At 74.2% G+C, this 43,116-nt stretch carries 42 protein-coding genes and 1 riboswitch; of the genes, 25 read left to right on the top strand and 17 right to left on the bottom strand.

Going from position 1 to position 43,116, the window contains the following annotated elements:
* Window positions 1-155 precede the first annotated feature (155 nt).
* A complete protein-coding gene (locus tag F6X68_RS07450) occupies window positions 156-1,847 on the top strand; it encodes a ribulokinase (RefSeq protein WP_225852044.1) in 1,692 nt (563 codons plus the stop codon).
* 172 nt (window positions 1,848-2,019) lie between these two features.
* On the opposite strand, the gene F6X68_RS07445 is transcribed toward F6X68_RS07450, so the two are convergent.
* Window positions 2,020-2,664: a TetR/AcrR family transcriptional regulator gene (locus F6X68_RS07445; protein ID WP_225852043.1), complete on the bottom strand. Its 645-nt coding sequence runs from the start codon at window positions 2,662-2,664 to the stop codon at window positions 2,020-2,022.
* Between the two features lie 55 nt (window positions 2,665-2,719).
* On the opposite strand from F6X68_RS07445, the gene F6X68_RS07440 reads away from it, so the two are divergent.
* The 3 genes from F6X68_RS07440 to F6X68_RS07430 all read left to right on the top strand — a co-directional run bounded on the left by F6X68_RS07440 (window position 2,720) and on the right by F6X68_RS07430 (window position 4,346).
* The gene (locus F6X68_RS07440) at window positions 2,720-3,013 is read left to right on the top strand and encodes a hypothetical protein (protein ID WP_151453554.1); all 294 of its coding nucleotides are present in this window, start codon (window positions 2,720-2,722) and stop codon (window positions 3,011-3,013) included.
* A gap of 119 nt (window positions 3,014-3,132) precedes the next feature.
* A complete protein-coding gene (locus F6X68_RS07435; RefSeq protein WP_192581312.1) occupies window positions 3,133-3,948 on the top strand; it encodes a class I SAM-dependent methyltransferase in 816 nt (271 codons plus the stop codon).
* Complete coding sequence (locus tag F6X68_RS07430) at window positions 3,945-4,346, top strand: hypothetical protein (protein ID WP_151453552.1); 402 nt, start codon at window positions 3,945-3,947, stop codon at window positions 4,344-4,346. Before F6X68_RS07435 ends, F6X68_RS07430 begins: the two co-directional genes overlap by 4 nt.
* 305 nt (window positions 4,347-4,651) lie before the next feature.
* On the opposite strand, the gene F6X68_RS07420 is transcribed toward F6X68_RS07430, so the two are convergent.
* A complete protein-coding gene (locus F6X68_RS07420; RefSeq protein WP_151453550.1) occupies window positions 4,652-6,091 on the bottom strand; it encodes a glycine hydroxymethyltransferase in 1,440 nt (479 codons plus the stop codon).
* Window positions 6,092-6,108: 17 nt separating this feature from the next.
* Window positions 6,109-6,198: riboswitch (ZMP/ZTP riboswitch) on the bottom strand.
* Window positions 6,199-6,370: 172 nt separating this feature from the next.
* Here F6X68_RS07420 and F6X68_RS07415 point away from each other — a divergent pair.
* Window positions 6,371-7,177: an SDR family oxidoreductase gene (locus tag F6X68_RS07415; protein WP_151453549.1), complete on the top strand. Its 807-nt coding sequence runs from the start codon at window positions 6,371-6,373 to the stop codon at window positions 7,175-7,177.
* An 89-nt stretch (window positions 7,178-7,266) separates the two neighbouring features.
* On the top strand, window positions 7,267-8,118 hold the full coding sequence (locus F6X68_RS07410; RefSeq protein WP_151453548.1) for a metallophosphoesterase: 852 nt from the start codon (window positions 7,267-7,269) through the stop codon (window positions 8,116-8,118).
* A gap of 42 nt (window positions 8,119-8,160) precedes the next feature.
* On the opposite strand, the gene F6X68_RS07405 is transcribed toward F6X68_RS07410, so the two are convergent.
* The 5 genes from F6X68_RS07405 to F6X68_RS07385 form a co-directional block, all read right to left on the bottom strand.
* Window positions 8,161-8,661, bottom strand: a complete 501-nt coding sequence (locus F6X68_RS07405) for a hemerythrin domain-containing protein (protein WP_132234652.1) — start codon at window positions 8,659-8,661, stop codon at window positions 8,161-8,163.
* 112 nt (window positions 8,662-8,773) lie between these two features.
* Complete coding sequence (locus tag F6X68_RS07400; protein ID WP_151453547.1) at window positions 8,774-10,261, bottom strand: S8 family serine peptidase; 1,488 nt, start codon at window positions 10,259-10,261, stop codon at window positions 8,774-8,776.
* A gap of 147 nt (window positions 10,262-10,408) precedes the next feature.
* Window positions 10,409-11,278: an NAD(P)H-hydrate dehydratase gene (locus F6X68_RS07395; RefSeq protein WP_151453546.1), complete on the bottom strand. Its 870-nt coding sequence runs from the start codon at window positions 11,276-11,278 to the stop codon at window positions 10,409-10,411.
* Complete coding sequence (locus F6X68_RS07390; RefSeq protein ID WP_151453545.1) at window positions 11,262-11,993, bottom strand: histidine phosphatase family protein; 732 nt, start codon at window positions 11,991-11,993, stop codon at window positions 11,262-11,264. Before F6X68_RS07390 ends, F6X68_RS07395 begins: the two co-directional genes overlap by 17 nt.
* Window positions 11,994-12,114: 121 nt before the next feature.
* On the bottom strand, window positions 12,115-12,858 hold the full coding sequence (locus F6X68_RS07385; RefSeq protein WP_225852042.1) for an alpha/beta hydrolase: 744 nt from the start codon (window positions 12,856-12,858) through the stop codon (window positions 12,115-12,117).
* 214 nt (window positions 12,859-13,072) lie between these two features.
* Between F6X68_RS07385 and F6X68_RS07380 the strand changes: the two genes are divergently transcribed.
* Window positions 13,073-13,303, top strand: coding sequence for a hypothetical protein (locus F6X68_RS07380; protein WP_151453556.1), 231 nt, complete (start codon window positions 13,073-13,075; stop codon window positions 13,301-13,303).
* Between the two features lie 190 nt (window positions 13,304-13,493).
* Window positions 13,494-14,465, top strand: a complete 972-nt coding sequence (locus F6X68_RS07375) for a DNA polymerase domain-containing protein (protein WP_151453543.1) — start codon at window positions 13,494-13,496, stop codon at window positions 14,463-14,465.
* A 22-nt stretch (window positions 14,466-14,487) separates the two neighbouring features.
* Here F6X68_RS07375 and F6X68_RS07370 read toward each other — a convergent pair whose 3' ends face one another.
* Window positions 14,488-14,994, bottom strand: a complete 507-nt coding sequence (locus tag F6X68_RS07370; protein WP_132234638.1) for an Lrp/AsnC family transcriptional regulator — start codon at window positions 14,992-14,994, stop codon at window positions 14,488-14,490.
* Between the two features lie 104 nt (window positions 14,995-15,098).
* Between F6X68_RS07370 and pdhA the strand changes: the two genes are divergently transcribed.
* The 5 genes from pdhA (at window position 15,099) to F6X68_RS07345 (ending at window position 22,067) form a co-directional block, all read left to right on the top strand.
* Window positions 15,099-16,265, top strand: a complete 1,167-nt coding sequence (gene pdhA, locus F6X68_RS07365) for a pyruvate dehydrogenase (acetyl-transferring) E1 component subunit alpha (RefSeq protein ID WP_151453542.1) — start codon at window positions 15,099-15,101, stop codon at window positions 16,263-16,265.
* A complete protein-coding gene (locus F6X68_RS07360) occupies window positions 16,265-17,281 on the top strand; it encodes an alpha-ketoacid dehydrogenase subunit beta (protein WP_151453541.1) in 1,017 nt (338 codons plus the stop codon). Before pdhA ends, F6X68_RS07360 begins: the two co-directional genes overlap by 1 nt.
* The gene (locus F6X68_RS07355) at window positions 17,278-18,672 is read left to right on the top strand and encodes a dihydrolipoamide acetyltransferase family protein (protein ID WP_151453540.1); all 1,395 of its coding nucleotides are present in this window, start codon (window positions 17,278-17,280) and stop codon (window positions 18,670-18,672) included. The genes F6X68_RS07360 and F6X68_RS07355 overlap by 4 nt, the downstream gene beginning before the upstream one ends.
* A 139-nt stretch (window positions 18,673-18,811) precedes the next feature.
* Window positions 18,812-20,461, top strand: a complete 1,650-nt coding sequence (locus F6X68_RS07350) for a right-handed parallel beta-helix repeat-containing protein (protein WP_151453555.1) — start codon at window positions 18,812-18,814, stop codon at window positions 20,459-20,461.
* Window positions 20,462-20,801: 340 nt separating this feature from the next.
* Complete coding sequence (locus F6X68_RS07345; protein ID WP_151453539.1) at window positions 20,802-22,067, top strand: Ig-like domain-containing protein; 1,266 nt, start codon at window positions 20,802-20,804, stop codon at window positions 22,065-22,067.
* A 105-nt stretch (window positions 22,068-22,172) separates the two neighbouring features.
* Here the strand turns inward: F6X68_RS07345 and F6X68_RS07340 are convergent, their stop codons facing one another.
* Window positions 22,173-23,189 (bottom strand): SMP-30/gluconolactonase/LRE family protein, encoded by a 1,017-nt coding sequence (locus F6X68_RS07340; RefSeq protein ID WP_151453538.1) that lies wholly within the window; start codon window positions 23,187-23,189, stop codon window positions 22,173-22,175.
* A gap of 153 nt (window positions 23,190-23,342) precedes the next feature.
* Here F6X68_RS07340 and F6X68_RS07335 point away from each other — a divergent pair, with 153 nt between their 5' ends.
* On the top strand, window positions 23,343-23,693 hold the full coding sequence (locus tag F6X68_RS07335) for an STAS domain-containing protein (RefSeq protein ID WP_151453537.1): 351 nt from the start codon (window positions 23,343-23,345) through the stop codon (window positions 23,691-23,693).
* Window positions 23,694-23,917: 224 nt separating this feature from the next.
* Here F6X68_RS07335 and F6X68_RS07330 read toward each other — a convergent pair whose 3' ends face one another.
* Both F6X68_RS07330 and F6X68_RS07325 read right to left on the bottom strand, forming a co-directional pair.
* On the bottom strand, window positions 23,918-24,310 hold the full coding sequence (locus F6X68_RS07330) for an FKBP-type peptidyl-prolyl cis-trans isomerase (protein ID WP_151453536.1): 393 nt from the start codon (window positions 24,308-24,310) through the stop codon (window positions 23,918-23,920).
* Between the two features lie 192 nt (window positions 24,311-24,502).
* A complete protein-coding gene (locus tag F6X68_RS07325) occupies window positions 24,503-25,078 on the bottom strand; it encodes a DoxX family membrane protein (protein ID WP_225852041.1) in 576 nt (191 codons plus the stop codon).
* Between the two features lie 214 nt (window positions 25,079-25,292).
* On the opposite strand from F6X68_RS07325, the gene F6X68_RS07320 reads away from it, so the two are divergent.
* Together F6X68_RS07320 and F6X68_RS07315 are read left to right on the top strand one after the other, a co-directional pair.
* Window positions 25,293-25,991 (top strand): CBS domain-containing protein, encoded by a 699-nt coding sequence (locus F6X68_RS07320; RefSeq protein WP_151453534.1) that lies wholly within the window; start codon window positions 25,293-25,295, stop codon window positions 25,989-25,991.
* Between the two features lie 338 nt (window positions 25,992-26,329).
* Window positions 26,330-27,283, top strand: a complete 954-nt coding sequence (locus F6X68_RS07315) for a TerC family protein (RefSeq protein WP_151453533.1) — start codon at window positions 26,330-26,332, stop codon at window positions 27,281-27,283.
* Window positions 27,284-27,307: 24 nt separating this feature from the next.
* Here the strand turns inward: F6X68_RS07315 and F6X68_RS07310 are convergent, their stop codons facing one another.
* Entirely contained in the window at window positions 27,308-28,036 is a 729-nt protein-coding gene (locus F6X68_RS07310; protein ID WP_151453532.1) for a helical backbone metal receptor, read from the bottom strand.
* Window positions 28,037-28,180: 144 nt separating this feature from the next.
* Between F6X68_RS07310 and F6X68_RS07305 the strand changes: the two genes are divergently transcribed.
* Complete coding sequence (locus tag F6X68_RS07305; RefSeq protein ID WP_151453531.1) at window positions 28,181-29,053, top strand: phytanoyl-CoA dioxygenase family protein; 873 nt, start codon at window positions 28,181-28,183, stop codon at window positions 29,051-29,053.
* 19 nt (window positions 29,054-29,072) lie between these two features.
* On the opposite strand, the gene F6X68_RS07300 is transcribed toward F6X68_RS07305, so the two are convergent.
* Window positions 29,073-29,639: a GNAT family N-acetyltransferase gene (locus F6X68_RS07300; protein WP_151453530.1), complete on the bottom strand. Its 567-nt coding sequence runs from the start codon at window positions 29,637-29,639 to the stop codon at window positions 29,073-29,075.
* Window positions 29,640-29,791: 152 nt separating this feature from the next.
* On the opposite strand from F6X68_RS07300, the gene F6X68_RS07295 reads away from it, so the two are divergent.
* Together F6X68_RS07295 and F6X68_RS07290 are read left to right on the top strand one after the other, a co-directional pair.
* Window positions 29,792-30,676 (top strand): hypothetical protein, encoded by an 885-nt coding sequence (locus F6X68_RS07295; protein ID WP_151453529.1) that lies wholly within the window; start codon window positions 29,792-29,794, stop codon window positions 30,674-30,676.
* A 326-nt stretch (window positions 30,677-31,002) separates the two neighbouring features.
* A complete protein-coding gene (locus F6X68_RS07290; protein WP_151453528.1) occupies window positions 31,003-32,211 on the top strand; it encodes a hypothetical protein in 1,209 nt (402 codons plus the stop codon).
* 52 nt (window positions 32,212-32,263) lie between these two features.
* On the opposite strand, the gene F6X68_RS07285 is transcribed toward F6X68_RS07290, so the two are convergent.
* From F6X68_RS07285 to F6X68_RS07275, 3 genes are all read right to left on the bottom strand, one after another.
* Window positions 32,264-33,514 carry an MFS transporter gene (locus F6X68_RS07285; protein ID WP_192581310.1) on the bottom strand — a complete coding sequence of 417 codons (1,251 nt, stop codon included), beginning with the start codon at window positions 33,512-33,514 and terminating at the stop codon, window positions 32,264-32,266.
* A gap of 318 nt (window positions 33,515-33,832) precedes the next feature.
* Window positions 33,833-34,180: an Lsr2 family protein gene (locus F6X68_RS07280; protein ID WP_132234604.1), complete on the bottom strand. Its 348-nt coding sequence runs from the start codon at window positions 34,178-34,180 to the stop codon at window positions 33,833-33,835.
* Between the two features lie 136 nt (window positions 34,181-34,316).
* A complete protein-coding gene (locus F6X68_RS07275; RefSeq protein ID WP_151453526.1) occupies window positions 34,317-34,958 on the bottom strand; it encodes a response regulator transcription factor in 642 nt (213 codons plus the stop codon).
* Between the two features lie 88 nt (window positions 34,959-35,046).
* Here F6X68_RS07275 and F6X68_RS07270 point away from each other — a divergent pair, with 88 nt between their 5' ends.
* The 5 genes from F6X68_RS07270 to lon all read left to right on the top strand — a co-directional run bounded on the left by F6X68_RS07270 (window position 35,047) and on the right by lon (window position 40,528).
* Window positions 35,047-35,748 (top strand): sensor histidine kinase KdpD, encoded by a 702-nt coding sequence (locus F6X68_RS07270; protein ID WP_151453525.1) that lies wholly within the window; start codon window positions 35,047-35,049, stop codon window positions 35,746-35,748.
* 86 nt (window positions 35,749-35,834) lie between these two features.
* Window positions 35,835-36,704, top strand: a complete 870-nt coding sequence (locus F6X68_RS07265) for a manganese catalase family protein (protein ID WP_151453524.1) — start codon at window positions 35,835-35,837, stop codon at window positions 36,702-36,704.
* Window positions 36,705-36,771: 67 nt separating this feature from the next.
* Complete coding sequence (locus F6X68_RS07260; RefSeq protein ID WP_151453523.1) at window positions 36,772-37,878, top strand: putative manganese transporter; 1,107 nt, start codon at window positions 36,772-36,774, stop codon at window positions 37,876-37,878.
* A gap of 23 nt (window positions 37,879-37,901) precedes the next feature.
* On the top strand, window positions 37,902-38,159 hold the full coding sequence (locus tag F6X68_RS07255; RefSeq protein ID WP_151453522.1) for a hypothetical protein: 258 nt from the start codon (window positions 37,902-37,904) through the stop codon (window positions 38,157-38,159).
* A gap of 38 nt (window positions 38,160-38,197) precedes the next feature.
* Window positions 38,198-40,528, top strand: a complete 2,331-nt coding sequence (lon, locus tag F6X68_RS07250; RefSeq protein WP_151453521.1) for an endopeptidase La — start codon at window positions 38,198-38,200, stop codon at window positions 40,526-40,528.
* A gap of 88 nt (window positions 40,529-40,616) precedes the next feature.
* Here lon and F6X68_RS07245 read toward each other — a convergent pair whose 3' ends face one another.
* Window positions 40,617-42,413: a DEAD/DEAH box helicase gene (locus tag F6X68_RS07245; RefSeq protein WP_151453520.1), complete on the bottom strand. Its 1,797-nt coding sequence runs from the start codon at window positions 42,411-42,413 to the stop codon at window positions 40,617-40,619.
* Between the two features lie 113 nt (window positions 42,414-42,526).
* On the opposite strand from F6X68_RS07245, the gene F6X68_RS07240 reads away from it, so the two are divergent.
* Window positions 42,527-43,054, top strand: coding sequence for a 2'-5' RNA ligase family protein (locus F6X68_RS07240; RefSeq protein WP_151453519.1), 528 nt, complete (start codon window positions 42,527-42,529; stop codon window positions 43,052-43,054).
* Window positions 43,055-43,116 lie beyond the last annotated feature (62 nt).

The raw sequence follows: 43,116 nt of genomic DNA, 5'->3' as shown, positions 1-43,116 counted from the left end.
CGTTACCTCCGTCCGTTCACCCCTCCGCTCCCCGGGCGGGCCGCCGGCTGTCGGGCACGTGCCGCGGGCGCGGCGGTGTTGCTACCGTTTCCTCCCGCCGCCGCCGACCGGTCGCCCGCCCGGGTGCCGGCGCGGCGCGGCGGGAGGGAGCAGCCGTGGCGGCAGGAGAAGGCGCGGCGCGGCCGGTGGCCGGGCCAGCCCGGTTCGTCGTCGGCGTCGACTTCGGCACCCTCTCCGGCCGGGCGGTCGTGGTCGACGTCGCCGACGGCGCCGTGCGGGGCGAGGCCGTCCACCCGTACCGGCACGGGGTGATCAGCGAGCGGCTGCCCGACGGCACGCCGCTGCCACCCGACTGGGCGTTGCAGCACCCCGACGACCACCGCGAGGTGCTCCGCGTCGCGGTGCCCGCCGCGCTGCGCGCCGCCGGGATCCGGCCCGGGAACGTGTGCGGCATCGGCGTCGACGCCACCTCCTGCACGATGCTGCCCGCCCTCGCCGACGGCACCCCGCTCTGCGAGCTGCCCGACCTGGGCGGCCGGCCGCACGCGTACCCGAAGCTGTGGAAGCACCACGCGGCCCAGCGGCAGGCCGCCCGGATCAACGACGTCGCCGCCGCACGCGGCGAGCGCTGGCTGCCCCGCTACGGCGGCCGGGTCTCCGCCGAGTGGCAGCTCGCCAAGGCGCTGGAGGTGCTGGAGGAGGACCCGGCGGTCTTCGACCGGGCGGAGCGCTTCATCGAGACCACGGACTGGCTCGTCTGGCAGCTCTGCGGCCGGGAGACCCGCAACGTCTCCGCCGCCGGCTACAAGGGGCTGCGGCAGGACGGGCGGTACCCGTCGGCGGAGTTCCTGCGCGCCCTGCACCCCCGCCTCGACGGCCTGCTGCCGCGCGTCGACGGTCCGCTCGTGCCCGTGGGCGCCCGGGCCGGCGGGCTCACCGCCGGGGCCGCCGCGTGGACCGGGCTGCCGGTCGGGATCGCCGTCGCGGCGGGCGCCATCGACGCGCACGTCACCGCCGCGGCGGCCCGCGCCGTCGAGCCCGGCCGGATGCTCGCGGTACTCGGCACCTCCACCTGCCTGATCATGAACGCGGCGGCGTACCGCGAGGTGCCCGGCGTCTGCGGCGTGGTCGACGGGGGCGTCACCACCGGGGCCTGGGGCTACGAGGCGGGACAGAGCGGGGTCGGCGACATCTTCGCCTGGTACGCCCGCACCGCCCTGCCGGCCGGCTACGCCGACGAGGCGCGCCGCCGTGGGCTCAGCCCGTACGAGCTGCTGGACACCCTGGCCGCCGACCAGCCGGTGGGCGGGCACGGGCTGCTGGCGCTGGACTGGCACAGCGGCAACCGCTCGGTGCTGATGGACCACGAGCTGAGCGGCGTGCTGGTCGGGCTGACCCTGGCCACCCGCCCCGAGGAGATCTGGCGGGCGCTGCTGGAGGCCACCGCCTTCGGCGCCCGGACCGTCGTCGACGCGTTCACCGCCGCCGGGGTGGCCGTCGACGAGCTGACCGTGGCCGGCGGGCTGACCGGCAACCGGCTGCTGCTGCGGATCTACGCCGACGTGCTCGGCCGGCCGCTGCACGTGCTGGACTCCGCCCACCCGGCGGCGCTGGGCGCGGCCATCCACGCGGCGGTCGCCGCCGGGGCGTACCCGGACGTGCCGGCCGCCTCGGCGGCGATGGGCGCCGGCCGGCGCGAGACCTGGCACCCCGACCCGGCCCGGGCGGCGGCCTACGACGACCTGTACGCCGAGTACCGCGCCCTGCACGACCACTTCGGCCGGGGCGGCACCGACGTCCTGCACCGCCTCCGCACCCTCCGCCACCGCGCGAGGACAGGACCCTGATCTCGGCGACACCGTGACGCGTCAGCCGTGGGAACCACGGCTCGAGCGGATTGCGTCGTGCTGCTGTTCGACCATGCCCGTCCTGGCTGCGAGGACGCCATGGGGGCGCTTCCTTCTCCTGGTTGGATCGAAGGGGTCGAGGTTCGAGTCCCCGAGTGGCTGAGCCTGTCCGCTATTCGGCGCCGGCGATGGTGGCGCCGCTGACGGTGTCCACATACCACCGCTGGTACTGCTCCAGCGGCCATCCGCGTTGCCGGACGAGCCAGTCGAAGTTGCGGACGTCCTGGGCCAGCCAGAGGATGTCGGCCACCTGTTCGACGTCCAGGTCAGGGCGGAGGGCTCCCGTGCCGACGAGTTCCGCGGCGAACATGGCCATGCCGCGGCGGCGCTCTTCGATGTTCTTGCGCCAGATCGCGGCGGCGTCCGGATCGGCTGTGGCCGCTGCGGCCAACGCGAGCATCACCTGGGCCTGCCGGGCGTTCACCTCGACCAGATGGCGGGCGTAGCGGGCGAGCTTGGCGCGGGGATCGGCGAGCGCGCGGATCTCGGCGACGAAGGGCCGGTCCGGCAGGGCCACCGGTTCGTCGTCACCGGCCAGGGTGACGTCAACCAGATGGGAGAGCAGTTGCCGCTTGCTGCCGAACACCGCGTAGAGCGTCTGGACCGCGACGCCGGCTTCCGCGGCGACGACGGTCAGCGGCGTGGCCGCGTAGCCGGGGTCGACGAACAACCGACCAGCCGCTTCGAGGATCGCCCGCCGGGTCTGTCGGGATTGCTCCTGCCGCCGGGAAGAGTCATAGCGTCTCTTGACAACCACTGGTCAAGTGTAGTGCTCTATTCGATAGATTCCGACTCTATCGAAAGGAGCGGCCATGCCGTTCGGTGTGTTGCAGGAGATGCCCGGCGTCAGCGAGGCGGAGTACCAGCAGGTGGAGCGACACCTCGGACCGGACCGGCCGCCGGGACTCGTCGCCCATGTCGCCGGTCCGACCGAGGGTGGCTGGCGGATCATCAACATCTGGCAGGACGAAGCCGCGTTCCGTCGGTTCCAGTCCGAACGGCTGGTTCGGGCCGCAGGCTTGGCGGCGCAGGAGGACGGCTTCGACCCGACGAAGGCGGCCAGCTTCCGATCGCTGAGCGTCGACGGTGCCGAGATGCCGTTCTGATGGCCGACGCCGCCACCTTGCGGTCCCACAACACCGCTTTCTGGACGGGAGCGGCGGCTGGCTGGATTCGGCACGCCGATCGGCAGGACGAGATCGGCCGGCCGCTGGGAGCGCCGGCCATGGAGCGAATGGCCGCGCGGCCCGCCGAACACATCCTTGATGTGGGCTGCGGCTGCGGTGGCACCACGGCCGAACTCGCCGCGGCGGTCGGCGAGACCGGCGCGGCGGTTGGTATCGACATCGCCGAGGCGATGGTGACCGCCGCCCGGCAACGGTTCCCCACGGACCGGTACCCGGGTATCCGGTTCCACGCGGCCGACATCGAGACCCTCGATGTCGTGCCGGGGGCACCGTTCGACGCGGCGTACTCGCGAATGGCCCTGATGCTGTTGGCGGATCCGGTCGCGGGCTGCACCACGATCCGGCGGTCCCTGCGCCCGGGAGGGCGCCTCGCCGCGACCGTCTTTCGCGACGGCAGCGTCAACCCGTGGATGTCCGCGGCGTTGCTCGGCGCAGCACCGCACCTCGGGCCGTTACCACCGCTGCCGGTGGGTGACGAGCCCGGTCCGTTCTCCTTCGTCGACCCGGCGCGGCTCGTCCGCGTCCTCACCATCGCCGGTTTGACCGCCGTCACGATCACGCCGTGTGACGTCGTCATGAATGCTCCGGACGACGCCGATGCGGTGGCCGAGTGGCTGATCGAGGTCGGCCCCGCCGGTGCCGCGTACCGGGCGGCTCCGCTGGCTGGGCAGGTTTCGGCCCGGGCGGGGGCGGCCCGGCTGCTCGACCGGTTTCGTGAACCTGGGGTCGGCTACCGACTACCCGCCGGCCTCTGGCTCGTCACCGCGATCGCCGCCAAGGCTGACAAGCCGTCCGCCCCGGCCCCGCCGCCGGTCGCCCACCACCGACAACCATGTCAGGACGAGAACCGATGAGATCGATCCGAATGCTCGCGCCGACCCTCTGTCTCGTGTTCGCCCTGACGGCTTGTGCCGACGGCGGCGCGCCCGAGCCCTCCGGGGCCACGGCGGGCACCCCCGCAGCAGCCGACGCCGCGTCCAGCGCGATCGGATCCGCTCCGGCCGGTGGCGCGACGCCGGTGTCGGCGAAGGAGGTGTGTGCCTACCTGGACGGCCAGTTGCCGACGCTGAGGGGGATCGGCTCCGAGACGGGCACGATGGCCAACCTCACCGTGAACCTCTACTCCTGGTACGAGAAGCAGGGCGCCGTGCCGACCGGCCGTCAGATCGACGACCAGACCCGGCAGGAATGCCCGGCGACCCGGATCAAGGTGCTCGAACTCGCCGGCATGGAGAGCTTCGAGCGGCTGTAGCCGCCGATGACCGCCGGCCAGGTGTCCTGGACGAACTACCGCCACGACGACGTGGTGCATCCCGGCGACATCACCGATGCGACGAACGGTGCGACCGAGTTCATCGACGTACCCCTCGGACAGGGGGCGGTGCCGGGGTCACCGGCGCCGCCCCCATCCTGCTTCCAACCGGGTTCCGGCCGTTGCGCCACCGATCACCGGGGCGCTTGTCGATGCCGACGTCATCGCTGTCCCCAGGGGGTGGGGTGCTGCGACGATCGCCGGAACCCGAGGGTGGCCGGCGGCGGCGTCGCGGTGGGTGGCGCTCAGCCGAGGTCGACGGCCGGGTAGAGGGGGAAGCCGCTCAGCAGGTCGCTGGCCTGCTTGCTGATCCGGTCGGCGACGGCCGGGTCGAGGACGTACTTGGCCTTGGACGGGGTGCCGTCCGGGTTGGCGCCCGGCTTGGTCTGGCTGAGCACGGTGTGGATCAGCTCGGCCGTCTCGTCCATCTGCGCGGCGCCCAGGCCCCGGCTGGTCAGCGCCGGGGTGCCGATCCGGATGCCGGAGGTGTACCAGGCGCCGTTCGGGTCCTGCGGGACGGAGTTGCGGTTGGTGACGATGCCCGAGTCGAGCAGCGCCTGCTCGGCCTGCCTGCCGGTCAGCCCGTAGCCGGAGACGTCGATCAGCACCAGGTGGTTGTCGGTGCCGCCGGTGACCAGCTTGCCGCCGCGACGCAGCAGCCCCTCGGCGAGCGCCTGCGCGTTGTCGACGATCCGCTGCGCGTAGTCGGCGAAGTCGGGGCGGCGGGCCTCGGCGAGGGCGACGGCCTTGGCGGCCATCACGTGCGGCAGCGGGCCGCCGAGCACCATCGGGCAGCCCCGGTCGACCTGGTCGGCCAGCTCGGGCTGGCAGAGCACCATGCCGCCGCGCGGGCCGCGCAGCGACTTGTGCGTGGTGGTGGTGACGATGTGCGCGTGCGGCACCGGGTCGAAGTCGCCGGTGAAGACCTTCCCGGCGACCAGGCCGGCGAAGTGCGCCATGTCGACCATGAAGGTGGCGCCGACCGAGTCGGCGATCTCCCGCATGATCCGGAAGTTGACCTTCCGCGGGTACGCCGAGTAGCCGGCGACCAGGATCAGCGGCTTGAACTCGCGGGCCGCCTCGGCGACCTTGTCGTAGTCCACGAGGCCGGTGACCGGGTCGGTGCCGTAGCTGCGCTGGTCGAACATCTTGCCGGAGATGTTCGGCCGGAACCCGTGGGTGAGGTGGCCACCGGCGTCCAGCGACATGCCGAGCATCCGCTGGTTGCCCAGCTCCCGGCGCAGCGCGAACCAGTCCGCCTCGGTCAGGTCGTTGACCTGCCGCACCTGGGCCTTCTTCAGCGCCGGCGACTCCACCCGGTCGGCCAGGATCGCCCAGAACGCCACCAGGTTGGCGTCGATGCCGGAGTGCGGCTGCACGTACGCGTGGGCGGCGCCGAACAGCTCCCGGGCGTGCTCGGCGGCGAGCGCCTCGACGGTGTCGACGTTCTGGCAGCCCGCGTAGAAGCGGCGCCCGACGGTGCCCTCGGCGTACTTGTCGCTGAACCAGTTGCCCATGGTCAGCAGGGTCGCGGGGGAGGCGTAGTTCTCGCTGGCGATGAGTTTGAGCGACTCGCGCTGGTCGGCGAGCTCGGCGCCGATGGCGTCGGCCACCCGGGGCTCGACGGCGCGGATCACCTCGAGGGCGCTGCGGAAGGCGGTGGATTCGGCGTTCAGCGACGACATGCGACCTCCAGTGACGTGCGGAAGGCCCAGGCGCTCGGCATGCGTCCTCATGACGGGACCGCTTCCCGATGGTTCTCCATCCCAACGCGCCAGTCACGGCCCGCGCCGATCCTACCGGGTCGACCTCGGCGGTTCCCGGCCCACCTCGCCCCGGCGGCGGGTCCCCGGCGAGGTGGGCGGGTGCGGACGTGGGGGTTGGGCGGCCCGGACCGGGGCACAGCACATCCGGGACGGCCTCGGGTGCGCGGGCCGCCCGCCGACGAGGGGAGTGACGAGCAGATGACCACATCGGGCACGGACCGGCCGTTCGCCGTGGTGACCGGCGCGTCCAGCGGCATCGGGTACGAGCTGGCGGTCCAGTTCGTCGAGCACGGGTACGACCTGGTGGTCGCCGCCGAGGACGACGGGATCGGCACCGTGGCGGAGCGGCTGCGGCGCGACGGGGGGCCGCGGGTGGATCCCGTCCGGGTGGACCTGACCCGCGCCGAGGGGGTCGAGGAGCTGGCGGCGGCGGTGGCCGCGGCCGGCCGCCCGGTCGACGCGCTGGCGCTCAACGCCGGGCGGGGCGCCGGTGGGGAGTTCGTCGGGGGCACCACGCTCGCGGACGAGCTGGCCGTCGTCGACCTGAACGTGCGCTCGACGGTGCACCTGGCCAAGCTGCTGCTGCCCGCCATGGTGCGGCGCGGCGCCGGGCGGGTCCTGTTCACCTCGTCGATCGCCGCCACCATGCCGGGACCCTTCCAGGCCGTCTACAACGCGTCGAAGTCGTTCGTGCAGTCCTTCGCGGAGGCGCTGCGCAACGAGCTGAAGGACACCGGGGTGACGGTGACCTCGCTGATGCCGGGGCCGACGGACACGGAGTTCTTCGACCGTGCCGAGATGGCGGACACCCGGGTCGGCTCGGGACGCAAGGACGACCCGCGCACCGTGGCCGAGCAGGGCTTCGCGGCGATGCTGCGGGGCGACCAGACGGTGACCGCGGGTTCGCTGCTCAACAAGGTGCAGACCGCCGCCGGCAAGATCGTCCCGGACAAGCTCAAGGCGGCGCAGCACCGCAGGATGGCCGAGCCGGGCTCCGGCAGCTGACCCCTTGCGGGGCCCGGCGGCGGGTCGTGCGGCCCGCCGCCGGCACGGGGGCCTCGCGGCCGGGCGCGCCGCTGCCTAGGATCAGCGGCATGGCGGGGGAGGACGGCGAGGGCGGCAGCCTGCTCGCCATCAGCGACCTGCACGTCGGTCACCGGGACAACCGGGAGGTGGTCGAGGGGCTGCGCCCCACGTCGCCGCAGGACTGGCTGCTGGTCGCCGGGGACGTGGGCGACACCGTGGCCGACGTGGAGTGGGCCCTCGGCCTGCTCAGCCGCCGCTTCGCGAAGGTCGTCTGGGCGCCGGGCAACCACGAGCTGTGGACGCCGCCCGCCGACCCGGTGGCGCTGCGCGGGGCCGCGCGCTACGCGTACCTGGTCGACGCCTGCCGGCGACTGGGCGTGCTGACCCCGGAGGACCCGTACCCGGTGTGGCGGGGGGTGGGCGGCCCGGTGCTGGTGGCGCCGCTGTTCCTGCTCTACGACCACAGCTGGCGCCCGGACGGGTTCGACACCCCCGAGGCGGCGCTGGAGGAGGCGTACCGGACGGGGATCGTGTGCACGGACGAGTTCCTGCTGCACCCCGACCCGTACCCGAGCCGGTCGGCGTGGTGCGCCGCCCGCGTCGCCGAGGCCGCGCGTCGGCTCGCCGAACGGGAGCCGGGGCTGCCGACGGTGCTGGTCAACCACTGGCCGCTGCTGCGCGAGCCGACCCGGGTGCTGCGCTACCCGATCTTCGCCCAGTGGTGCGGCACCGAGTCCACCGCCGACTGGCACCTGCGCTTCGACGCCGCCGCGGTGGTCTACGGCCATTTGCACATTCCCCGTACCACCTGGCACGACGGGGTGCGCTTCGAGGAGGTCTCGGTGGGCTACCCGCGGGAGTGGCGGCCCCGGGCCGCGCCCCCGGCGCTGCGGCGGATCCTGCCCGCGCCCCCGGCGTGACGACGGGCCCCGGCGCACCGGGGCCCGTGGAGGTTCGTCCGCTCAGGCCGTCACGGCGTCCAGCGACTTCTTGATCGCCTTCGGGTCGGTCGGCTTGCGCGGCGCGTCCGCGCGCAGCGCGATCATCCGCTCGCCGATCTCCTGGAGCTGCTTACGGCCGAGGGCCTCGCGCACCTTCGGGAACCACTCCTGCTCCTCCTCCTCGACGTGGTGCAGGACGTTCTCGATCAGCACCGTGGTCTTGGCGTTGAAGCGCTCGTCGCCGGCGTCCATGGTGAACAGCTCGGCGCAGAGCACGTCGGCGACGTGGTGCTCCTCGTACGACTCGAGGATGTCGTCCTCCAGGTCGGGCAGGAGCTTGCGGACCTCCGGGTACATCACCTCGTTCTCGAGGTAGGTGTGGACCGTGAGGGCTTCCAGGATCTCGTTCACCAGCTTCTGCCGCCGCGCCGCCGGACCCTCCTCGGCATCCTGGAACGCCTTGAACAGGCGGCGCATCTCCTTGTGGTCCTCTTTCAACAGGACGATGGCATCGGTGGACACCGTTGACCTCCTCGCTCGGCTGACGACTTCTCCCGTACCCCCGGGGTGAGCAGCCAAAACGGGCAGGGCCCGGCGGTGAACCGCCGGGCCCTGCCACTGTCGTGCCGTGGTGTCAGCGCACCACGTTGTACGCGTTGACCATGCCGAAGCCGTAGAAGCCGTTGCGCTTGCCGCCGGAGCAGTTCGCGTCGTAGGCGTTCGGGCCGGCCGCGATCAGCGGCACCGGGTTGTAGACGCCGCCGGGGCACGAGATCGCCTCGGCGGTGTTGCCCAGGAAGGCCGACAGCTGACCGGGCGCCATGCCCGGGTGCGCCGAGACCGCCAGGGCGGCCACGCCGGCGGCGTGCGGCGAGGACATCGAGGTGCCCTGCTTGTAACCCCAGCCGTTGGTCTTCGTGGTGGTGTTGTAGGTGGTGGACAGGATGCCGTCGGAGGAGGTCGAGCTGACCCCCCGGGTACGGAAGCGGGTGTCGCCACCCGGCGCCGTCACCTCGACCACGCCCTGGCCGTAGGAGGAGTAGTAGCTCTTCTGCCCGGTCGGGCCGACCGCCGACACGGTCACCACGCCCGGCGCCTCGCCCGGCAGGATGAGGCAGGAGTTGGTGAGGTTCGCGCGCTCCTCGGGCGTCCCGTTGTTCGGGCTGCCCGTGTCAGTGATCTTGTGGGCGAGGTCCCAGTTGCTGTTACCCGCGGACGCCACGTGCAGCACGCCCTTGCCCTGCGAGTAACGCAGGGCCCGCTGGACCGCCTTCCACACCGGACGCTGGCGCGCGTCGTTGCGGCAGTTGAGCTGCCACGGGTCGATGTAGTAGCTGTTGTTGGTCACCTGCATGCCCTGCTCGGCGGCCCACATGAACCCGCAGACCGCGGCCTCCGGGAAGATGTAGCCGTCGTCGTTGACCACCTTGACGGCGGCCACCTTGACGCCCGGGGCGACCCCGGTCACGCCGACGCCGTTGACGGCGGCGGCGATGGTGCCGGCCACGTGGGTGCCGTGGTCGGAGGTGGTCGGGTTCCAGGCGGCCTCGGTGGTGTCGGTGACGCCACCGATGCAGGACGTGCTCTTGTTCTTCGCGATCTGGGTGGCCAGATCGGGGTGGCTGGACGAGATGCCGCTGTCCAGCACGCCCACCACCACGTCGGCGCGGCCGGCGTTGACGGCGTGGGCCTGCGGGACGTCGATCATCGGCATGTCCCACTGCTGACCGAAGAGGGGCTCCTTGGTCGGGTCGGCGGTCGTGTTGGCCGCCTCGGCCGCGGAGACCTCCAGGGTCTCGCCCTCGTCGAGGGCGCTGCCCAGACCGGCCGTGGACGCCACCGAGTCGACGCCCGCGCCCGCCACGTCCGTGACGAAGTCGGGGTTTGTCGACCGGACGACGAGCACGCCGATCTGGTCGTAGCTGGCCACCACGGTGCCGTTGGCGGCGGCCACGCGGGCGGCCGCCTTGTCGGTCTTGTCACCCTGCGGGGCGAGCACCAGGAACGTGGTGTCCGGGCCGGCGGCCGACGCCGCCGGGGCCACCCCGCCGGCGACGGCGAGGCCGACGCCGAGCGTCACGGCGGACGCGGCAGCCAGTGTCTTGCGACGGAGGTTCTTCACACAGACTCCCAGGGGCTGTTTCCAGCCGGGGTACGCCCCCTGGCGGGGAGCGGCCGGCGGGAGGCGGGCGGGATGCCTGCCTCCGCAACCACCAGCGTCGCGCCGTGAGCTGGCGTTACACGCCTACGCGGGTCCGGACGAAAGGTGTCAGACGGTCGCCAGGGTGTGGGGAATCTCGTCGAGCAGCTCCCGGGCGAGGAACCCGATCCGGCCGAACCGGGGGACCAGCCGCTGCCCGCTGACCGCGTGGGCGAACGCCGCCCAGCACGCGGCCTGTGCCGGCTGCGCGCCCCGCGACAGCAGCCCGGCCAGCAGCCCGGCGCGGACGTCCCCGCTGCCGGAGGTGCCCAGGCCGGCGTCGCCGCTCTCCTCCCGCCAGCTCCGGCCGTCGGGGGTGGCGATGTGGCCGTAGAGCGACACCACCGCGTCGTACCGGCGGGCCAGCTCCGTCGCCTCGGCGTCGAGGTCGTCGCCGGGCTCCCGGTCGAGCAGGTGCCGGGCCTCGGTGAGGTTGGGGGTGAGCACCACCGGCCGCCCGGACCCGACCAGCAGGTCCGGGGCGTGGCTGAGCGCCCCCAGGGCGTACGCGTCGAGCACCAGCGACGTCTCCGGACCGGCCGCGTCGAGCACCAGGCGCAGCAGGCGGCCGGTCTCGTCGATGTCCTTGAGGCCGGGGCCGACGGCCACCACGTCCGCCTCCGCCACCAGTTCGCCCAGCAGCTCGCCGGGCTGCCCCGCGACCGCCCCGTCGGTGGTCTCCGGCAGCCCCACCACCAGCGCCTCGGGCACCTGGATGCTCAGCGCGGCGGCGGTGGACTCGGCGGCGGCGAGCTGGAGCACACCGGCCCCGGCCCGCAGCGCGGCCACCCCGGCGAGCAGCACCGCGCCGGGGGTGAAGCGCGAGCCGCCGACCACCAGCACCGTGCCCCGGGCCTCCTTGCCGCCGGTCGGCACGGGCAGCGTCCAGTCCCGCAGCAGGCCGGGGGTGATCACCCGGGTGTCAGACCGGTTCGGCATGGACCTCGTCCTCCCTGGTCTGCCGGGCGCCCTGCTCGTGCAGGTGACCGACGTCGTTGAACACGTCCGGGGTCAGCCGGCCGTCGGCGCCGGCGGACCACCCGGTGATCGAGCAGTTGGCGATGACGTGTTCGCGGGTCAACGCCATCAGCTCCGTCTCGGTGAGCCCCTCCACCAGGTAACGGGTCAGGAAGACCAGGGCGTCGTGGCCGAACAGCAGCACGCGCCGGTCCTCGTGGTCGCGGCGCAGGTCGCCCAGGAGGGCACGCAGGCGCAGCGCCACGTCGGTCCAGGACTCCCCGCCCGGCGGCCGGTAGTAGAACTTGCCGAGTCGGTCGCGGCGCGCGGCCTCCTCCGGGTGCCGCCGGCGCACCCCCTGCCCGGTCAGGCCGTCCAGGATGCCCAGCTCCCGGTCGCGCAACCGTTCGTCGCGGGTGAGCGGGATCCCGGTGCCGGCCAGGGCCAGCTCGGCGGTCCGCACCGCCCGCAGGTACGGCGACACCACCGCCACGTCGGGCCGGTGGGCCTCGGGCAGCCCGGCCAGCCACCGCGCGGTGGCCCGCGCCTGCTCCTCCCCGGTGGGGCTCAGCGGCACGTCCGCGTCCCGGTGGGTCAGGTCGATCAGCTCGGCGCCGGACGCCTCGGCCGCCGTGGCCGCCACGTTCGCCGTGCTCTCGCCGTGCCGGACGATCCAGAGCGTCGCCAGTTCCGCCATGCGGCAACCCCTACCCGCAAGCCCGCCCGGGGTAACCGCGCCAGCCCGCCGGGCGGGACCGTGTGCGCCGCCCCGGCCGGGTCCGCGTTGCCGCGGGGGCCCTCCGTCGTCCACCCGCCGTTCAACCCCGCTGGGCGGGGCGGGCGACCCCGCGGGCCTCCCGCCGGAGCTCCTCCAGCCGGTCCGCCAGCTCCCGTGGCCGGCTCAGGGCCACCGGGTGCCCACCGTCCATCTCGTCCGGGGCGATGCCCAGCCGCTCGGACACCAGCCCGCGCAGGAAGTCGATCGGGAAGAAGCGGTCGCCCCGGCAGAGCAGCGCCCGGGTCGGCACGTCCGGCCAGGCGGCGAGCGGCCAGGGCTTCTCGAACGGCGTGCCGGACTGGTCCCGGGCGTGCGCCGTGGCCTCCTCGACGAGCCGGGGCGGCAGCTCGTGGAAGAAGACGACGTTCGGGTCCTCGTCCTGCTCCGGCGTCCAGCCCTCGCGTTCCGCCTGGATCCGCCTGGCCTGCGCGTAGCCGGTGTTGCCCCACCACTCGGCCGGCGACTCGCCGGGGGCGGGCACCATCGGGGTCAGCAGCACGAGCAGGTCCGCGTGGACCCGGTCGCACAGCAGCGGACCGGTGAACGCGCCGAACGACTGGGCCACGACGACCAGGTCCGTGCGGTCCCCGATGGCCTGGACGGCGGCGTCGGCGTATTCCGCCAGCCCCGCCGAGTCGTCGGCGCACGGCAGGTCGACCGCCACCACGTCGTGCCCCCGGTCCCGCAACTGCTCGGCCAGCAGGTGCCAGTACCAGGGCCCGCTGCCCGCGGGGGGAATCAGCACGTACGTCGCCGTCGTCAGTGGTCCGTCAGGCTCGCCCACGATCTCTCTCCCCGTGCCGGTCACCGATGGTTGACGAACCGTAACCCACCGGTACGACGGCCGACGGCCGACGGAGCCGTCCACTGGCGTCCCGTTCCGGCCCGACCCGGCCGGCCGGGGGCGGTGCGCCCGGCGCCCGGGGCGTGATCGGGGCCGGGTCGGGTAAGCGCTGCCTCCACCGATCACCGAGACGGGGAGGTGCGCCGTGGCCACCATGGTCAGGGAGCCGGCGAGCCCGGTGAAGGACCAGAACTACGACCTGATCCACGCGCTGCAGATGTCGTTGCAGCACATCTGGCAGCTGGAGAACTACGTCGCCGACGCCGACGCGCGGGGCGACACGGAACTGGCCACCTGGTTCCGGAAGATCCAGGAGAACAACCGCAAGGCGGGCGAACAGGGCAAGAAGATGCTCCTGGCACGCCTCCAGGAGGAGATGAGCTGAGTTCGACCGCCGGCGGCCGGGCGGCCGGAGACTGCCCGCCCGGCCGCCGCGCGGACGGCCGCCCGGAGCGCGCCATCTCGTGCCGGCAGCCGGCCGAGGTGTCGGCACGCAGGGCCGTGCCGGGATGTGCCGGCCGAGGTGTCGGCGCGCGGGCCCGTGCCGGCCGGCCGGGCGGGTTACGGTGTCAGGCGTGGCGACGCCGGCCGAGGAGATCCAGGTGGGGGAGCGGCTGGTGCGCGTCTCCAGCCCCGACAAGCCGTACTTCCCGGAACTCGGGCTGACCAAGCGGGACGTGGTGTCCTACTTCCTCGCCGTCGGCGACGGCGTCCTGCGCGCCCTGCGGGACCGCCCGACCATGCTTGAGCGGTGGCCGCGCGGCGTGTTCGAGGGGGCGAAGATCGGCACCCGGCAGGACAACCGGGGCGACGCCTTCTATCAGAAGCGGCTGCCGGCGGGAGCGCCCGAGTGGGTCCGCACCGCCCACATCACCTTCCCGAGCGGGCGTACGGCCGACGAGGTCGCGCCGAGCGAGCTGGCGGTGGTGATCTGGGCGGCCAACCTCGGCACACTGCGGTTCCACCCGTGGCCGGTCTCCGCCGCCGACGTGGAGCGGCCCGACCAGCTGCGCATCGACCTGGACCCGATGCCGGGGGTGGGCTTCGACCAGGTGGTGCCCGTGGCCCACGAGGTGCACGCGTTCCTGACCGAGCTGGGGTTGACCGGCTACCCGAAGACCACCGGCGGGCGGGGCCTGCACGTCTACCTCTCCCTCGAGCCCCGGTGGAGCTTCGGCGACTGCCGGCGGGCGGTGCTGGCGCTGGGCCGGGAGATGCAACGCCGGCTGCCGGAGCTGGTCACCACCACGTGGTGGCGGGAGCAGCGGGACCGGCCGGTCTTCGTCGACTACAACCAGATGTCCCGGGACCACACGATGGCCTCGGCGTACTCGATCCGTCCCACCCCGCAGGCGCTGGTCTCCGCGCCGCTGGACTGGTCGGAGCTGGACGACGCCCGGCCGGAGGACTTCGCCGTGACCACGATGCCCGCCCGGTTCGCCGAGCGCGGCGACCCGCACGCCGGCCTCGACGACCGGCGGTTCTCCCTGGAACCGCTGCTGGAGCTGGCCGACCGGGAGGGGCTGGAGGCCCCACCGGAGCGCTGAGCGGGCAGACCGCTGCGCCCGTTCACTCCCACGGGCTGCGTTCGCCGTCGAACTCCTCGAAGACCAGCCAGGTGCGGGTGGAGAGCACGCCGGCGATGCTCTGCACCCGGCCCAGCACCACGTCGCGCAGGGTGGCGTTGTCCGGCGCCCGGACCAGGGCCAGCACGTCGTGGTCGCCGCCGAGCAGGGCGGCGTGCTCGATGTAGCGGACCCGGGCCAGCTCCGCCGACACCTCCCGCCAGGTGTTCTGTTCGATCTTCAACGCGATGTACGCCGAGGTGCCCAGCCCCGCCGCCTCGGGCGCGACCTGGGCCCGGAAACCGGTGATCACCCCGTCGCGCAGCAGCCGCTCGACCCGGGCGTACGCGTTGGTGCGGGAGATGTGGATGCGCTCGGCGAGCGTACGCACCGACGTGCGGCCGTCGCGGACCAGCTCGTCGAGGATCCGCCGGTCGACGTCGTCCAACGGTCGCGCCGAACGTCCCGTTCCGGCCACCGGCTCCGCTGCGCCCCCGGACTCCTGGCTCATCTCGCCGCCTGTCCCATGCCATCCGTCCCGCGTTTGTCCTGGATCTTGAGTCAATCATCCGACAGCAGGAGCATAGGCCCACCACACGTCCAGGAGGTCCCGCCGTGACGACCACACCCGAGGCGGTCCGCAGGGCATCCCCGCGCAGCCGTCGGAAGGCCACCCCGCCCGACCCGGCCAAGCCGCTGCTCCCGGCCACCGAGCCCGTCCGCCTGCTCGACCCCACCGGCACGCCACTGCGCGCCCCCGCCGACTACCCCGAGCCGCCCGTCGAGGCGCTCGTCGAGATGCACCGGCGGATGGTCGTCGGCCGCCGCTTCGACGTCCAGGCCACCGCCCTGACCAAGCAGGGCCGGCTGGCCGTCTACCCGTCCTCGCGCGGGCAGGAGGCCTGCCAGGTCGGCGCCGTCCTCGCCCTGCGCGACACGGACTGGGTCTTCCCGACCTACCGCGAGTCGATGGCCCTGGTCTCCCGGGGCATCGATCCGGTCGAGGTGCTGACCCTGCTGCGCGGGGACTGGCACTGCGGCTACGACCCCGCCGAGCGGCACACCGCCCCGCAGTGCACCCCGCTGGCGACCCAGTGCGTGCACGCCGCCGGGCTGGCCTACGGCGAGGCGTACCAGGGGCGCGACACCGTCGCGCTGGCGTTCATCGGTGACGGGGCGACCAGCGAGGGCGACTTCCACGAGGGCGTCAACTTCGCCGCCGTGTTCAAGGCCCCGGTCGTCTACTTCGTGCAGAACAACCGGTACGCCATCAGCGTCCCGCTGTCGCGGCAGACCGCCGCGCCGTCGCTGGCGTACAAGGGCGTGGGCTACGGCGTGCCCAGCGAACAGGTCGACGGCAACGACCCGGTGGCCGTGCTCGCGGTGCTCACCCGCGCGGTGGAGCACGCCCGTTCCGGCAAGGGCCCGTTCCTGGTCGAGGCGCACACCTACCGGATGGAGGCGCACACCAACGCCGACGACGCGAGCCGCTACCGCGACGGCGCCGAGGTCGAGGCGTGGCGGGACCGGGACCCGGTGGCCCGGCTGGAGACGTACCTGCGGGCCCGGGGCGCGCTCGACGACGCCGCCGTCGCCGCGGTCGCCGAGGAGGCCGAGGCGTACGCCGCCGACCTGCGCACCCGCATGAACGCGCAGCCGACGGTCGACCCGATGAGCCTCTTCGACCACGTCTACGCCGAGCCCACCCCGCAGCTGGTCGAGCAGCGCGAGCAGGTCCGCGCCGAGCTGGCCGCCGCCCAGGACGAGGAGGGTGAGCGCTGATGGCCGCCCTGACCATGGCGAAGGCGCTCAACGCCGCGCTCGCCGACGCGATGCTCGACGACGACCGGGTGGTCGTCTTCGGCGAGGACGTCGGCGCGCTCGGCGGCGTCTTCCGGATCACCGACGGCCTCCAGGCCCGCTTCGGCGACAAGCGCTGCTTCGACACGCCGCTCGCCGAGGCCGGCATCGTCGGCTTCGCCGTCGGCATGGCCATGTCCGGGCTGCGCCCGGTGGTCGAGATGCAGTTCGACGCGTTCGCGTACCCGGCGTTCGAGCAGATCGCCTCGCACGTGGCGAAGCTGCGCAACCGCACCCGGGGCGCGCTCAGCGTGCCCATCGTCATCCGGGTGCCGTACGCCGGCGGCATCGGCGGCGTCGAGCACCACTGCGACTCCAGCGAGGCGTACTACGCGCACACCCCCGGCCTGAAGGTCGTCACCCCGGCGACGGTCGAGGACGCGTACTCGCTGCTGCGCCAGGCGATCGACGATCCTGACCCGGTCGTGTTCATGGAGCCGAAGAAGCTCTACTTCTCCAGCGCCGAGGCGGAACTGCCGGCCAGCGCCGCGCCGATCGGCCGGGCGGTCGTGCGTCGCCCCGGCCGCGACGCCACCCTCGTCGCGTACGGGCCGGCGGTGCCGGTCGCGCTCGAGGCCGCCGAGGCCGCCCGCGAGGAGGGCTGGGACCTGGAGGTCGTGGACGTGCGCAGCATCGTGCCCTTCGACGACGAGACCGTCACCGCCTCGGTCCGGCGTACCGGCCGGTGCGTGGTGATCCAGGAGGCCCAGGGCTTCGCCGGGGTGGGCGCCGAGATCGCCGCCCGGGTGCAGGAACGCTGCTTCCACGCCCTGCACGCCCCGGTGCTGCGGGTGTCCGGGCTGGACATCCCGTACCCGGCGCCGATGCTGGAGCACACCCACCTGCCGTCGGTGGACCGGATCCTTGACACGGTGGCCCGGCTCCAGTGGGACGACCAGCCCGACGGGCGCTGGCTGAGCCGGGAGAGCGCGGCGTGACCACCGTGGACGGGGCGCAGGTCTTCCTCCTGCCCGACCTGGGCGAGGGGCTGAGCGAGGCCGAGATCGTCGAGTGGCGGGTCGCCGTGGGCGACGTGGTCACGGTGGACCAGAGCGTCGTGGAGGTGGAGACCGCCAAGGCTGTCGTCGACGTGCCCTGCCCGTACGCCGGGCGGGTCGTGGCGCTGCACGGCGCGGCGGGTGAGACCCGCCCGGTCGGCCAGCCGCTGATCACCATCGCGCCCCTCGACGGCGACGGCGGGACCGGCGACGAGCCCGCCGCGCACGCCACCTACCGCGAGGAGGAGCGGGCCGGCTCCGGCAACGTCCTCATCGGCTACGGCACCGGCCACGGTGGCGCGGGGCGGCGGCGTCGGCGGCCCCGTCTCGTGGCCGCACCCGATCCCATCCCGGCGGCTCCCGCCCACGCCGCACCGCCGGCGGCTCCCGCCCCGGCGGCGGCTGCGGCCAACGCGGCCGACCACCCGCACGGCGCGGCGGCGCCCCTGGTCATCTCGCCGATCGTGCGCCGGCTGGCCCGCGAGCACGGGCTCGACCTGGCGGCCCTGCGCGGCACCGGCCCCGGCGGCGTGGTGCGCCGGGCGGACGTGGAGGCCGCCGTCGCCGAGGCGGCGACGCCGGCCGCCCGGCTCGCCGCGGTGCCCGACGAGCCCGTCGCGTCGGCGGTCTCCGGCGCCGAGGACCTGGTCGTCCCGCTGACCGGCATCCGCAAGGTGATCGCCGACAAGCTCTCCCGCAGCCGTCGGGAGATCCCCGAGGTGACCATCTGGGTGGACGTGGACGCCAGCGGGCTGCTGGAGACCCGGGCGGCGATCAACGCGGCGACCCCGGACGCGCCGGTGAGCATCCTGGCCCTGCTGGCCCGGATCTGCCTGTCCGGGCTGCGCCGGTACCCGCAGCTCAACGCCCGGGTCGACACCGAGGGCCAGCGGATCGTCCAGTCCGCCGGGGTGCACCTGGGCATCGCCGCCCAGACCGACCGGGGGCTGGTCGTGCCGGTGCTGCGGGACGCGCAGCGGCTGACCACCGCCGAGCTGGCCGCCGAGCTGGCCGCGACCACCACGGCCGCCCGGGCCGGCACGCTGCCCCCGGCCCGGCTGACCGGCGGCACGTTCACGCTCAACAACTACGGCGTCTTCGGCGTCGACGGCTCCACCCCGATCATCAACCACCCGGAGGCGGCGCTGCTCGGGGTGGGACGGATCGTGGACAAGCCCTGGGTGGTGGACGGGCAGCTCGTCGTACGGAAGGTGACGCAGCTCAGCCTGACCTTCGACCACCGGGTCTGCGACGGCGGGGTGGCCGGCGGCTTCCTGCGGCACGTCGCCGACTGCGTCGAGCGGCCGGCGGTGTTGATCGCCAACGTCTGATCCCGGTCGCGACGGCCCCGGCTCCGCCTCCCGGCGGCGCGGGGGCCGTCGCCGTCGCGGCAGGCGTTTCCCGGCAGGCGGGCCGGGAATGCGGGCCGGGCAGTCTCGCCGAGGGGAGGACGAGGTGGCCTATCCGGACATGCCCTCGGCCGGCGGCGTGCGCCGGCACGCGGTGGCCGGCGCCCCGCTGCTCTGCGACGCCCGGGAGCACGGCCTGGTCGGCGACGGGACGGCCAACGACCAGCCGGCGCTCGCCGCGCTGGTGGACCGGCTCGGCGACGCGTACGCCGCCGACGGCCGGGCCCGGATCATCTACTGCCCGCCCGGGGTCTACTCGATGCGGGACTCGGGCACCGTGTGGCGCAGCGGGGTGTCACTCATGGGCGCGGGGCCGGGCGCGACCCGTTTCGTGCTCAGCAACGCCGGCAACCGGGCCGACCCGGCGCCGCTGGCCTTCCACACCGCGATCGAGCACGGCGCCGGCCGCAACCGGCACCTGTCCGACTGCACCTTCGCCGACTTCGAGATCGACGGCTCGGAGGTGGCGTCCGCGGACTACAACCCGCTGGCCAAGGGCCTCGGTCTCCAGTACGTCGTCCGCGGCATCTTCCGCAACCTGTACATCCACCACACCGCCGCCACCGGCCTGGGCTGCGACTTTCTCCAGGACTGCCTGATCGAGGGGGTGCTGGTCGTCGGGTGCGGACGGCTGGACAACGGCACCGAGATGGGCGGCGCGGGCATCGGCATCGGCATCGGCGGCTGGGGCAGCATCGAGCGGTTCAACATCGTCAACTGCAGCGCGGTGGCCAACGCCACCAACGGCATCTTCCTGGAGTTGCAGGAGGCGGACCACCTGCGCCCACGGGGAGTACGGATCATCGGCTGCCACGCCCAGGGCAACCGCTTCGGCATCTCCGACTGGGGTGCCAACGGCCTGATCGTCTCCTCCTGCACCATGACCGGGAACCTGGAGGCGGGCTTCCACGTCTCGGCGAAGGGCACCACGCACACCGCCGGGCGGGGCGGCATCCTCACCGACTGCGTCATCGACGGCAACCTGCGCGACGGGGTCAGCATCGGCAACACCCCCGGCCCGTACACGATCCGCGGCAACCGGATCAGCGGCAACGGCCGGTACGGCTACCACCAGCGCAACCTCGGCGGGTCCGAGGAGCACGTCGCCGAGGAGATCGTCATCGAGAGCAACGACTTCTACGGCAACAGTGCCGACGCCATCCGCATCGACCGTCCGGTCCGCGACGTCTTCCTGGTCGCCAACCGGATCCGCAACAACGGGCGGCAGTGGGCGCCCGCGACGAGCGCACACGGCGACTCGGTGCGCTACACCGGGAAATCCGTGGTGGACCGGCGGGCGACCTGGCCGAACGACGGCCACCGGGGCAAGGTGGTGCGGGTCGGCGAGCGCATCGCCGTGGTGGCGGCCAACGACGACACCGAGCTCACCCTCGCGCCGATCCGGCCGGACTCCCCGAGCGCATGGAGCGGGGGCACTCCGGCACCGGGCACCCCGTACGAGCTGCCCGCCGGGCCGCCGGTGCGGGCCGGCATCGCGATCAACGCGGCCGTCGAGTCGGCCACCATCCGGGGGAACCGGATCTGGGACAACCGCGAGCCGAGCACCCAGAACCACGGACTGTGGGTCACCGAGCAGGGCAGCTGCGTGGACTGCCGGGTCGAGGACAACGACTTCGCCGGCAACGCGGACTCCGCCGTCCGACTGGACACCCCACCGGTCGGCGGCCGGTGGGAACGCAACCACGGCTGACGACGACCGGCCGGGGCGGCCGGCCCGTCGGCGGCGGCGCGCCCGGTCGCGTCCTGCCGCACGGCGTCGCCCCGCCGCCGGATCGCGGGTGCGGGACGGCTGTGCGCTGACACCGACGACGCCGTGGCCCAACCCGGACGCGGCGGGATTCCGGGGGCCGCCGGTGGGCGTGCCGGACGATTCCGGACGGACCCGGAAACCGGCGCGTGCGGCCCCTTTCCGTGCAGTGCGGGAAATGCTTCCCATAATTGCTTTCTGCAATTCCGTGGAAATTGCGCGTCCACCCGGCGCAGCGTGGAGAGAATGTGGCTGAGGACACCAGACAACGGGGGGACGCATCATGGAGTTGAGGCGGCGACTGACGGTGCTGGCCGTGACCATCGCGGCCACGCCGTTGGCCCTCGGCGGGTGCACCGCCGACCGCAAGCCGGGTGCCCGGCCGGCCGAGGGGCAGGCGGCGGCGCCGGAGTTGACCGTGACGCCCACCGACCGCGCCCGCGAGGTGCCGATCACCGCCGAGGTGGGGACCGCGGTCAGGAACGGGAAGGTCACCGCCGTGCGGATCACCGACGACAAGGGCGCGCAGGTCGCGGCGGAGCCCCGGGAGGACGGCTCGGGCTGGGTGCCGAAGGCGCCCCTGAAGCCGCGGCGCACCTACACGGCGGAGGTGACCGCCACGGGCGACTCGGGCACGACGACGACCCGGAAGACCACCTTCACCACGATGCCGAAATCGACGAAGCCGGAAATCACCAGCACGTTGTACTTCGCCGGTGATCGGACGTACGGCACCGCGATGCCGGTGACCGTGGCGTTTGACCCACCCATTCCGAAAGAGGCCAGGGACGACGTGCAGCGCCGATTGTTCGTGAAGACGGATCCGCCGCAGCCGGGTGCCTGGTCGTGGGTGTCCGACGGCAGTCAGGCCTATTACCGGGCTCCCGATTTCTGGCGCCCGGGGACCAGCATCAGCGTCCGGGCCGGGCTGGAGGGCCTGCCGATCGGCAAGGACCGGGTCGGCGACTCCGACCGCACGGCCACGTCGAAGATCGGCCGGCAGGTGGCCCTGGAGATCGACAACGCGACAAAGCAGATGTCCGTGCTGCGCGACGGGAAGGTGGTCCGCAAGCTCCCGGTCAGCATGGGCAAGCCGAGCACGCCGACCTCCAGCGGCAAGATGGTGATCATGGAGAAGCACGAGTTCACGACGTTCGACACCCGGGGCTCGGCCGACCCCTACGTGGTCGACGTCGAGGACGCCCAACGGCTCACCTGGGGCGGCGAGTTCATCCACGCGGCGCCGTGGTCGGTGGGGGACCAGGGCAACACCAACGTCTCGCACGGCTGCACCAACGTCTCCAACGAGGCCGCGGACTGGCTGATGGGCGTCACGCAGGTCGGCGACCTGGTCACCATCAAGGGCACCGAGGTCGAGCTGACCGAGGGCAACGGCTGGACGGCCTGGAACGTCAGCTGGGACGAGTTCGTCAAGGGCAGCGCGCTGCCCGTGCCGGCCGGGCTGCGGCCGTCCCCGTCGGCCGTGCCGCACCCCGGTGCGGTGGCCGGAGGCTCGCCGGCGCCGGCGCCGTCCGTCCGCGGCGGCTGATCCGACCGTACGCACACCCGGGGGACCGGTCCGCCGCCACGCGGGCCGGTCCCCGGCGTGGCGGTCGCACCGGGGCGTTCCCGCCGACCCGTCCGGCGTCGGGGCTCAGCCCAGCGGCACCCGGGCCACCCCGGGGCCCGTGAGGCTGCCCAGCCACAGGTGGTCGCCGTGCTGGCGCACGCCGGTGACCATGTCATAGGTCCCGCGCGGGCCGTGCAGGGTCCGCAGCACCCGCCCCTCGCCGTCGACGAGGGCCACCAGGCCGTAGCGCAGCGGCTTCGGCTGCACCGCCGCCGGCAGCACCGCCACCAGCTGCCGCAGCCGGGGGTGGGGCAGCAGCCGCTCGACCACCGGCACGCGGGGGCTGGGCAACGCGATCCAGTACGTCCCGTCGCCCACCGGGGTCAGGTTGTCCGGGTACGCCGGCAGGTCGGCCAGCACGGTGACCGCGCCGTCGGCCAGCGCGACCCGCACCAGTCGATGGGCGGCGGTCTCGACCAGCATCAGCGCCGACTCGTCCGGGGTGAGCGCGAGCCCGTTGGGAAAGTAGAACCCGGCGCGGACGACGTCGGTGCGCCCGCTGCGCGGGTCGTACGCCAGCACCCGCCCGTTGGGCCGGTGTTCCAGCAGGTCCCGCTTCCAGTGCGAGAGCGGGAAGCGGTCGGACGAGTCGGTGAAGTAGACCGTGCCGTCGCGGGCGACGGTGGCGTTGTCGGCCAGGTTCGCTCTCGCCCCGAGGCCGCCCAGCTCGCGCACCGCACCGTCGCCGGTCACCCGCAGCAGCCCTCGGTATGCGTCGCAGACCACGAGGCTGCCGTCGAGCGGGTCGACCTCCACGCCCAGCGGCCGGCCCCCGGTGTCGGCGAGCAACCGGGGTCGGGTGCCGGGAGGCGCGTCGACCGGCCACCACCAGAGCCGGCCGTCCTCCGTCCCGCTGACCGCCCGGCCGGACGGGTCGACGACCACGTCCTCCGGGCCGGACACCCCGTCGGGCAGCGGCAGCAGCTCCACCGAGTCGAGCCGCCGGTCGGCGGGCGTCCACGGCCCGTCGAGCGGCGGCGGGACCGTGGCGGGCTCGCGGACGGGGCGGATCAGCCGGGGCGCGCGGCGGGGAGCAACCATCGGCTCATTCTCGCCCGCCGATGTGCAGCCCGCAGGCCCTCGTCGCGTCATCCCTGAGGGGGATCCGGGAGTCTCGGGGTATGACCCTGGGCGTACCCGGATCCGGTCCCTCAGCAGGGCGGAATTGTCGGTGGCGGGGGATAGGTTCGTCGCATGGGACAGCGCGACGACCGGCTCCACGTGGACATCACCGTGGCCGACCACGAGGTGGAGGTGCGGGCGACCGGCGAGGTCGACATCGCCACGGTCGCCGCGTTCCGCTCCGCGCTCTGGGCCGCCCCGGCCCGGCCCGTTCTCCGGCTGGATCTCTCCGGCGTCCGCCTGCTCTCCGCGGCCGGGGTGCGGGCGCTGGTCGCGGCGCACCTGCGCGTGCGCGCCCAGGGCGGTGAGCTGGTGCTGGTCCGCCCCGACCCGGTGGTCGAGCGGGTGCTGCGGGCCACCGGCCTGCACCGGGTCATCCCGATCGTGGACCCGTGCGCCGACCGGGAGCTGGTGCCCTGCTGACCTCCGGCGCCCGAGGCCCAGGGGGCACGGTGGCGTGCAGCGCCTCGACCGGGAGCCCGCCCAGCCAGTCCACCGGCCGGTGCGGGCCCGGTACCGACGGCGTCGTCCACCGTCCGCACCGGCCCGTAACAGGGGTTCGCCGTCCACTCGAGCGGTGCACCGTCCGTTCGGAGGGATCATCCCCCGCCCGGCGGTGCCCGACCGCTCGGTGGGTCATCCTCCGCTCAGCGGACGCCGAGCAGGTCGACGACGAAGACCAGGGTCTCGCCCGGCTTGATGGCGCCGGCGGCACCCCGGTCGCCGTAACCCAGGTGCGGCGGGATGGTCAGGCGGCGCCGGCCGCCGACCCGCATGCCCACGACGCCCCGGTCCCAGCCGGAGATGACGTGACCAGCGCCGAGCTGGAACTCGAACGCCTCACCCCGGTTCCACGAGGAGTCGAACTCGCGACCGTTGGAGTGCGCGACCCCCACGTAGTGGACGCTGGCCAGCTGCCCCGGCTGGGCCTCCGGCCCTTCGCCGACGGTGATGTCCTCGATGACGAGGTCGGCGGGCGGCGCGCCCTCGATCGGACCCACCTCGGGCTTGCCTGAGCGGGCGCCTGCTGCCTGGTTCATTCGGGAGTCTCCTACCGTTTCGGTCCTGATGTCCGTCACCCGAGATCCTGCCCGATGGCGTCCGAACGATGCATGGCGGTCCCGGCGCACGCGTCGCGACCGGCCCTCGGGGCGACGGCGTGACGCGGTGGGCACGCCGAAGCGGGCGTCACCGGTGGTGACGCCCGCCGAGGGGGGAGGTGCCGCGCCGGGTCACCGCAGCCAGGGGAACCGCCGCACGATCGGGAGCTTCGCCCACGTCGCGCCCAGGCCGAGGGTCGCGCCGGCGTTGACCAGTGCGAGACCGACCAGCAGCGCCGCGTTGATCAGGTGCTCGTCCATGAAGGGATTGTTCTCGGGAGGCAGGACGACCGTCCACATCATCACGTAGAGCACCGCTCCCGCGACGGCGGCGATCCGCATCCCGATGCCGAGCAGCAGCGCGACGCCGATCGCGGCCAGGCCGGCCATGAAGAGCACGTCCGCCCAGGCGGCCCCGGCGATGCCCTGGTAGAAGTCTGCGAACGGGCCGGCCGCGCCGAAGGTCAGGAAGCCCTTGGTGGGGCTGCCGCCGTCGATCCAGGCGTTCTTCGCCTCGGTGGCGAACCCCAGACCGAAGACCTTGTCCAGGAACGCCCAGAGGAAGGTCCACCCGAGGGCGATCCGGATGCCGGCGAAGACGTACCGGGCGGCCCGTTCCCTGGGGGTCTCGCCGACGTGCCGGGTCTCCGCCACCGCAGCGTCGGTCCCGACGGTGGTGCGCTCGATCGTCGCGGCCATTGTCTCCACGTCCCTTCGTGTGCCTGGCACCGCGCTTTCCGGTGGCATCTCCATTGGACGCCCGTTGGCGCCGGGCGGGCAGGGCCGACCGGGCCCCACCGGACCGGGACCTTTGACCCCTCCCGGACCGGTCCGTACGGCCGTGCCGGTCCGGTCCGGCGGCCCTGACCCGGCGGCGCGTCGCGGTCGTAGCGTCGCGGTGGGGAACGACAGGGAGGTCGTGATGAGGACGTGGCAGGTGGGCGACGTGATGACCCGGGAGGTCACGACGGTGGGGGAGGAGACCCCCTACCGGGAGATCGTCGACGCGTTGGTCCGGCGGGGCATCAGCGGGGTGCCCGTGGTGGACGGCTTCCGTCGGGTCCTCGGCGTGGTCTCCGAGTCGGACCTGCTGCACAAGGTCGAGCGGGCCGGCCACCCCGACGAGCGGCGGGTCTTCGAGGGGCGACGACGCCGCACCGCCCGGGAGAAGGCCGAGGCGCTGCTGGCGCGTGACCTGATGACCGCCCCGGCGGTGGCGACCTGGCCGGAGGCGACGATCTCCGCCGCCGCCCGGCAGATGGACCGGGAGTCGGTGAAGCGGCTGCCGGTGCTCGACGACCTGGGCCGCCTCGTCGGCATCGTCACGCGCGGTGACCTGCTGCGGGTGCACCTGCGCACCGACGCGGAGATCCGCGAGGACGTGGTGCAGGAGGTGCTGCGCCGGGTGCTCGCGGTGCGGGACGGGCTGGTCACCGTCCGGGTGCGCGGGGGTGAGGTGACGCTCGACGGCCGGTTGGACCGGCGCAGCGCCGTCGAGCTGGCGGGCCGGCTCGCGGGGCAGGTCAGCGGCGTGGTCCGGGTGACCAGCACCCTCGCCTACGACGTCGACGACACCACCCTCGCCGATCTGGACCCGGCGCGGATCGCCCCGGTGGCCTGACGTCCGGGCCCGCCCGGCCCGCCTGACATCCGTGCGGGCCGGGCGCGCCTGAAGCCTGGAAGGGCCGGGCCGGTCGGCGGCGCGAACTGTCCGGCCCGCCGGGGCGTCGAACCGTCCCGTCGACGGCATCGACTTGCCCGGACCGCCGCCGGCCGGTGGGCGGCTCGCCTAGGCTCGGGATCGGGACGCGCTCCGGGCCCGCCGCCGGGCCGCCGAGGGCGCACCCGCGCCGCAGGCCGCTGGGGCGTCCCCGCGCCGCAGGCCGTCGGGGACCGCGCGAGCCGGCCCGGGCCGCGCGTCGGGAGCGGAGCCGCCGTCGGGGATGCGGAGGACGCCGGGTGGACGAGGCGACGTTCGCGGCACCCCTGTGGGCCTGGGCGGCGGTGGGCGCGGTCATCGCCGTCATGCTCGCCGTGGACCTGCTCTCCCACCGCGACAACCACGTCATCGAGCTGCGCGAGGCGCTGCTGTGGAGCGGCGTCTGGATCACCGCGGGGCTCACCTTCGGCCTGGTCGTCTGGCTGTGGCGGGGCAGCGAGCCGGCCGTGGCGTACTTCTCCGGCTACCTGCTGGAGAAGGCGCTCTCCGTCGACAACGTCTTCGTCTTCGCGCTGCTGTTCGGGTACTTCCGGGTGCCGGCCGCGTACCAGCACAAGGTGCTCTTCTGGGGGGTCGTCGGTGCGCTCGCGTTCCGGCTGGCCTTCATCTTCGTCGGTGCCGGGCTGCTGGCGCGGCTTACCTGGGCCGGCGTTGTGCTCGGCGCCTTCCTCATCTGGACGGGGTGGCGGCTCGCGGTACGCGGCGAGCCGGACGTCGACCCCGACCGCAACGTCGTGGTGCGGGCGTTCCGGCGGCTGGTGCCCACGGAGCCGGGCTACCACGGCGGCCGGTTCACCGTCCGGGTCGACGGCCGGCGCAGGGCCACCCTGCTGCTGGTGGCGTTGGTCGCGATCGAGGCCACCGACGTGGTCTTCGCGATCGACTCGGTGGCGGCGATCCTGGCCATCACCACCGACACGTTCCTCGTCTGGACGGCGACCGCGTTCGCCGTGCTCGGCCTGCGCAGCCTCTACTTCTGCCTGGCGGGGCTGCTGCGGCACTTCGGCCACCTGCGGTACGGGCTGGCCTTCCTGCTGGCCTTCGCCGGGGCGAAGCTGATCCTGGCCGAGACACCGGTCGGGAAGCTGCCGGTCTGGTCGACCCTCGCGGTGGTGGTGCTGACGCTGTCGGTCGCGATCGGGTGGAGCATGGTCGACGCCCGTCGGGAACGGCGCCGGCGCGCGGGCGGGTGACCCGTCGCGGTGGGGCCGCGGCGGTCAGGCCGGGTGCACGACCGGGTCGGCGAGCTGGGCGGAGAGCACGGCGGGCGCTTCGGCGAGCGACGGGCCGTACCAGGTCAGGTGCCTGCCGGAGAGCAGGGCGCAGGGGATGCCGGGGAACGCCTCCGGCCCGTCGTCGGCGGTGAAGCGGTACGGCTCGTCGGGCAGCACCACCAGCTCCGGCGCGCGGGCGCGCAGCGCGTCGAGGCTCGGCCGGGGATAGCGCTCGACGTCGTCGGCGTACGCGTTGGTGACGCCGAGCCGGCGCAGCACGTCACCGGCGAAGGTGTCGGCGCCCAGCACCACCCACGGTCGCCGCCAGACCGGCACCACCGCCCGGCGGGACGGCCGGGCGGTGGGCAGCTCGGCCCACGCCCCGCGGGCCCCGGCGAGCCACTCCGGTTCGGCCGGGGCTCCCAGGTCGCGGAGCAGGTCCCCCAGCTCGGTCAGCGCCTCGTCGACGGTACGCGGATAGGTCACCCGTACCGGCACGCCGGCGGCGGTCAGCGCGTCGGCGTCCTCCCGGCGGTTCTCCTCGACGTTGAGCAGGACCAGGTCGGGGCGCAGCGCGCGCACCCGGTCCAGGTCCGGGTACTTGCTCCCGCCGACCCGCGCCACGTCCAGCCCGGCCGGGTGGGTGCACCAGTCGGTGGCGCCGACCAGCAGACCCGGCAGGGTCAGGGCGACGGCCTCGGTCAGCGACGGCACCAGCGAAACGACCCGCACCCCGCGTACCTCCCCGGTCCCGTGCGCCGACCACCGGCGTACCGGTCGATCATGCCCCGACCCGGGGCGGGGGTGGCCGCCCGGGCGTGCCTTGCGGCGTCTCTACAACGTTGTAATACTCGGCTGGTCCCGTCAGGAGGTTCGATGAGGTCCCACTCCACCGCGCCCGCGCCGCGCACCGACCAGCCCGTCGCCCCCGTCGAGGACGAGGAGGTTCCCCTGGCGGCGCTCGGCGACCTCTACCGGGACGGCATCACCACCTGCCGGGGCGCCTTCGCCGTGGACTGGGTGGACCGGGTCGGCGAGGACGTCGAGGCCGCCTTCCGGGAGGCCCGCTCCCGCCCCGACGGCGCGGTCGGCCGCGGCCCGCAGCGGTGGTACGTGGAGATCCACCCCGAGCAGCTGCGCGGCTTCGTCGACCTGGTGACCCACCCGTGGGTGGTCTCGGTGTGCCGGGCCGTGCTCGGGCCCGACTACCAGATCGTCGAGCTCGGTTTCGACATCCCGTTTCCCGGCGCGGCCATGCAGCCGTGGCACCGGGACTTCCCGATGCCGGAGGACACCCGCCGGCAGCGGCGGCTGACCTCGCTGGCCTTCAACCTGACCACGGTGGACACCGTGGAGGAGATGGGTCCGTTCGAGATCGCCCCGGGCACCCAGTGGGACGACGGACGCGACTTCGACCACCAGATGTTCCCGCCCAGGGAGCGCCACCCCCGCTACGCGCAACGGGCCGTCCGCAAGTATCCGCGGCGCGGCGACATCTCCGCCCGGTCCGCGCTGACCGTCCACCGCGGCACGCCGAACGTCTCCACCCTGTCCCGCCCGGTGCTGGTGCTCGGCGTCGACGCGCCGGGAGCGGGCAACGCCGCGCACCACGACATGGCGGTCACCCGGGAGTACTGGGCGGGCCTGCCCGAGCAGGTGCGCGCCCACCTGCCCTGCCCGGTGGTCGACGCCCTGACGCCGATCCGGCAGAAACACACCATCGAGGGCCTGGTGATGGGCGCGGAGTGACAGTCGGCTCGCGCCGGACCTAGCCGGCGTCGCGGCGCAGCCACCGCGGCCGGGTCAGCGCGTACTCCACCTCGCCGTGCTCCGCGCCGTCGATCAGCTCCGGCCAGTCCCCGACGTACGTTCGCACGAGCCGTAGCCCGGACTTCTCCATCACCCGACGCGACGCGGCGTTGACGGACATCGTGTTCGCCGTGACCCGCTGCACGCCGAGCGCGGTGAAGCCCTCGTCGATCAGCGCCCGGCAGCCCTCGGTGGCGAGGCCGACGCCCCAGGCGGACCGGCGCAACCGGTAGCCCAGCTCCACCTCGCGGGCGTCGCCGTCGCGGGTCGGGCGGAACTCGAACCAGCCCAGGAAGTCGCCCGAGCCCCGGCCCAGCGCCGCCCACCACCCGAGTCCCGGCGGGCGCCGGTAGTGGGCGAGGATCCGGGGCAGGACCCGCTCCCGGACCGCCTCCGGCGGGGTGGGGCGCCCGCCGGTGAGGTACCGCATCACCTCGGGGTCGCCGTCCAGCTCGACTAGCAGGTCGGCGTCGTCGGCGGTGAACTCGCGCAGCACCAGCCGCTCGGTGCCCAGGAAGACGCTCACCCGCCCATCCCACCGGCGCGGGCGGGCGACCTCAAGCGAATTGCGGGCCGACGGCCCGAGGGGCACCACCGGCGCGCCGGTCATGATCGACCGCCTAGACTCGCCCCGGCCGACGCGTCGGCCTCGGTCGGCGGGACGGACGGATCAGGCGGATGACGAGCACCGGTGGTGGGGGCGGCTCCTGGTTGCGTGCGGTCGCCGGGGACGGTGGGCGCGGCCCGCTGCTCGCCCGGGGCGGCCAGCTCGTGCACGGTCCCCGCCGGCTCGGCGAACTGGTGCAGGGGCGTCCGCCGGGCGTCACCGGCAGCCAGTGGAGCACGGCCAGCCGGGAGGGCTACGACCTCGTCGTCTGCGCCGCCGACACGGGCCGGCCGGTCTTCGCCGTCGAGGTCGGCCCCGTCGCGGCCCCCGGCTCCGCCGCGCAGCGGGCCGAGCGGCTGAAGAACGCGGTCGCCGAGGCGGTCGGCCTGGCGGTGCTGCGAATCGGGTCGCCGACGCTGCGGGCCGAGGAGCACGGGCGCCGGATCGTGGCGTACGTGATCGACGCGCGCGCGTACGCGGCCCTCGGTGCGGGGGAGCCCGACGACACGGGGGTGCCCCCGATCGGCTTCCGCGACATCCTCGGTCGGCTGCCCGACGGGCGGACCGGGCACGTCAACGACCTCGGCGCCCTGGCCCGGGCCGCCGCCGTCGAGGCGTACGTGTCGCGGCGGCTGGCCGACCCGATCGTGCGGGGGCTGCACGTGCACTGGACGGGCGGGCCCGCCGAAGGATGGAGCTGGGTACGGGTGCGTCCCGACGCCTGCCTGGTGGAGCGGGTGACGGTGCACCTGCAGCGCGTCTCCGCCGGGGTGGATCCGGGGCGGCTGGCCGAGGACCTGGCGGCGGTGGCCGTCGGGGAGCGGCTGCGCGCGCTGGACGCCGCCGAGGCGGTCCTGACGCCCTGGGACGAGTTGCTCGCCGAGATCCGGGGGCTGGAGTCCCGGCACGACGAGATGACGGGCGGCTTCGCGTTCGCCCACCTCTGCGCGGACTGACCCGCCCTTCTCCACTGCGCCACCGGTCGCCGACCCGGCACACGTCACCGCTCACCGGCCCGGCACACGTCACCGGTCGACGCCCGGGCCCCGTCCGGATTCCCTGAATCGCGTTGAACCTTCGCGCCGGCCGTCCCGTACTCCTGCGGGAACGGACAGGATCCCCCGACCGCGCCGCGCGGCGCGGAAGACGGTGCGGAAAGGGCATCGTCGGTCATCGACGTGCCACCGGTTCGCCGCGACGGTCCCCGTCGGGTGCGCCCCTCAATTCCGTCGGTCCGCCGAGGTCTCAGATCAACCACCGGATCGCGAAGGAGAGCAATTCGATGCGCAGGTCCACACGGGCGCGCCGGTCATCCGGTAGCGCGCGGAGCAAGCGACTGCTGGCCGTCGTCGGCACGCTCGCGGTCTTCGGCGGGATCGTCGCCGTGACCCAGATCTCGGCGGCCGAGGACCGGCGGCCGACCGGCACCCGACCGGCCTCCGCCGCCTGCGTGGAGCCGAGCCCGGGCGCGACCGCGCCGAGCGGGCGGGGCACCAGCCGGACCTGGCAGGACGGCCGGTGGGTGCGCAACCACTGGGGGGACGGGCAGCAGTCGGTCGCCGAGTGCGAGCAGACGCGGGGCGGCGGCGCCGACAACGGCGGCTCGGCCGTGGCCTGCCCGGACGTGTCCAGCCGGCTGCCGCGGGTGCCCGACCGCGCCCGCGCCGAGGTCGACCGGAACCTGAACCTGCTGCAGACCCAGATCGCCGAGGCGGACCGGCGGCTGGCCGCCGAGGGCCGGCGGGGCGAGGAGTTCGTCCGCACCTCGATCCTCCAGCCGCTGGCCGGCAAGCGCCGGGCGACGCTGGAGCGGATCACCATCGCGATCGACCGGGTGGGCCCCCGGCCGCAGGGCCTGGCCCGGCTCGCCGAGTGCCAGGTGGCGCCGACCGGCGGCAACAACGGCGGTGGCAACAACGGTGGCGGCAATGGTGGGCCCGGTGCCGGGCTGGGAGTGATCGCGAACGACTGCGAGGACAGCCGGTTGCAGCCGCACGACGGTTTCCAGAACGGCAACCGCTGCGTCAGCACCGCGTTCGGCGAGGTGGGTCCCGCGGCCGACAATCCGTCGCTGCTGATCACCGAGTTCCCCGACCGGGTCGGGGCGAACCAGCCGTTCACCCTCCGGGTCTCCACCCGCAACCTCGTACGGGACCGCTTCCTGGCCGCCGGGCAGGGCGGGTACTACGTGGAGAGCTCGCTGCTCAACGAGCAGGGACTGGTGCGGGGCCACTTCCACACCGCCTGCCGGATGCTGGGCAGTCTCCGGCAGCCGCCGCAGCCGCAGGAGGTGCCGGCGTTCTTCGTCGCCACCGAGGACAGCCGTGGTGGCGCCGAGCCCGACGACGTGACCATCCAGATCCCCGGGCTGCCCGGATCCGGCACCGCCCAGTGCGCGGTCTGGGCCGGCGACGGCTCGCACCGGGTGCCGATGATGGAGCGGGCCAACCAGACGCCCGCCTTCGACGTGGTGCGCATCCAGGTCGGCTGACGACCGCCGCGGGGCCGTCCGGGCGCACCCCGGCGGCCCTGCGGCGGCGCGTTCACGCCAGCGCCGCGGCCTCGCGCGGGGCGGCGGGCGCCGCGGCGGCCCGCAGGGCGGTGATCCGCCGGGCCCGGGGCCGCACCGCCAGGAGATTGCCGGCGGCCACCAGCAGGGCCAGCCCGAACAGCCCCAGCCAGAGGACGTCGGTGGAGAACCGGGCGGCGACCAGGCCGCCCAGCGTCGGCCCGGCGAAGCTGGCGAAGGCGTGACCGAGCGAGTAGACGCCCTGGTAGCGGCCGCGCTGGGCGGCCGGCGCCAGGTCGGCGGTCAGCGCCGAGTTCGACGGGGTCATCAGCATCTCGCCGAGCGTCCAGACGCCCACCGTCAGCGCGTAGAACCAGACGGCGTCGGCCAGCGCGGTCAGGGCGAAGCCGGCGCCGATCACCACGACGGCCACGGCGACGGTGCGGGACCGGTCGAAGCGGCCGATCAGGCGGGGCACGAAGAGCTGCCCCAGCACGATCATCAGGCCGTTGACCGCGATGACCGGTCCGAAGGCCGACGCCGGCAGCCCGTCGGCCTGCAACGCCACCGGCAGCATCGCGCTGCTCTCGATGCAGAGCCAGGCCAACCCGGTGAGGGCCGTGAAGGTCAGGAAGACCCGGTCCCGCAGCACGGTGCCGAGCCCGCCGGAGTCGACGCGGGCGACCTGCGCGACGGTCACCGGGGCGGGGCGCGACTCGGGCACGGTCAGGCCGATCAGCGCGGCGGTGCCGAGCAGCACCGCCGCGTTGATCGCGAACAGCAGCAGCGGCTCGACCCGGACCAGCAGGCCGGCCACGGTCGCGGCGACGGCGAACCCGATGTTGATCGCCCAGTAGTTCAGCGTCAGCGCGCGCAGGCGGTCCCGTTCGCCCACCACGTCGATGACGGTCGCCGTGAAGGCCGGCCGGGCGACGCCCAGGCAGAGCCCGAGCAGCAGGGTGAGGGCCGCGATCGCCACGGGGTGCCCGCTCAGGCCCAGCGCCAGCGCCGCCGCCGCGGCGGCCACGTTTCCGGTCAGCATGGCGGGCCGCCGCCCCCACCGGTCCGCGACGATCCCGCCGAGCACGCCACCGGCCGCGCTGCCGGCTCCGTGCAACCCGATCACGATCCCGGCGTACGCGGGACTGAGGCCGCGTACCGACACCAGGTAGACGCCGAGGTAGATGGCGACGAAGCTGCCCAGCCGGTTGATCAGCGTGGCCGACCATAGGTACCAGAAGACGCGGGGCAACCCCCCGGCCGTCTGGCTCCACCATCGCGTCATCCGCCACCCCCGAGATCCGCGTCGGTAATGCTCGACAAAGCTGTCGCTCATTACACTCGGGAAGTGTGGCGTCCCGGCTGCGTGCCGGGGTGATCGTGGCGACGATCACGCTCGCCGGGCCGGTGAACGGGCCGTTGTCGGCCGATCCGAAGCGACCCGGCGACCCGCCGATGGTCGAAGTGCAATCGCGGCGGGCCGGGAATGGGCCCGCTGGCGGGCGCGGGTCGTGCGAATGGATCGCCGTGGGAAAAGACCGGCGGGGCCGCGCTGATTCCTCAGCGTGACCCCGCACCAGCCCGAGCGTGAGCCCGGCGCCGGTCAGCGGTTCTTGTACGCCTCCACGACCTCGACCGGGATGCGGCCGCGCTCGGAAATCTTGTAGCCGTTCTTGGTGGCCCATTCCCGGATGGCCCGGTTCTGCTCGCGGTCCATTCCCGAGCCGCCCGGCGTGCCTGCCCGCCGGGGCGCCCGCCCGGTGTCGGCGGTTCCGCGACCGATCCGCCGGCCAGCGTTGATGTAAGGGTCGAGGGCCTTGCGCAGCACGCCCGCGTTCTCGTCGGATACGTCGATGGTGTAGGCCACGCCGTCCAGACTGAACTCGACGGTCCGGTCGGCCTTTCCACCGTCGAGGTCGTCGGTCAGGACCGTGATTACTTTTCTCGCCATCGTCAATTACTCCCTGTGTGGGGCGGGGTGTGGTCAAAGTTTGACGTATCCCACGGCTAATCCGCAACAATGCGCGTCGTCCTCATTTCGGCGCGTCGCGTTATCGCGGGAAAACGGCTCGGCGCAAAGCCCGGGGTCAGTCGCCGAGCAGACCGGCGTGACCGGCGAGCGCCGCCGCCTCGGCGCGGGTGGAGACCCGCAACTTCCGCAGCAGCGCGGCGGTCATCCGCTTCACGGTGCGTTCCGAGACGTGCATCCGTTCGGCGATCTCGACGGTGCTGCGGCCCGCCGCTATGGCCTTGAGCATCGCCCGTTCCTCGTCGTCCAGATCGACCGGGGTCGCCCGGCCGGTACGCAGCAACGCACGGAGCAGGTGCCCCGGCAGCACCGCCCAGCCGTCGAGGACGGCCAGTAGCGGGGGCAGCAGTTCCTCCGGCTCGGCGGTCTTGGGCAGGAAGGCCTCGGCGCCGGCGCGCAGCGCCTCCAGGGCGGGAGCCGGGTCCTCCGCGCCCGACATGGCCACCACCCGCACCCGAGGCGTGGTGCGCCGGATCGCCGCCACGGCCCGGATCCCGCCCGGGGGCGGCATGTGCAGGTCGACCAGCGCCAGGTCGGGCAGGCAGCGGCTGACCAGCGAGGCGGCGGCCGACGCGTCGCCGGTGGAGCCCACCACCTCCGCCCGCCCGTCGGTCGTGGCCGGCAGCAGCAGTTCCAGCCCGCGGACGAACAGCGGGTGGTCGTCCACGACGGCCAACCGGACGGCGGGGGGAGCGGGCATGCCTGGTCCGTTCCCGAGCGGGTACCGATCATGCGGCCGAACGAGGGAGGTCGGGCGGATGCGCGGACGGCGCGGGGGGCGGGGACCGTTGCGACTGCTCCCGTGGGCAGGGCCCGAACCCGGTCCGGCCGACCCGGCGGCCCTGGACACCGACCCGGAACTGCTGCTGCGCGTGCTCTGCCACGAGTTCCGCACCCCGGTGAGCGCCCTCACCTCGCTCACCCGGGCGCTCGCCGACGAGAGGCTCCCGCTCACCGGCGACGACCGGCGCGCCATCACGGCACTGGCCCACGAGCAGGCCGTACACCTGCAGGGCCTGCTGCGGGACGCCGCCGCCGGCACCGGGGCCCTCGCGCCGGCGGCGGACCCGGCGGCGCCGTTGGCGCAGGTCCTGCGCGGTGCGGCGGCCCTCGTGCCCCCGCACCGGCGGCTGACCGGGGTGACGCGGCGGGCCGGGGGCTGCCCGGTGCCGCGGCGGCGGACCCGGCAGGTGGTGACCAACCTGGTGGAGAACGCGCTGCGGCACGGTCCGACCGAGGGCCGCGTCGGCATCCACGCCGCGCTCGGCCGCTCCGGTCTGCGCATCGTCGTCACCGACGAGGGGCGGGTCGACCCGACCCTCGTCGAGGCGCTGCGCCGGCCCGCTCCCGCCGCCGGGGCCTCCGGGCTGGGGCTGTGGATCGTCCGGCGGCTGCTCGCCGCCGACGGCGGACGGCTGCGCCTGCACCGGCTGCGACCGCGCGGGGTGGCCCTCGAGGTGGTGCTGCCCGCGTTCCCCGCGACAGGTTGACCCCGTCGGGCCGCCGGTTGGCCCGATAGGGCCGGCCGTCGCGGGAACCGCCCCGGTGACAGCCCGACCGGCACCGAGGAGGACACGTGTTCAGCCACATGAAGGATCTGCAGTTCGAGGCCAAGCCGGACGGCCCGGACGCCGCGTTCGCCCGCCGGCTCCAGGAGATCCTGGGCGGCAAGTGGGGCGAGATGACCGTCGCCAACCAGTACCTCTACCAGGGCTGGAACTGCCGCCTGCCCGGCAAGTACAAGGACCTCTTCCTCGACGTCGGCACCGAGGAGATGGGCCACGTCGAGATGATCGCCACGATGATCACCCGGCTGCTGGAGAACGCGCCGCTGTCGTTGCAGGAGGCCGCCGCCGACAACCCGATGGTGGGCGCGATCTACGGCGGGTCGAACCCGGCGCACTTCATCCACGGCGGCGGCGGAGCGCTGCCGACCGACAGCAACGGCGTGCCCTGGAACGGCGCCTTCATCACCGCCAGCGGCAACCTGATGGCCGACTTCCAGCTCAACGTCACCGCCGAGGCGCAGGGCCGGCTCCAGGTGGCCCGGCTGTTCAACATGACCGACGACCCCGGGGTCAAGAACATGCTGCGCTTCCTGCTGGCCCGCGACACCATGCACCAGAACATGTGGATGGCGGCCATCGAGCAGCTCAAGGAGGACGGCCTGGAGGAGATGCCGGTGCCCGACGCGTTCCCGGACTCCAAGGAGTTCACCGAGCAGTTCAGCTACACGTACCTGGACTTCTCGCCCGGCACGGACGCGTCGGAGGGGCGCTGGGCGTCCGGGCCGGCGCCCGACGGCAAGGGCGAGTTCCGCTACGACCACAGCCCGCGCGCGCACGCGCCCGAGCCGGTCCTGCCGCCCGGCGACCCGCGGCTCTACGGCACGAACCCGGGCCTCGCCAAGGGCGCCGTCAACAAGGTCAAGAGCAAGCTCACCTGACGCCGTCGCGCCGGGTCGTCCGCGAGCGGCGGACGGCCCGGCGGCACCGTACCGGAGGAGGTGTGCCGTGACCGAACTCGTGCTCCGCCCGCTCGCGGACGCGTTCATGCAGGTGGGTGTCTACGTCGCCGTCATGGTGGCGCTCTTCGGCTGGCTGCGCTGGCGCCACGGCGACCGGGTCACCGACGGGCTCACCAGCCGGCCCCGGCTCGGTCCGCTGGTCGGCGCCCTGCTGGGCGTCAGCCCCGGCTGCGGCGGGGCGATCATCCTGATGCCGCTCTACGCCCGGGGGAAGGTCTCCTTCGGCACCGTGGTCGCGGCCCTGGCGGCCACCATGGGGGACTCGTCGTGGGTGGTGCTCGCCTGGAACCCCGTGTTCGCCCTCAAGATCCACGCGCTGCTCTTCGCGGTCGGCCTGGTGACCGGGTACGTCGTCGACGCGCTCGGCATCGACCCGGCCCGCGCGGTCAACCACCGGGTCGCCGCCGCGCCCGCGCCGGCCGGCCTGGCCGCCGCGGGCGGGCCGGACCTGGCCGGCTCGCGGCGGCTGCTCGGCGGGCTGCTGCCCCGCGTGCCGGCGTCCACGGCGTTCTGGGGGCTGACCACGCCGGCGTTCGCGGTGTCGGTGCCGGTGGTCTTCCAACTGGTCGACCCGGGCGCGCTGACCCGATCCTTCGGGGGCGTCGACCCGTACCTGGCGCTGGGGGTGCTCGGCACGCTCACCGCGGCGCTGATCTTCGCCGGAGGGCGGGGGAAGCTGGCCGACGACAGCCTGGAGACCGCGCAGCCCCGCTCGTTGCGGGAGACGTTGCGGCACAGCGCGCACGAGGCGTCCTTCGTCACCGTCTGGGTGGCCGTCGCGTACCTGGGCTGGCAGGTGGTGACCACCACGACGGGCTTCGACGGCTCCCAGCTCGCCCTCACCGGGCTCGTCGGCGTGCTGGTCGGCGCCGGCATCGGCCTCATCCCCGGGTGCGCGGTGCAGATCGTCTTCACCGGCCTGTACGTCAGCGGCGGCCTGCCGCTGCCCACCCTGGTCGCCAACGCGATCAGCCAGGACGGCGACGCGCTGATCCCGCTCGCCGCGCTGCGCCGGCACTCGGCGGCGCTCGCCACCGTCGTCACCACCGTGCCGGCGGCAGCCGTCGGCGCCGCCCTGCTCGTCCTGCTCTGATCCCGTACGGAGGGGAGATCCCGATGTCCGTCGCGATCCCGATCGCCCGCACCCGTCGCAAGCTCCTCGCCTTCGCCGTGCTGACCGGCGTCGCCGCGGTGGCCGGCCTGCCGGGCTGGACCGTCGCCGCGCTGGCGCTGACCTGCCTGGCGATCCCGCTCGCCGTGGCGGCCGCCGGGGGCACCGGCCTGGCGCGCGAGCTGCTGCGCCCGCAGCGCCGTCCCGGGGGCGAAGGTGGTCTGGGTCACAGCCCGGAACAAGGGGAACGATTTGTTACTTGAGTTGGACACGCTCAACTCAACGCGATAGCAGGTGTTCGATGGCAACTCTCCCGGTACTTCCCCTGACCGACGCCGTGCTCCTGCCCGGCATGGTCATCCCGGTGACCCTCGACCCGACCACCCAGGCCGCCGTCGACGCGGCCCGCGCCACCGGCGACCACAAGCTGCTCGCCGTGCCCCGCCTCGACGGCGAGTACGGCCCCGTCGGCGCGGTTGCCACCATCGAGAAGGTCGGCCGGCTGCCCAGCGGCGAACCGGCCGCCGTCATCCGCGGCCTGTCCCGCGCCCGGATCGGCTCCGGCGTACCCGGGCCCGGCGCCGCCCTCTGGGTCGAGGCGACCGAACTCGACGAACCCGCCCCCGCCGGCCGCGCCCGCGAACTCGGCCGCGAGTACCGCGCCCTCATGACGTCCGTGCTCCAGCAGCGCGGCGCCTGGCAGGTCATCGACGCCATCGAGCGGATGGCCGACCTCTCCGAGCTGGCCGACTCGGCCGGCTACGTCTCCTGGCTCAGCCTCGCCCAGAAGACCGAGCTGCTCGCCGCGCCGGACGTCACCGCCCGGCTGGAACTGCTCGTCGGCTGGGTGAAGGACCACCTGGCCGAGCAGGAGATCGCCGAGCAGATCAGCACCGACGTCCGCGAAGGGCTGGAGAAGTCCCAGCGGGAGTTCCTGCTCCGCCAGCAGCTCTCCGCCATCCGCAAGGAGCTCGGCGAGGACGAGCCGGACGGCTCCGCCGACTACCGGGCCCGCGTGGAGACCGCCGACCTGCCCGACAAGGTCCGCGAGGCGGCGCTGCGCGAGGTCGGCAAGCTGGAACGCGCCAGCGACGCCTCCCCGGAGGCCGGCTGGATCCGGACCTGGCTCGACACGGTGCTGGAGATGCCGTGGGGCACCCGTACCGAGGACGACACCGACCTGGCCGCAGCCCGCGCCGTGCTCGACGCCGACCACGCCGGCCTGGCCGACGTGAAGGACCGCGTCCTGGAGTACCTCGCCGTGCGCAACCGGCGGGCCGAGCGCAACCTCGGCGTCGTCGGCGGCCGGGGCTCCGGCGCGGTGCTCGCCCTCGCCGGCCCGCCCGGCGTCGGCAAGACCAGCCTCGGCGAGTCGATCGCCCGCGCGCTCGGCCGCAACTTCGTCCGCGTCTCGCTCGGCGGCGTCCGCGACGAGGCCGAGATCCGCGGCCACCGGCGCACCTACGTCGGCGCGCTGCCCGGCCGGATCGTGCGCGCCCTGCGCGAGGCCGGCTCGATGAACCCGGTCGTGCTCCTCGACGAGGTCGACAAGCTCGCCGCCGGCTACTCCGGCGACCCGGCCGCCGCCCTGCTGGAGGTGCTCGACCCGGCACAGAACCACACCTTCCGCGACCACTACCTCGAGGTCGACCTCGACCTGTCCGACGTGCTCTTCCTGGCCACCGCCAACGTGGTGGAGGCCATCCCCGGCCCGCTGCTGGACCGGATGGAGCTGGTCACCCTCGACGGCTACACGGAGGAGGAGAAGGTCGCCATCGCCCGCGACCACCTGCTGCCCCGGCAGCGGGAACGGGCCGGGCTCACCGCCGAGGAGGTCGGCGTCGCCGACGACGCCCTCGCCCGGATCGCGGGCGAGTACACCCGCGAGGCCGGCGTACGGCAGCTCGAACGGGCGCTCGCGAAGATCCTGCGCAAGGTCGCGGTGGCCCTGGCGACCGACCCGGCGCCGGTCCGCGTCGACACCGGCAACCTCGCCACCTACCTCGGGCGGCCGAAGTTCACCCCGGAATCGGCGGAGCGGACGGCGGTGCCCGGCGTGGCCACCGGCCTGGCCGTCACCGGCGCGGGCGGCGACGTGCTCTTCATCGAGGCCACCAGCATGGAGGGCGAGCCGGGGCTGACCCTGACCGGCCAGCTCGGCGACGTGATGAAGGAGTCGGCGCACATCGCGCTGTCGTACCTGCGCTCCAACGGGCGCCGGCTGGGGCTGGACCCGAACGCGCTGGCCGGACGGCGGATCCACCTGCACGTGCCGGCGGGCGCGGTGCCCAAGGACGGCCCCAGCGCCGGCATCACCATGGTCACCGCCCTGGCGTCGCTGGCCAGCGGCCGGCCGGTGCGGCCCGAGTTCGGGATGACCGGCGAGGTGACCCTCTCCGGCCGGGTGCTGCCCATCGGCGGGGTGAAGCAGAAGCTGCTCGCCGCCCACCGGGCCGGCCTGACCGAGGTGATCATCCCGGCCCGCAACGAGCCGGACCTCGACGACCTGCCCGCCGAGGTCCGGGAGGCGCTGACCGTGCACACCCTGGCCGACGTCGCCGACGTGCTCGCCCTGGCGCTGCGCCCGGCCGACGCCGACACCCGCCCCGACCCGGCGCTCGCCGCCGCCTGAGGCGTCGAGGAAGGGGCCCCCGCCACGCGGCAGGGGCCCCTTCCTTCGTCCAGGGCGCGGGAAGGGGAAGGCCCCTGCCCACACCGTCCTAGCGGCGGTCGCGCCGGTCGAAGTCCCGGTCGCGGCGCTCGCGCCGGTCGGCCCCGTCGAAGCGGCGCTCGCCGCCGCCGTCGCCGTCACGGTCCCGGCGTACGGTCGCCTTGCGGCCCTTGATGGTGCTGCCACGCAGCCCGGCGATCACCTCGTCGGCGATGCTCTGGGGCACCTCCACCAGCGAGAACCGGTCGGCGATCTCGATCGAGCCGATGTCCCGGCCGCTGACTCCGGTCTCGCCGGTGATCGCGCCCACCAGGTCCTGCGGGCGGACCCCGGCGCGCCGGCCCAGCCCGATGAAGACCTGGGTGGTGCCGCCGGTGCGGGGCCGGGCACCGCCCCGGCGCTCGCCCCGGCCACCGGCCTCCGGCCGCCCCTCACGCGGGCCCCGGACGGGGACCTGGGGGATCTCCTCCTCGTCGTCCGAGCCCGGCGACGTCGCCTCGTGCGCCAGCTTCACCGCCGCGAGGGCCACCTCCACCAGGTCGAACTCGTCGGTCAACGACTCGACGATCGCCCGGTACGGGTCGAGGTCGTCCTCCAGCAGGCTCTCCCGCAGGGCGCCCTGGGTCAGCTCCAACCGCCGGGTGCGCATGTCCGCCACCGTCGGGATCTTGTCGATGGCGATGCGCTGGCCGGTGACCCGCTCGATGGTCTTGAGCATCCGGTGCTCGCGCGGCTCGGCGAGGGTGATCGCCACGCCCTCCCGCCCGGCCCGGCCGACCCGGCCGATGCGGTGCACGTACGACTCGGGGGCCGACGGGACGTCGTAGTTGACCACGTGGGTGAGCTGCTCGACGTCCAGGCCGCGGGCGGCCACGTCGGTGGCCACCAGCAGGTCCGCGGTGCCCGTGCGCAGCCGGCCCATCACCCGGTCGCGCTGCTCCTGGCTCATCCCGCCGTGCAGCGCCTCGGCCCGGTAGCCCCGGCCGTTCATGGTCTCGGTGAGCCGGTCGACCTCCTCGCGGCTGCGGCAGAAGACGATCGCCGCCGTGGGGGACTCGACGTCCAGCACCCGGCCCAGCGCCGCCGGCTTGTGCGCCCGGGCAACGATGTACGCGCTCTGCCGCACCCGGGGCGCCTCGCCGGCCACCGGCTGCTCGCGGGCGATGAGGATGCGTACCGGGTCGGTCAGGTGCTTGCGGGCCAGCCCGTCGATGCGCGCCGGCATCGTCGCCGAGAAGAGCACCGTCTGGCGCTGCTCCGGCGCGTGCTCCAGGATCGCCTCGATGTCCTCGGCGAAGCCCATGTCGAGCATCTCGTCGGCCTCGTCGAGCACCACCGTGGCCAGCGAGCCCAGGTCGAGCGTGCCCCGGGCGATGTGGTCCAGCGCGCGGCCCGGGGTGGCGACCACGACGTCGACCCCGAGGTCCAGGGCGCGCAGCTGCCGGCCGATCGGCTGCCCGCCGTAGATCGGCAGCACCCGCGCGCCCAGGTCCTTGCCGTAGCGGTGGAACGCCTCGGAGACCTGCACCGCGAGCTCGCGGGTGGGCACCAGCACGAGCGCCACCGGGGCGCCGCCGGGCCGGTCGTCGGGCATCCGCTGCAACAGCGGCAGCGCGAAGGCGGCCGTCTTGCCCGTACCCGTCGCGGCCTGGCCCAGCAGGTCCCGACCGGCCAGCAGGGGTGGGATGGCCTCCCGCTGGATCGGAGTGGGCTCCTCGTAGCCCAGGGCGGTCAGCGCGCCCAGCAGCTCGGCGCGTAGTCCGAGGTCCGCGAAGGGGCTCGTGTCGTCGAGGGCGTCGGGGCCGGGCTCGGTGGGCGGGTCGTGCCGTACGGGTGCGGAACTCATGCCGTCAAGCTTTTCATCACCGCCGCGACGCCGTTTCGCCGACCGGCACAACGAGCACCCGCGCGGGTCCGGCGGGCGCCCGTCGCCGTGCTCCGGCGGGCTAGCCTGGCGGCGTGCGTACGGTCGAACTGGTCTGCTCGCCCGACCTGGAGGCCGCCGTGCGCGGCGCCTGGGAGCGGCTGGCCGCGGTGGGGCTGCCCAGCCTGGCCCGCAACGCCCATCCGACGAACCGGCCGCACCTGACCCTCGCCGCGGTCGACGAGTTCCCGCCCGGCGCGCAGCGGCGGCTGGCCGACCTGTTCGACGCGGGGCTGCCGCTGCCCGTGCGGCTGGACCGGATCGCGGTGCTCGACGGCAGCGCCCCGCTGGTGTGGCTGGTGCACCCGTCGCCGGAGCTGACCGCCCTGCACGCGTCGGTCTGGGACGTCCTCGCCGGGGCCCCGGGGCAGCGTCCCTGGCACGCGCCGGGGCACTGGCGTCCGCACCTGAGCCTGGCGCTGCGCTTCCGCGACGCCGATCGCCGGCTGGCCCGCGCGGTGGCGGGCGTCGACCGCCCCGACGGGGCCTTCGTCGCCGGGCGCAGCTACGACGGGCAGAGCCGGACGGTCAGCCCGCTCGGCGGCGCCGGCCGCCGCACGTGACCGGCGGGGGAGCCGCCCCGGCCCCGCCGCCGGCCCGCCGCACGTGACCGCCAGGCGTGCCG

This window comes from Micromonospora sp. AMSO12t, assembly GCF_008806585.1.
Taxonomy (GTDB): domain Bacteria; phylum Actinomycetota; class Actinomycetes; order Mycobacteriales; family Micromonosporaceae; genus Micromonospora; species Micromonospora reichwaldensis.
This window is presented reverse-complemented; position numbering and strand designations above follow the sequence as displayed.

Coding starts and splice junctions, on each gene's coding strand:
- F6X68_RS07440 (WP_151453554.1), top strand. CDS start 2,720: ATGCCGTTCGGTGTGTTGCAGGAGATGCCCGGCGTCAGCGAGGCGGAG.
- F6X68_RS07435 (WP_192581312.1), top strand. CDS start 3,133: ATGGAGCGAATGGCCGCGCGGCCCGCCGAACACATCCTTGATGTGGGC.
- F6X68_RS07430 (WP_151453552.1), top strand. CDS start 3,945: ATGAGATCGATCCGAATGCTCGCGCCGACCCTCTGTCTCGTGTTCGCC.
- F6X68_RS07420 (WP_151453550.1), bottom strand. CDS start 6,091: ATGTCGTCGCTGAACGCCGAATCCACCGCCTTCCGCAGCGCCCTCGAG.
- F6X68_RS07415 (WP_151453549.1), top strand. CDS start 6,371: ATGACCACATCGGGCACGGACCGGCCGTTCGCCGTGGTGACCGGCGCG.
- F6X68_RS07410 (WP_151453548.1), top strand. CDS start 7,267: ATGGCGGGGGAGGACGGCGAGGGCGGCAGCCTGCTCGCCATCAGCGAC.
- F6X68_RS07395 (WP_151453546.1), bottom strand. CDS start 11,278: ATGCCGAACCGGTCTGACACCCGGGTGATCACCCCCGGCCTGCTGCGG.
- F6X68_RS07390 (WP_151453545.1), bottom strand. CDS start 11,993: ATGGCGGAACTGGCGACGCTCTGGATCGTCCGGCACGGCGAGAGCACG.
- F6X68_RS07380 (WP_151453556.1), top strand. CDS start 13,073: ATGGTCAGGGAGCCGGCGAGCCCGGTGAAGGACCAGAACTACGACCTG.
- F6X68_RS07370 (WP_132234638.1), bottom strand. CDS start 14,994: ATGAGCCAGGAGTCCGGGGGCGCAGCGGAGCCGGTGGCCGGAACGGGA.
- F6X68_RS07360 (WP_151453541.1), top strand. CDS start 16,265: ATGGCCGCCCTGACCATGGCGAAGGCGCTCAACGCCGCGCTCGCCGAC.
- F6X68_RS07350 (WP_151453555.1), top strand. CDS start 18,812: ATGCCCTCGGCCGGCGGCGTGCGCCGGCACGCGGTGGCCGGCGCCCCG.
- F6X68_RS07345 (WP_151453539.1), top strand. CDS start 20,802: ATGGAGTTGAGGCGGCGACTGACGGTGCTGGCCGTGACCATCGCGGCC.
- F6X68_RS07340 (WP_151453538.1), bottom strand. CDS start 23,189: ATGGTTGCTCCCCGCCGCGCGCCCCGGCTGATCCGCCCCGTCCGCGAG.
- F6X68_RS07335 (WP_151453537.1), top strand. CDS start 23,343: ATGGGACAGCGCGACGACCGGCTCCACGTGGACATCACCGTGGCCGAC.
- F6X68_RS07330 (WP_151453536.1), bottom strand. CDS start 24,310: ATGAACCAGGCAGCAGGCGCCCGCTCAGGCAAGCCCGAGGTGGGTCCG.
- F6X68_RS07320 (WP_151453534.1), top strand. CDS start 25,293: ATGAGGACGTGGCAGGTGGGCGACGTGATGACCCGGGAGGTCACGACG.
- F6X68_RS07305 (WP_151453531.1), top strand. CDS start 28,181: ATGAGGTCCCACTCCACCGCGCCCGCGCCGCGCACCGACCAGCCCGTC.
- F6X68_RS07295 (WP_151453529.1), top strand. CDS start 29,792: ATGACGAGCACCGGTGGTGGGGGCGGCTCCTGGTTGCGTGCGGTCGCC.
- F6X68_RS07290 (WP_151453528.1), top strand. CDS start 31,003: ATGCGCAGGTCCACACGGGCGCGCCGGTCATCCGGTAGCGCGCGGAGC.
- F6X68_RS07285 (WP_192581310.1), bottom strand. CDS start 33,514: ATGACGCGATGGTGGAGCCAGACGGCCGGGGGGTTGCCCCGCGTCTTC.
- F6X68_RS07280 (WP_132234604.1), bottom strand. CDS start 34,180: ATGGCGAGAAAAGTAATCACGGTCCTGACCGACGACCTCGACGGTGGA.
- F6X68_RS07275 (WP_151453526.1), bottom strand. CDS start 34,958: ATGCCCGCTCCCCCCGCCGTCCGGTTGGCCGTCGTGGACGACCACCCG.
- F6X68_RS07255 (WP_151453522.1), top strand. CDS start 37,902: ATGTCCGTCGCGATCCCGATCGCCCGCACCCGTCGCAAGCTCCTCGCC.
- lon (WP_151453521.1), top strand. CDS start 38,198: ATGGCAACTCTCCCGGTACTTCCCCTGACCGACGCCGTGCTCCTGCCC.
- F6X68_RS07245 (WP_151453520.1), bottom strand. CDS start 42,413: ATGAGTTCCGCACCCGTACGGCACGACCCGCCCACCGAGCCCGGCCCC.